The organism is Flavobacterium sp. JLP, from assembly GCF_015350755.1.
Classification (GTDB): domain Bacteria; phylum Bacteroidota; class Bacteroidia; order Flavobacteriales; family Flavobacteriaceae; genus Flavobacterium.
The window spans coordinates 115,344-173,014 of record NZ_JADKPS010000005.1 but is presented as its reverse complement, the minus strand read 5'-3'; the positions used below and the strand labels follow the sequence as shown (position 1 = coordinate 173,014).

General features: G+C 33.9%; 46 protein-coding genes and 1 riboswitch (1 of these 47 only partly in view). Of the genes, 22 read left to right on the top strand and 24 right to left on the bottom strand.

What is annotated here, in order from left to right:
- Positions 1-58 precede the first annotated feature (58 nt).
- The 4 genes from IRZ83_RS13850 to IRZ83_RS13835 all read left to right on the top strand — a co-directional run bounded on the left by IRZ83_RS13850 (position 59) and on the right by IRZ83_RS13835 (position 4,179).
- Complete coding sequence (locus IRZ83_RS13850) at positions 59-670, top strand: biliverdin-producing heme oxygenase (protein WP_194569607.1); 612 nt, start codon at positions 59-61, stop codon at positions 668-670.
- Positions 660-2,933: an ATP-binding protein gene (locus tag IRZ83_RS13845; protein WP_194569605.1), complete on the top strand. Its 2,274-nt coding sequence runs from the start codon at positions 660-662 to the stop codon at positions 2,931-2,933. The genes IRZ83_RS13850 and IRZ83_RS13845 overlap by 11 nt, the downstream gene beginning before the upstream one ends.
- Before the next feature lie 349 nt (positions 2,934-3,282).
- Entirely contained in the window at positions 3,283-3,561 is a 279-nt protein-coding gene (locus IRZ83_RS13840; RefSeq protein WP_228515181.1) for a hypothetical protein, read from the top strand.
- Between the two features lie 231 nt (positions 3,562-3,792).
- On the top strand, positions 3,793-4,179 hold the full coding sequence (locus IRZ83_RS13835; RefSeq protein ID WP_194569601.1) for a helix-turn-helix transcriptional regulator: 387 nt from the start codon (positions 3,793-3,795) through the stop codon (positions 4,177-4,179).
- A gap of 72 nt (positions 4,180-4,251) precedes the next feature.
- Here the strand turns inward: IRZ83_RS13835 and IRZ83_RS13830 are convergent, their stop codons facing one another.
- From IRZ83_RS13830 to IRZ83_RS13800, 7 genes are all read right to left on the bottom strand, one after another.
- Positions 4,252-4,572, bottom strand: coding sequence for a MazG-like protein (locus IRZ83_RS13830; protein ID WP_194569599.1), 321 nt, complete (start codon positions 4,570-4,572; stop codon positions 4,252-4,254).
- A gap of 3 nt (positions 4,573-4,575) precedes the next feature.
- Positions 4,576-5,490: a helix-turn-helix domain-containing protein gene (locus IRZ83_RS13825; RefSeq protein WP_194569597.1), complete on the bottom strand. Its 915-nt coding sequence runs from the start codon at positions 5,488-5,490 to the stop codon at positions 4,576-4,578.
- A 26-nt stretch (positions 5,491-5,516) separates the two neighbouring features.
- Positions 5,517-5,822, bottom strand: a complete 306-nt coding sequence (locus tag IRZ83_RS13820; protein ID WP_194569595.1) for a hypothetical protein — start codon at positions 5,820-5,822, stop codon at positions 5,517-5,519.
- Positions 5,823-5,834: 12 nt separating this feature from the next.
- Complete coding sequence (locus IRZ83_RS13815) at positions 5,835-6,641, bottom strand: SDR family oxidoreductase (protein WP_194569593.1); 807 nt, start codon at positions 6,639-6,641, stop codon at positions 5,835-5,837.
- A gap of 139 nt (positions 6,642-6,780) precedes the next feature.
- Positions 6,781-7,347: a cysteine hydrolase family protein gene (locus IRZ83_RS13810; RefSeq protein ID WP_194569591.1), complete on the bottom strand. Its 567-nt coding sequence runs from the start codon at positions 7,345-7,347 to the stop codon at positions 6,781-6,783.
- Between the two features lie 74 nt (positions 7,348-7,421).
- Positions 7,422-8,384 carry a GlxA family transcriptional regulator gene (locus IRZ83_RS13805; protein ID WP_194569589.1) on the bottom strand — a complete coding sequence of 321 codons (963 nt, stop codon included), beginning with the start codon at positions 8,382-8,384 and terminating at the stop codon, positions 7,422-7,424.
- A 16-nt stretch (positions 8,385-8,400) separates the two neighbouring features.
- A complete protein-coding gene (locus IRZ83_RS13800; RefSeq protein ID WP_194569587.1) occupies positions 8,401-9,294 on the bottom strand; it encodes a dienelactone hydrolase family protein in 894 nt (297 codons plus the stop codon).
- A gap of 172 nt (positions 9,295-9,466) precedes the next feature.
- Here IRZ83_RS13800 and IRZ83_RS13795 point away from each other — a divergent pair, with 172 nt between their 5' ends.
- The 8 genes from IRZ83_RS13795 (at position 9,467) to IRZ83_RS13760 (ending at position 22,498) form a co-directional block, all read left to right on the top strand.
- Entirely contained in the window at positions 9,467-10,693 is a 1,227-nt protein-coding gene (locus IRZ83_RS13795; RefSeq protein ID WP_194569586.1) for a PQQ-dependent sugar dehydrogenase, read from the top strand.
- 239 nt (positions 10,694-10,932) lie between these two features.
- Complete coding sequence (locus IRZ83_RS13790; protein ID WP_194569584.1) at positions 10,933-11,943, top strand: LacI family DNA-binding transcriptional regulator; 1,011 nt, start codon at positions 10,933-10,935, stop codon at positions 11,941-11,943.
- Between the two features lie 124 nt (positions 11,944-12,067).
- Positions 12,068-14,059 (top strand): glycoside hydrolase family 2 protein, encoded by a 1,992-nt coding sequence (locus IRZ83_RS13785; RefSeq protein ID WP_194569582.1) that lies wholly within the window; start codon positions 12,068-12,070, stop codon positions 14,057-14,059.
- A 171-nt stretch (positions 14,060-14,230) separates the two neighbouring features.
- Complete coding sequence (locus tag IRZ83_RS13780) at positions 14,231-16,492, top strand: GH92 family glycosyl hydrolase (RefSeq protein WP_194569580.1); 2,262 nt, start codon at positions 14,231-14,233, stop codon at positions 16,490-16,492.
- Positions 16,493-16,662: 170 nt separating this feature from the next.
- Positions 16,663-18,945 (top strand): GH92 family glycosyl hydrolase, encoded by a 2,283-nt coding sequence (locus IRZ83_RS13775; RefSeq protein ID WP_194569578.1) that lies wholly within the window; start codon positions 16,663-16,665, stop codon positions 18,943-18,945.
- A 5-nt stretch (positions 18,946-18,950) separates the two neighbouring features.
- Complete coding sequence (locus IRZ83_RS13770; RefSeq protein WP_194569576.1) at positions 18,951-20,411, top strand: glycoside hydrolase family 125 protein; 1,461 nt, start codon at positions 18,951-18,953, stop codon at positions 20,409-20,411.
- Positions 20,412-20,487: 76 nt separating this feature from the next.
- Positions 20,488-21,390 carry an ROK family protein gene (locus tag IRZ83_RS13765; protein WP_194569574.1) on the top strand — a complete coding sequence of 301 codons (903 nt, stop codon included), beginning with the start codon at positions 20,488-20,490 and terminating at the stop codon, positions 21,388-21,390.
- A 106-nt stretch (positions 21,391-21,496) separates the two neighbouring features.
- Positions 21,497-22,498, top strand: a complete 1,002-nt coding sequence (locus IRZ83_RS13760) for an isoaspartyl peptidase/L-asparaginase family protein (RefSeq protein WP_194569572.1) — start codon at positions 21,497-21,499, stop codon at positions 22,496-22,498.
- A 134-nt stretch (positions 22,499-22,632) separates the two neighbouring features.
- On the opposite strand, the gene IRZ83_RS13755 is transcribed toward IRZ83_RS13760, so the two are convergent.
- The 7 genes from IRZ83_RS13755 to IRZ83_RS13725 all read right to left on the bottom strand — a co-directional run bounded on the left by IRZ83_RS13755 (position 22,633) and on the right by IRZ83_RS13725 (position 35,499).
- Positions 22,633-25,452 (bottom strand): M16 family metallopeptidase, encoded by a 2,820-nt coding sequence (locus tag IRZ83_RS13755; RefSeq protein ID WP_194569570.1) that lies wholly within the window; start codon positions 25,450-25,452, stop codon positions 22,633-22,635.
- A gap of 11 nt (positions 25,453-25,463) precedes the next feature.
- Positions 25,464-27,725: a Gldg family protein gene (locus IRZ83_RS13750; protein ID WP_194569568.1), complete on the bottom strand. Its 2,262-nt coding sequence runs from the start codon at positions 27,723-27,725 to the stop codon at positions 25,464-25,466.
- A 10-nt stretch (positions 27,726-27,735) separates the two neighbouring features.
- Positions 27,736-28,683, bottom strand: coding sequence for an ABC transporter ATP-binding protein (locus IRZ83_RS13745; protein ID WP_194569566.1), 948 nt, complete (start codon positions 28,681-28,683; stop codon positions 27,736-27,738).
- 68 nt (positions 28,684-28,751) lie between these two features.
- Positions 28,752-30,116, bottom strand: coding sequence for a RagB/SusD family nutrient uptake outer membrane protein (locus IRZ83_RS13740; RefSeq protein WP_194569564.1), 1,365 nt, complete (start codon positions 30,114-30,116; stop codon positions 28,752-28,754).
- An 11-nt stretch (positions 30,117-30,127) separates the two neighbouring features.
- Positions 30,128-33,448: a TonB-dependent receptor gene (locus tag IRZ83_RS13735; RefSeq protein WP_194569562.1), complete on the bottom strand. Its 3,321-nt coding sequence runs from the start codon at positions 33,446-33,448 to the stop codon at positions 30,128-30,130.
- 214 nt (positions 33,449-33,662) lie between these two features.
- Complete coding sequence (locus tag IRZ83_RS13730) at positions 33,663-34,706, bottom strand: FecR family protein (protein ID WP_194569560.1); 1,044 nt, start codon at positions 34,704-34,706, stop codon at positions 33,663-33,665.
- Positions 34,707-34,878: 172 nt separating this feature from the next.
- Positions 34,879-35,499 carry an RNA polymerase sigma factor gene (locus tag IRZ83_RS13725; RefSeq protein WP_194569557.1) on the bottom strand — a complete coding sequence of 207 codons (621 nt, stop codon included), beginning with the start codon at positions 35,497-35,499 and terminating at the stop codon, positions 34,879-34,881.
- 528 nt (positions 35,500-36,027) lie between these two features.
- Positions 36,028-36,127: riboswitch (SAM riboswitch) on the top strand.
- Between the two features lie 292 nt (positions 36,128-36,419).
- On the opposite strand from IRZ83_RS13725, the gene IRZ83_RS13720 reads away from it, so the two are divergent.
- On the top strand, positions 36,420-37,409 hold the full coding sequence (locus IRZ83_RS13720; RefSeq protein ID WP_194569555.1) for a TlpA disulfide reductase family protein: 990 nt from the start codon (positions 36,420-36,422) through the stop codon (positions 37,407-37,409).
- Between the two features lie 56 nt (positions 37,410-37,465).
- Complete coding sequence (locus tag IRZ83_RS13715; protein ID WP_194569553.1) at positions 37,466-38,962, top strand: aminotransferase class V-fold PLP-dependent enzyme; 1,497 nt, start codon at positions 37,466-37,468, stop codon at positions 38,960-38,962.
- Positions 38,963-39,004: 42 nt separating this feature from the next.
- Here IRZ83_RS13715 and IRZ83_RS13710 read toward each other — a convergent pair whose 3' ends face one another.
- From IRZ83_RS13710 to IRZ83_RS13690, 5 genes are all read right to left on the bottom strand, one after another.
- The gene (locus tag IRZ83_RS13710) at positions 39,005-39,436 is read right to left on the bottom strand and encodes a hypothetical protein (RefSeq protein ID WP_194569551.1); all 432 of its coding nucleotides are present in this window, start codon (positions 39,434-39,436) and stop codon (positions 39,005-39,007) included.
- Between the two features lie 64 nt (positions 39,437-39,500).
- Positions 39,501-39,944, bottom strand: coding sequence for an adenylyltransferase/cytidyltransferase family protein (locus IRZ83_RS13705; protein ID WP_029272513.1), 444 nt, complete (start codon positions 39,942-39,944; stop codon positions 39,501-39,503).
- A 20-nt stretch (positions 39,945-39,964) separates the two neighbouring features.
- Positions 39,965-41,107 carry a hypothetical protein gene (locus IRZ83_RS13700; protein ID WP_194569549.1) on the bottom strand — a complete coding sequence of 381 codons (1,143 nt, stop codon included), beginning with the start codon at positions 41,105-41,107 and terminating at the stop codon, positions 39,965-39,967.
- Complete coding sequence (gene glf, locus IRZ83_RS13695; RefSeq protein ID WP_194569546.1) at positions 41,108-42,247, bottom strand: UDP-galactopyranose mutase; 1,140 nt, start codon at positions 42,245-42,247, stop codon at positions 41,108-41,110.
- Positions 42,244-43,383: a glycosyltransferase gene (locus tag IRZ83_RS13690; RefSeq protein WP_194569544.1), complete on the bottom strand. Its 1,140-nt coding sequence runs from the start codon at positions 43,381-43,383 to the stop codon at positions 42,244-42,246. Before IRZ83_RS13690 ends, glf begins: the two co-directional genes overlap by 4 nt.
- 262 nt (positions 43,384-43,645) lie before the next feature.
- Here IRZ83_RS13690 and IRZ83_RS13685 point away from each other — a divergent pair, with 262 nt between their 5' ends.
- Together IRZ83_RS13685 and IRZ83_RS13680 are read left to right on the top strand one after the other, a co-directional pair.
- Positions 43,646-44,278, top strand: coding sequence for a ferritin-like domain-containing protein (locus IRZ83_RS13685; protein ID WP_194569542.1), 633 nt, complete (start codon positions 43,646-43,648; stop codon positions 44,276-44,278).
- 173 nt (positions 44,279-44,451) lie between these two features.
- Complete coding sequence (locus IRZ83_RS13680; protein ID WP_194569540.1) at positions 44,452-44,751, top strand: hypothetical protein; 300 nt, start codon at positions 44,452-44,454, stop codon at positions 44,749-44,751.
- A 74-nt stretch (positions 44,752-44,825) separates the two neighbouring features.
- Here IRZ83_RS13680 and IRZ83_RS13675 read toward each other — a convergent pair whose 3' ends face one another.
- On the bottom strand, positions 44,826-45,506 hold the full coding sequence (locus tag IRZ83_RS13675) for an SRPBCC family protein (protein WP_194569538.1): 681 nt from the start codon (positions 45,504-45,506) through the stop codon (positions 44,826-44,828).
- A gap of 204 nt (positions 45,507-45,710) precedes the next feature.
- Between IRZ83_RS13675 and IRZ83_RS13670 the strand changes: the two genes are divergently transcribed.
- The gene (locus IRZ83_RS13670; RefSeq protein WP_029272506.1) at positions 45,711-46,880 is read left to right on the top strand and encodes a zinc-dependent alcohol dehydrogenase; all 1,170 of its coding nucleotides are present in this window, start codon (positions 45,711-45,713) and stop codon (positions 46,878-46,880) included.
- 83 nt (positions 46,881-46,963) lie between these two features.
- On the opposite strand, the gene IRZ83_RS13665 is transcribed toward IRZ83_RS13670, so the two are convergent.
- The 4 genes from IRZ83_RS13665 to IRZ83_RS13650 form a co-directional block, all read right to left on the bottom strand.
- Positions 46,964-49,141 (bottom strand): hypothetical protein, encoded by a 2,178-nt coding sequence (locus IRZ83_RS13665; protein WP_194569536.1) that lies wholly within the window; start codon positions 49,139-49,141, stop codon positions 46,964-46,966.
- Between the two features lie 99 nt (positions 49,142-49,240).
- Positions 49,241-50,050, bottom strand: a complete 810-nt coding sequence (locus tag IRZ83_RS13660; protein WP_194569534.1) for a mechanosensitive ion channel family protein — start codon at positions 50,048-50,050, stop codon at positions 49,241-49,243.
- 213 nt (positions 50,051-50,263) lie between these two features.
- Positions 50,264-50,833 carry a ferritin-like domain-containing protein gene (locus tag IRZ83_RS13655; RefSeq protein ID WP_194569532.1) on the bottom strand — a complete coding sequence of 190 codons (570 nt, stop codon included), beginning with the start codon at positions 50,831-50,833 and terminating at the stop codon, positions 50,264-50,266.
- Positions 50,834-50,851: 18 nt separating this feature from the next.
- A complete protein-coding gene (locus IRZ83_RS13650) occupies positions 50,852-52,996 on the bottom strand; it encodes a catalase (protein WP_194569530.1) in 2,145 nt (714 codons plus the stop codon).
- 575 nt (positions 52,997-53,571) lie between these two features.
- Between IRZ83_RS13650 and IRZ83_RS13645 the strand changes: the two genes are divergently transcribed.
- The 5 genes in view from IRZ83_RS13645 to IRZ83_RS13625 are tightly spaced (at most 21 nt apart) and all read left to right on the top strand, a layout consistent with a single transcriptional unit that may run on beyond the window.
- Positions 53,572-54,399, top strand: a complete 828-nt coding sequence (locus IRZ83_RS13645) for an STAS domain-containing protein (protein WP_194569528.1) — start codon at positions 53,572-53,574, stop codon at positions 54,397-54,399.
- 21 nt (positions 54,400-54,420) lie between these two features.
- The gene (locus IRZ83_RS13640) at positions 54,421-54,819 is read left to right on the top strand and encodes an STAS domain-containing protein (protein ID WP_029272500.1); all 399 of its coding nucleotides are present in this window, start codon (positions 54,421-54,423) and stop codon (positions 54,817-54,819) included.
- Positions 54,800-55,213, top strand: a complete 414-nt coding sequence (locus IRZ83_RS13635) for an anti-sigma regulatory factor (protein ID WP_029272498.1) — start codon at positions 54,800-54,802, stop codon at positions 55,211-55,213. The genes IRZ83_RS13640 and IRZ83_RS13635 overlap by 20 nt, the downstream gene beginning before the upstream one ends.
- Positions 55,206-56,219 (top strand): SpoIIE family protein phosphatase, encoded by a 1,014-nt coding sequence (locus IRZ83_RS13630; protein ID WP_194569526.1) that lies wholly within the window; start codon positions 55,206-55,208, stop codon positions 56,217-56,219. Before IRZ83_RS13635 ends, IRZ83_RS13630 begins: the two co-directional genes overlap by 8 nt.
- A gap of 5 nt (positions 56,220-56,224) precedes the next feature.
- A protein-coding gene (locus IRZ83_RS13625; RefSeq protein ID WP_194569524.1) for a sensor histidine kinase crosses the window boundary here: on the top strand, positions 56,225-57,671 show its 5' portion. The gene runs 179 nt beyond the window's last position; only the first 1,447 of its 1,626 coding nucleotides appear in the window; it begins with the start codon at positions 56,225-56,227; its stop codon lies off the right edge, out of view.

Below are 57,671 nucleotides of genomic sequence, written 5' to 3'. Positions count from 1 at the left end.
TGCAGTAAATAAGTGGCAAATTGCCCAAAAATAAATTTTTCACTTAGTTAATTATACAATGATTTCAAATTTGGGCTTCCCAACAGATATTGATTTTTTAGATCATCTAAAAAATCATACCGCAAGTGCGCACAAAAAACTCGAAAACCTTTCTGTTTCAAAATCTATACTTTATGCTGATATGAAAATAGGCGAATATTGCCATTATTTATCACTAATGTATGATGTACATAAAAGTACTGAGGATGTTATTTTTCCCTTCTTAAAAGATATTGTTTTCGATTTAAAAGAGAGAGAAAAAACACATTTGATTTATAATGATTTATTATTTTTAAATTTTAACAAAAACGGAAGCAGTATCGTTTTTGAAAATCAAAAAATCACTACTGCATTTGCTCTCGGAATATTATATGTTATTGAAGGATCTTCGCTTGGTGGCCGTTATATCTTAAAAAATGTAGAGACAATTCAGGGATTAGATCAGCAAGAAGGAATTTCGTATTTTACAGGATATGGCAATAAAACAGGCAGTTATTGGAAAAATTTTCTGAATACACTTACGGAGTACCAACAAAAAAATAAATGTGAAAACGAAATTATTGAAGGAGCCGGATATGCTTTTGAATGTATTTACAATCATTTTTTAAATGCATCAAAAAATGAAAATTAAAGATATTGTTAACCGCGATTTAGTCACCTTAACCAATTGCGAGCATGAACCTATTCATATTCCAGGAAGTATTCAGCCACATGGTTTTTTGCTCGGAATTACGCTAGATTGGAAGATTGATTTTTGTACAGGTAATATTTCGTCATTTCTGGACTTAAAACATGATGCCGTTTTAGGACATAAATTCAGTGAACTTTTTGGAAGTGACGCCCAGAAAAAATTATACCACTATCTTCATAACAGCAAACAGCTTGTTTTTCCGCTTGAATTAGAACTTCAGGAAAAATCATTTCAAATAAGCATACATAAAAACGGAAATACTTATATAATAGAAGCAGAACCGCTTTCAACAGGAAAAGAACAGCTTGCCGATATTTATGCACAAACGATTCAGTTTGTGTCTAATATGAATAATACTCGTTCCTTGAAAGAATTATGCGCGCTTGTTGCCGAGGGGACTCGCGAAATAACGGGTTACGATAGAGTTATGATTTACCGTTTTGATGCTGATTATAATGGTGAAATTTATGCAGAAAATTGTCGGGAAGATTTAGAACCATTTTTAGGACTTCATTACCCGCATACAGATATTCCTGTTCAGGCAAGGGAATTGTATATGAAAAACCAAATACGTTTAATTGTAGATATTGGTTACGAACCTGTTCCAATTTTTACAATTGACGACAAAGAAAATAAGAATCTTGATTTGAGTCTTTCTGTGCTTAGGAGTACGTCGCCAATTCATGTCGAATATCTTAAAAATATGGGAGTAGGAGCTACGCTTACAATTTCGCTTATTCATCATGATCGCTTATGGGGGCTTATTGCCTGTCATCATTATTCGGCTAAAAATATTTCTCCCGAAATTAGGCTTGCCGCAAAACTTCAAGGGCAATTTATTACTTCGCAAATCGATTTAAGGCAGTCGAATGATGAATATGAAATTTCGCGTAAAACCAATAAGGCTCTTGAGCGTCTTATGGATTTAAACCTTGTAATGGAACACAAATCTTTTGAACGAATTTGTGCTAATCCTGAATTATTAAAACTTTGCAATGCCAGTGGTGTTTCAATTTGTATTGGAAATACAAAGTATAAAAACGGACTGACACCTTCTGATGAAGAAATAGAAAAGATTATTCAGCAGATACATCTTCATGAATACGGGCAAACATTTTCTACTAATAAGCTTAGTAATTTTGTGCCAGATTTAGTTGATTATAAAGATGTTTCAGGAATAATTTATCACTCTTTAGGCAATGGAAATAATATTATTTGGTATAGGCCTGAAACCGTTGCAGAGATTAACTGGGCCGGAGATCCAGAAAAAGCCATTATAATTGACAGCAACGGACTTCATCCCAGAAATTCATTTAATTTATGGAAACAAATAATTAAGCATCAAAGTAAAATTTGGCTTCAGCCCGAAATAAATGCTGCATCAACTTTTGCACATTCACTTCACAACCAAATTATTATGCTTTTGCTGAGTGAAGAAGAAGAAAAGTATCGCAACCTAAGTGAAGTATTGCGTGAAACCAATTTAGAGCTTGAAAATATTAACTGGATCAGTACGCACGACTTACAGGAACCTTTGCGTAAAATTCAGTTTATTGCCTCAAAAGTACTTTCAGATACGAACGAAATTCCATCTTTGTCAATTATAGATTCTTTACAGCGCGTTACAAAATCAGCCAACAGGATGCAGAATTTGCTGGTAGATATTCTAAAATATACAAGAATAAAAAACACTAAAGAATCTGTTCAAAAGGTGAGCCTGAACAATATTATGGAAGAAACCATAATAGAAATGAGAGATATCATTTTTGAAAATAAAGCTACGGTCAAATTCGAAAATTTGCCTGAAGTCCATGCTGTTCCGTTTTTAATGAAACAGCTTTTTTCTAATATTATGCAAAACTCATTAAAATATGCTTCACTAGAAAGACTTCCTGAGATTCATATCACGGCATCACAAAAGCCGGAGATCAATAAATATTCTAATAAGGTATATTGTCACTGGATCAGTTTTTCTGACAACGGAATTGGTTTTGAACAGGAATACGCCGAATCGATTTTTAAAATATTTACGCGATTGCATACACTCGAAAAATATGACGGTTCAGGAGTTGGGTTAGCATTGTGCAAAAAAATAATGCAGACTAGCCACGGAAATATTCGGGCATTTGGAAAATTAAATAAAGGAACTGAAATTATACTTTACTTTCCGTGTGATCCATCAGATACGTTAACTATCAATTGATTACATATTTGTAATAAAAAAGTATGAGATATTGTACTGATCAAAAAATGAATATAAGGAATGCTTTACATTTAGTATTGAATTATAACCTATAGTTATATTCTATTATGATAAATGTAAGAAAAAAAAGAAGTTATTGCGTAATATTGCATTTAAGAGTTGTTTTACTTACAAGTATTGCAAATTCCTCAAACAAATTCCTAAATCGTTTTACCTACTTATTATGTTCATTACAATTACCTCTAATCAAGTCCAATTTCGCTATGGTAAAAATCGTTGGCAATATGCTTTTGACGAAATAGACGAACTCGGAATAGTAAGAAGAAAGAAAACTTACTTTCTTGTTAATATGTTGTTTATTATCGTTACTGCTATCGCGTATTACAGTATGATTTTTACTCGCATACCTGATTTGTATTATATTATTCCAACATTATTATGTTATACTGTTTTAATAATCTTAAGGTTTCATGATAATGTAGAATTTGAATATTCTGTTTTAGTTCGAGATTGTTTTCAGCACGAAATAAAAATAAAAATTAAAGCCGCAGATCGTAATATTATAGGCAAGCAAATAGATCAATACCTAAACTTACAGTTTGATCGAATGGTAAAGAGAACAGCCTAACATTTTTAAAAACTTCCAATGTCATTATCCGGAATTCCCTCATACGATTTAGCATGTATTGCCATTGCTGTCGTGTATGGATTTATAATTACTACAAAGAAAAAATAACAATAAAGCTACTTCATTAACCTGCTAATGAAGTAGTTTAGCATGCATTAAAATTTGGTCTAGCTGCAATACAAAAAATGGTATTCGGCTGTGTCAGCTATTCCTTATCTCCAAATAAAAAATATGGCCACTTCAATCAAAAACAAAATCAAAAGTATCAGAGAACTAAAGAATTACACTCAGGAATATATGGCAGAACAACTCGGGGTAACCCAAGCAGGTTATAGTAAAATTGAAAAAGGAAAAACGATTTTATCCTATGTAAAATTGGTAGAAATTGCTCGTATTTTAGAAGTCAGTGTAGAAGATATAATAAGTTTTGACAGTGAGCGTTATTTCAGCAGTTTTAATAAGGTAATTGGAAACAACAACGGCAGTATTTTGATTAATACCGAAAATACTTCAACATTAAAATTACTTTATGAAGATAAAATAATACTTTTAGAAAAACTTTTAAGTAAAACAGAAGCAGAATTGGAGCGTTATAAAGACAAGTTTGGGGAACTTTGAAGTTTTAAAATTAAGCCTTTTTACAAACGAGCCGTATGATCAACAGCTCGTTTGATTAATATAGTAGTACTATTAGCCTAACAATTTTTCAGTTTTCGAAAGAAATTTTTCAGTTGCTTCTTCGATGTCAAGATCCATACGGGCAGCCAAAACAGTGAGCCACCAAATTGATTCGCCTAATTTATGTTCTAATTCTTCTTTAGTATTTTCTTTTGGCCATCTGCCTTGTTGTGACATGGCGTGGCGTCCTACTAAACCTGCGTCTGTAAGAAAAGCTAAAGCATCTTCTTCAACAGTCCATTGACTTCCATGATGTGCGAGTTCTAATTTGTGATAAGCATCTCTTATTTTTACAGAGCGTTGTTTCAATTGTTCAAAATCTATTTTTGGCATAATTTAGTTTTTATGAAATGATTCCTGAAACGCGACAGGAGTAAGGCTTGTTTTTTTCTTGAATAATTTATTGAAAGATTGCGGATGCTCAAATCCTAATTTATAAGCAATTTCAGAAATTGATAAAGTTCCTGTTGCAATATATTCTTTTGCTTTTTCGATTAATTTATCATGAATAAATTGCTGGGTATTTTGCCCGTTGCTATTTCGCAGTAAATCGCTCAAATATCTTGGCGAAAGCTGGAGTTCATTGGCTATAAACTGAACAGTTGGCAAACCATTTTCAATTGTTTTTTCAGTATTAAAATAATCTTCCAGCAAGATTTCTAATTTACTGATAACATCATGATTAATAGCTTTTCTAGTCAAAAATTGGCGGTTGTAAAAGCGATTGCTGTAATTCAGTAAAAGCTCGATCTGAGATAGGATAACATCTTGGCTGAAACCATCGATACGTTCGTTTAGTTCCTTCTGAATACTGTGAAAAACACCTAAAATGGTTTCTTTTTCACTTTCAGATAAATACAAAGCTTCAGCAGCCGAATAACCAAAAAAGCCATATTGCTTGATTTTAGTATTTAAAGAATAAGGACGAATAAAATCAGGATGAATGTGCAATGACATGCCACTGTAATCTGCTTCTTCATCTTGCATGCGTAAAATTTGTCCAGGCGAAATAAATGACATGCCGCCTTCTTCAAAATCATAAAAGCCATGTCCGTATCTAAGTTTTCCAGAGAAATGTGTTTTGAAAGAAATCTTATAGAAATTTAAAATAATACCTTGTTCATAATCTTTTGGATCAAAAACGGCTTCACCATAATTCAAAATACCAATTAAGGGATGCGATGGCTTAGGCTGTCCCATAGCTTTATGCAGTTCTGAAAGTGAATCAAATATTTTAGGCTGTTTTTTCATAATTATATATTGAACTGCTTTGGTTTTTACAAACTTACGAAATGTTGTACAGCTGCGATATTCCAGCTTACAGTGCTTTGGTCAATCATACCATGAACGATAGAATCGCTTAATTCGCTCATCAACTTATGCATGGCATCGGTTCCGTCTTCTACGCTGTCCCAAATCAGGATATCGTAAACGATACCTTTTTTTAATTCCGAAATATTTCTGGAACGAAATCCCTTTTGGCGTTTCAAAAATGCATCTACTTCTTTGTTGGCTTCAATAAATTGTGCAACGGTACAACCATTCAGTTTAAAGGTAGTCAATTCTATAGCTTGATTTTTCATCTGTGATTAGTTTTAAAAAGTAAACATTTCTTTAATTTTCTGAACTTGATTTTCAGTTCCCAATTCTATTCTTTCATTGTACAATGCATTCGCATCATTTCCTGCTACGTATCGCAACTGTCTTTTATTGTCTGTTGCTGCTTCGTAAATAATTTGAGCAACATCTTCTACTTTTGAATAATTTGCGATTTGTTCAGCACTATAGCCTTTGCTTACTTCTGCTGTCAGTTTTTCATAGGCCTTGTGCTGGCCAACTTCCATAGAACGAATAGCAAAATCAGTCTGCATACCGCCCGGTGCAACTACTTTTACTTGAATACCAAATTGTGCCAGTTCATAAGCCATACTTTCTGAAAAACCATCTACAGCAAATTTAGTTGCACTGTAAATAGAACACGTCGGAAAACCAATCAATCCAAAAGTTGAGCTGATATTTAAAAAAATACCACTTTTTTTCTCACGAAAATGTGCTGTAAATGCTTTTGAAACTCTAATTACACCAAGTAAATTAGTGGCAATCTGACGTTGAATTTGTTCATCAGTTAAAGATTCTAAAGCACCAATTAATCCGTATCCGGCATTGTTCATGACAACATCAACCGTATAATTTTCAGTAACTTTTTGTACAGTAGAATTAATTTGTTCTGAATCAGAAACGTCTAACGGAAGAATTATTACATTTTCTAAATTTTGTAATTCAGTTTCTTTTTCAGGATTTCGCATTGTTGCAATAACTTGCCATCCTTTATTCTGAAATAATTGAGCTGTTGCTTTTCCTAATCCTGATGAAGCGCCTGTAATGAAAATTGTCTTTTGCATTTTTTTATTGTTTAAAATTATAATGCAAAATTCAGCCGAAATGTAAAAAGTAATTTAGTCTTTTTGGTTGTTGTATAAGCCAAAATGACGAAAGTTGCTTTATTTCCAAAAAAATAGAAATTTCAAATGTCTTTTATTTTTATACCAATTCGAGCAATTTCTCAGTATTGATAACTTTTGCAAATTCCTTATTTAAACTCGCCAAAGCAGTTTGATGCATTAACTCGGAATCAAATTTTTCTCCATTTATTCCAATTCTGTCAAATGTAGCCGTTGCATCTGCAATTACGAAATTTTCATAACCCAAATTTCCGGCCATTCTGGTTGTTGTAGAAACACAGTGATTGGTAGTTAATCCAAAAATTACCAGATTTGTAATTCCTTGTTCGTCCAATTTTTCTTTTAAATCAGTTCCAATAAAAGCGCTGTTTACATTTTTGACGATAATGGGTTCGCCTTTAATTGGTTTTACTTCATCTTTTATTTCAAAGCCGGGATTTGATTCGTGCAATTTAGAATTAGGATGAATCGAACTGTGAACAATATGGAAAATAGGTAATTTAAGTATTCTCCATTTTTCCAGAATTTGAGCCATCTTGGTTTCAGCATCTTTATTGTTTCGATTACCGCCCCAAAAGGCTTCCTCATTAAAACCTTTTTGAACATCAATTATAAGCAAGGCGGGATTTTTGTCTCTAAGTTTCATTTGTATCTTTTTGATTATTAGGTTACAAATGTACTTTGGCAATTATTATAGAAAAAGGACAAACGATAGTCGTTTTAAGCCAGCATATTTTTAATTGCAGTTGGCAGTAGATCAATTTGATCATCTAGAATAACTCTTAATTGTTTAGACGTCTTATAACCACACAAATGCGCAATGTGTTCTATTTTATAATCAGAATTAGCGAGCAGGCTTTTGGCTTTTTCAATTCTTAATTTTGTTCTGTATGCGGCAATTGTAACGCCAGTTTCTTTCTTGAAAATCCGAGTCAGAGTTCGCGGACTCACATAAACCAAATCGGCTAAAAAGTCAATGGTTGATGTTTTTTCTAAATTGTAAATAATCCAATCCTGAATGGTATGAATTTTTTCATCGCGATGGTTTCGATTTTGAAGATAAACGCTCTCCTGTTCATCGGTTCCGTTTCTTCTTTTGTAAACTACAAGCTCTTTGGCAATGGCAGTTGCGGTATCTTTTCCGTGTTTTTCTTCAATTAAAAATAAGGCCAAATCGATTCCTGTTACAATTCCGGCGCTGGTATAAATGTTGTCAGATTTGGTAAATAAAGTATTTTTTTGAGGTTTTAAAAGCGGAAAATCTTTTTCTAATTTCGAAATAAGTTTCCAGTGTGTGGTACATTCTTTATGGTCTAAAAGTCCAGATTTAGCAAGCAGAAATGCGCCGGTACAAATACTGCAAATGGAGGTTTGATTTTTATTTGCCTGATGAAGCCATTCAAAAAACAACGGTTCATCTTTGAGATTCATTAATTGATGTGTACTGAATCCGGAAACAATAATAAAATCATTTTTTTGTGGCGCCGTTTCCGTAAAATCAATGAGAGAAGAAAGTGCTAAACCCGAATTAGAAATAACGGAAGATACAGTGCTGACAAATTTCAGTTCATAATTCAAACCTAAATTATTGGCTTCCTGAAACACTTCTACAACACCGCTTAAATCCAGTAAACTGACTTCTTTCGGAATATAAAAATAAACCGTTGCTTTTAATTTTGTCATTTATGAAAGTGTCTTCTTATTTCTTTTTTAATTTCTGTTTAAAAAAATCTATAGTTCTTGTCCATGATAAAGTTGCGGCGGCTTCGTCGTATCTTGGCGTGGTATTGTTATGAAAGCCGTGATTTACATTCGGATAAAAATAAGCCGTATTTTCGACTTTGTTTTTGTTCAATACTTCCTGAAAAGCGGGCCATCCCTCGTTTACGCGCGTATCCAAACCTGCGTAATGCAAAAGTAATGGTGTTGTTATTTTTTCAGCCTCTTCTTTTGTCGGCTGTCCACCATAATATGGAACGGCTGCTGCCAAAGTTGGAATTTTAACTGCCATCATATTCGAAATCCATCCACCAAAACAAAATCCGACGACGCCAACATAACCGTTGCAGTCCTTATGTGATTTCAGATATTCATAAGCGGCAATAAAATCTTCCAGCATTTCTTCGCGTGTACGTTTTTTTTGCAATTCACGTCCAGCATCGTCATTTCCCGGATAACCGCCTAATGGCGATAAAGCGTCTGGTGCAAGGGTAATGAAGCCTTCAATAGCAGCTCTTCTTCCAACATCTTCAATATACGGATTAAGGCCTCGATTTTCATGAACAACAATAATTCCAGGCAGTTTTTTTTTGGTTTCAGATGGTTGTGATAAAAGTCCTTTTATGCTCCCGCCTCCTTTTGGAGAATCATAATTTATGTAGCCTGTTTTTAATCTCGGATCTGTTGGTGGTACTAAAATACTGTCTACATAATTTGGCGTCATAAAACTCAAAAGTGATGGAAGAGTAAGTGTTCCTACCGCAAAAATGGATAATTTTTCAATAAATATTCTCCTGTCTATTTTGTTGTGAGCGTAATCATCATACAGATCAAATACCTCTTGACTGATATCTTCTTTGGTTAATTTTTCCATAGTTTTTAGTTTTGGAAACTAAATTAATAAATAAAACGTTTACTTTAAATAAAGCTTTTTAAATATCAGTTAATTCTGTAAAAAGTTTAAATAATTATATAAATTCTTATGAATTTAATTATAGAAATTTACGCTGACCAAACTATATACTATTAATTTAAATTGTCAAATGATGAAAAATACAACCTACATTATTACACTTTCGACGGCATTATTCACGCTTTTTAGCTGTTCAAATGATAAAGACAGTCCAGCAGATCCGGGAACAAAAACAGATCCGGTAGAAACTACTGCACCAAATACAACATATACTCCAGCATTTGCAGGACAAACTCGTGCTAGTGGTGTACAGACAAATACCAGTTATGAAGCAAAAATTATAACAAGTACGTTAGCAGCTCCTTGGGGAGTAAAAAGTCTTCCAGACGGCCGACTTTTGGTTACAGAAAAATCAGGACAATTGCGTATTGTAACTACAGCAGGTGTTGTTAGTGCAGCGATTACAGGTGTTCCGGCAGTTAACGCTGCAGGGCAGGGCGGTTTGCTAGGTTTGTGTTTAGATCCAGAATTTGCATCAAATAAAATGATATATTGGGTTTTCTCTGAAGCTACAACAGGCGGAAATAATACGGCTGTTGCCAAAGGAAAGCTTTCAGCTGACGAAAAAACAATTGAAGGAGCAACAGTAATTTATCGTGCAAAACCTGCTAACCCTAGTGATTTGCATTATGGAGGAAGAATTCTTTTTGATAAAACAGGAAATTTAATTGTAAGCACAGGAGAACGCTCTGTATTAGAAACTAGACCATTGGCACAATCAGTTGCATCTGGCCTTGGAAAAGTTATCAGAATTACAAAAGACGGACAGCCAGCATCTGGTAATCCAACTTTTACTGGAACGGGAGCATTGCCAGAATTATATACTATTGGACATAGAAATCCGCAGGGACTGGCGCTTCATCCTGTTACAGGCGAAATATGGCAGAGTGAGCACGGACCAAGAGGAGGTGATGAAATTAATCGCCTAAAAGCCGGTTCTAATTACGGATGGCCAACAATTACTTACGGAATCGAATATAGCGGACAAAAAGTAGGAGCAGGAATTACACAACAAGATGGATTAGAACAGCCGGTTTATTATTGGGATCCTGTAGTGTCGCCAAGCGGTATGACTTTCTATACCGGAAATAGAGTTCCAGAATGGGAAAATAACCTATTTATTAGCGCTTTAAGTGGTATGCATATTGTGCGTCTTGCTTTTCAAAATAATAAAGTTGTTGGCGAAGAAAGACTTCTTGCTTCAGAAAGTCAGCGATTTAGAGATATTACACAGGGAAGTGATGGTGCTTTATATGCTGTAACAGATCAAGGAAGACTGTACAAGATTGATAAAAAATAATATCCTAAATCTTTATAAAATATGAAACGCTGTTGAAATTTCAACAGCGTTTTTTTTTATTGAAAATTTTAGTAAACAAGATATACTCTTATAATACTCTGAATTACTGATAATAATATCATTTTTTAACTCCAAAAATACGATATATATAATAATAACATTTGTAAAATCGTTTTAGTATCTATTTTTATATATATTTGTGATATATTTAATAACTGTTTAAAAACATTAGCCTACAGATGAAAAAGATTACCATTAAGGATATTGCTACAGAAGCTAAAGTATCTATATCTACAGTATCTTTTGTTATCAATGATAAAGGCGAGAAAATGGGCATTAGTGCTGGAGTTATTAAAAAAGTACAGGAAGTTGCAGAAAAACTAAATTATAGGCCAAGTATGATTGCAACCAGTTTAAGAACTGGAAAAACAAGATCAATTGGACTTATAGTTGAAGATATTTCGAATCAGTTCTTTGCAGAACTTGCACGAGTAATTGAAGACGAAGCAAAAAATATCGACTACAGAGTGTTTTATTGCAGTACAGGTGATGATGACGAACGTTCTGCAGAATTAATTCACAGTCTGTTGCAAGCTAATGTTGATGGTTTTATTATAACGCCAACTCAAAATCTTGAAGACAAAATTGATCTTCTTTTAAAGTTGAAAAAACCAGTTGTTTTAGTCGACCGTTATTTTCCCGGGCAAAGAGTAAGTCATGTGGTGATGGATAATTATGAAGCCGCAAATTCAGCTACTAAATTTTTACTGAATAAAGACCGTAAACACATTGCAGTTGTCAATAATAAATCTGAAATGATTCAGATGAAACTGCGAGAAGACGGCTATAGAGATGCTTTAAAAGAAGAAGGAGTTTACAATGAAGCCCTTGTTCTTCATATGGATTATCATAGCAGTGAAGAAACTAGAATTGCCGAAATTATGAGCTTCTTTAAAAAAAATCCGAAGATTGATGCGGTTTTATTTTTAGCAAATTATATGGGACTTGCAGGATTACAAGCTTTTAGAGTTATGGGAATTAGTATTCCTAAAGACATTTCAGTAATTAGTTTTGATGATCATGACAGTTTTAAATTGCATACGCCAACAATAACTGTTATTGCGCAACCGATTGAGGATATTGCAATTAAGTCTATACAATTATTAATGAGTCAGATGACGGATATGAAAACATTTGATGTAGAGAAAAGTCTCAAAAAAGGAAAGCTGATTGTTAGAGAATCAGTTTGATTAAAATAACAGAAAAACGAATCATTTTTTTTAGTTATTTTACTAAATCGTTTTAGGTTCATTAGACGACTTGGATATAAATCTATTTAAGAATTAGAAAACATGCTTTTGCAGTAAATTTAAAATGGAATACAAAAAAAGCTTTTATCGGCTTATTGTTATTAGTCTCGTGAGTTTTTCATTTGCAGGCAATGCACAAAATATGGATTTAAAAATCGGCTGGCAGTACCGCGAAACTAAAACTGAAAAATGGTTTCCTGCTGTAGTTCCCGGTGAGATTCATACCGATTTGCTGCGCAATAAAATAATACCAGATCCTTTTTATCGCGACAACGAAAAAAAGCTGCAATGGATTGAAAAGAAAGACTGGGAATATAAAACTACTTTTCATGTAACTCCAGCAATATTAAAAAAGAAAAATAGCGAATTAGTTTTTGATGGATTAGATACTTACGCAACGGTTTATCTAAACAATCAATTGATTTTAAAAGCTGATAATATGTTTCGTCAATGGAAAGTTGATGTGAAAAAGATATTAAAATCAGGAAATAACGATTTGGTAGTAGTTTTTAAATCGGCACAAAATGTAGTCGATTCATTGGCCAAAAAAGATCTTCCTTTTATAATTCCTGACAATCCGCGTGCCTATGTGCGTAAAGCACAATATCATTTTGGCTGGGATTGGGGACCAAAATTTACCACTTGCGGAATTTGGAAAACACCGCGACTTGAATTCTATGACCAAAAAACTCCTGAAAAGCCTTATGTTTTAGATCGCAAAATCGAACTGGTACAACAACCGGATGAACTTGGCAAATCTTTTTATTTTAAAATTGACGGAAAACCGGTTTACATGAAAGGCGCCAATTATATTCCGTCAGATGCATTTCTATCAAGAGTAACCAAAAAAGAATACGAAAAAGTAATCGGAATGGCGAAAGATGCCAATATGAATATGCTTCGTGTTTGGGGTGGTGGCGTTTACGAAGATGATTATTTCTACGATTTATGCGATAAAAACGGCATTTATGTATGGCAGGACTTTATGTTTGCCGGAACAATGATACCGGGAGATGACGCATTTTTTGACAACGTAAAAAAAGAAGTTCAGTATCAGGTAAAACGCCTGCGTCATCATAAGAGTATTGTTTTGTGGTGCGGCAATAATGAGGGAGATGAAGCTTTTAAAAGTTGGGGATGGCAAAAAAGCATGAAAATGTCCAAACAAGATTCGACTCGTTTATGGCACGATTATGTTCGTTTGTTTCAGGATAGTATTCCAAAATGGGTTAAGGAAGTTGATAACAAACGTCCTTATATTAGTTCATCACCATTATTTCACTGGTCGAGAAAGGCAAGTATTAACGAAGGCGACAGTCATTATTGGGGAACTTGGTGGGGATTGGAAGATGTAGAAAAAGTTCAGGAAAAAACAGGCCGTTTTGTGAGCGAATACGGAATGCAGGCGATGCCTAATTATTCTTCTGTAGAAGCTTTTACTTTACCAGAAGACCGGTATTTATATTCTGATATTCTGCAGGCCCATCAAAAAGCCGGAAAAGGATTTCTTAAATTAGACTCTTATTTGAATCGCTATTTCATTGATTCAACCAAAATAAAGAAAATGAACGTTGAGGATTATACATACCTTACACAATGTCTTCAATATTACGCTCTTAAAAATATTATTGGAATTCACCGTTCTAAAGTGCCTTATAATATGGGAACTTTAGTTTGGCAGCTAAATGATTGCTGGCCAGTCGCAAGCTGGAGCGTAACAGATTATTATGACCGTCAGCCCAAAGCAGCCTGGTACGCGATGAAAGAAGCGTATCGGGATGATAAAACTCCTGAAATAGATCTGACACGTCCGATAAATTTAAGATTAGAAGATCCAAATATAACTTGGGAAGTAAAAAGAAATAAAGTAGTTTTAAAAGCATCAAAATTTGCAAAATATGTAAATGTCTCCATAAAAGGATATACTGGAAAATGGAGTGATAACTATTTCGATTTAAAAGCAGGAGAAGAAAAAACAATCAATTTTGAAGGGAAAATAATGAAGCCAGAGCTGAAAGTTTATTCTCTTTATGAGGTTTTGAAAAAATATAATTAAAGGTTCAAAGAGACAAAGGGACAAAGTAACAAAGGATGAACGGAAAAAAAACTTTGCGGACCTTGCGTAAATCCTTGCGCTCTTTGCGGTCAAATAAAAATAGTTGCGTAAATCAGTGAAACCCGTTTCATACATAGGGAATTACGCAAATTCAAATAAAAAACAAATAAAATGGTTACAAAATTCAGGCACATCGTTTTTTTAGTACTTATGCTGAGTAATTTAGCAGCAATTTCACAGGAGAAGAAGGTAAAAACAACTAGTTCAGATTATACCCAATATGTAAATCCTTTTATTGGATCTGCAGGTCATGGACACGTATTTGTTGGCGCTAATGTTCCGTTTGGAGCAGTTCAGTTAGGGCCCGTAAATATATTTGAAGGCTGGGATTGGTGCAGCGGTTATAATTATGCAAGCAACACCATTTTAGGATTTACGCATACACATTTAAGCGGAACCGGAATTGGGGATTTAAATGATATTCTCTTGTTGCCTGTTTCCGGAAAAGTGCCTTTGTTTAAAGGAACAAAAGAAGATATGGTAAACGGTTACGGCTCTTATTTTTCTCATGAAAATGAAGTAAGCAAACCAGGCTATTACAGTGTTTTACTTGATAAATACAAAATCAAAGCGGAGTTAACAGCCAGCGAAAGAGTTGGTTTTCATAAATATACTTTTAATTCAGCCAATGATAATCACGTTTTGTTAGATCTTGCTGATGGAATTGGATGGGATAAACCGGTAAAAACTTTTATCAAAAAATCAAATGAAACCACACTTGTAGGTTATCGTTTTTCGGCAGGCTGGGCGGCAGATCAACGTGTTTATTTTGCTATCGAATTTTCTGAACCAATTTCAAAATTAGCATTATATGATGATAAAACAGCTGTAAATGGTAATGAAGGAGAAGGTTTAAAAATGAAAGCCATTCTGAATTTTGCAACAAAAAACAAACAAGTTTTAGTGAAAGTCGGAATTTCTCCGGTAAGTTCTGAAAATGCTGCAGCAAATATTAAAGCTGAAATTCCGAATTGGGATTTTGACCAAATCGTAAAAACAGCGACTTCAAAATGGAACAAAGAATTAAATAAAATTCAGATTAAAGCAGACGATAAAACAATGAAAGTTTTTTATACTTCATTGTATCACACCATGTTTGCGCCTTCTATTTTTAATGATGCAAACGGAGATTACAGAGGAACAGATAAAAAAGTATACGAAAAAGCAAATTTCACCAACTATACAACTTTCTCACTTTGGGATACTTATCGTGGTTTACATCCTTTGTACACGATAACACAGCCTGAAAAAATTAATGATATTGTAAAGTCATTTTTAGCGATTTACGAACAGCAGGGAAGATTACCGGTTTGGCATTTAATGGGCAATGAAACCAATACCATGAACGGAAATCACTCGATCGCTGTTATTGTCGATGCTTATTTAAAAGGATATCGTGATTATGATACAGCTTTAGCTTATGAAGCGATCAAAAAAACAGCCATGCAAACGCGTGACGGAATGGATTATGTTCAGAAATTAGAATATATTCCTGCAGATAAATTACTGGAATCTGTTGGTAACGCTTTAGAATATGCAATTGATGATTATTGTGTTGCTCAAATGGCAAAATCTTTAGGCAAAACAGAAGATTATAATTACTTCACCAAAAGAGCCAATTTGTATAAGTTGTATTTTGATAAAGAAACAACTTTCATGAGAGGGAAATTAACTGATGGAAATTGGAGAACACCTTTAAACCCGCTTTCATCTGCGCATCGTAAAGACGATTATGTTGAAGGAAATGCTTGGCAATATACTTGGTTAGTTCCTCAGGATCCGTACGGTTTAATTGAATTGTTTGGAAGTGAAAAGAAATTTTTAGACAAATTAGATTCTCTTTTCTTAATTACAGATAAAGTTGAAGGCGAGGAAGTTTCTCCGGATATCAGCGGATTAATTGGCCAATATGCGCAAGGAAACGAGCCAAATCATCATATTCCATATCTTTATGCTTTTGCTGGACAGCCGTGGAAAACCGCAAAATTAATTCGCGAAATCGATGATAAATTCTATTCTGTAAAACCAGACGGATTGTGCGGTAATGAAGATTTAGGACAAATGTCGGCTTGGTATGTTTTGTCTTCAATGGGATTTTATTCGGTTAATCCGGCAAACGGAGTTTATGTTTTTGGAAGTCCGTTAGTAAATGAAGCAACAATTCATCATAAAGAAGGTATTTCTTTTACAGTAAAAGCAATTGACAATAGTAAAACTAATATTTACATTCAAAAAGCAGAATACAACGGAAAACCTTATACAAAATCATACATCACACAGGAAATGATTGTAAAAGGAGGAGAGTTGAAATTGTTTATGGGAAGCAAACCATCGACAACTTTTGGAGTTAAGAAAGCAGACAGACCGATTTAAATTTTAGATTTTAGTCCCGAAGTCTCGGGATAGATTTAGATTTAAGGAATCGGAGCTTTAAGTTTTCCTAAAAGGTTTTTAAACCTGTTAGGTATAGATTTACATTTTACAAACAAATATATTAATACCTAAAAGTTTTAGAAAAAACTGTTAGGATAATAAAACAGAACATGAAAATAAAGAGTTTAATTTTTTTAGGAATAATGCAGTGTTGCGTTTTCGTAAATGCACAAGTCAAAACTTTAGATCCTGTAGAATATGTGAATCCGTTAATGGGAACACAATCTTTGCACAGTCTTTCTAACGGAAATACTTATCCAGCGATTTGCCGACCTTGGGGAATGAATTTCTGGACACCGCAAACCGGTAAAATGGGAGACGGATGGGCTTATATTTATACTGCCGAAAAAATTAGAGGATTTAAGCAAACGCATCAGCCATCGCCGTGGATGAACGATTACGGTCAGTTTTCGATTATGCCGGTAACGGGTAAATTGGCTTTCGCGGAAGCGGACCGAGCAAGCTGGTTCAGTCATAAAGCCGAAGTTTCAAAACCATATTACTATAGCGTTTATCTGGCTGATTATGATGTAACAACAGAAATTACAGCGACAGAAAGAGCGGCGCATTTTCAAATTACATTTCCTGAAAATGAACAATCTTCTATAGTGATTGATGCTTTTGACAAAGGTTCTTACGTGAAAATAATTCCATCAGAAAATAAAATCATTGGTTATACAACACGAAATAGCGGAGGAGTTCCAACGAATTTCAAAAACTATTTTGTACTGATTTTTGATAAACCTTTTGCCTCAAATTCTACGTGGAATGACAAAGGTTTAGAAAAAGATAAATTAGAATTACAAGACAATCACGCAGGTGCTGTTGTTGGTTTTAAAACCAAAAAAGGCGAAATTATAAATGTAAAAGTAGCTTCTTCATTTATAAGTCCGGAACAGGCAGAACTAAATTTGAAAGAATTAGGAAATGCTTCTTTCAAGGAAACTGTTGCAGCATCAAAAGCAGAATGGAATAAAGTATTAGGAAAACTGGCTGCCGAAGGTGGAAGCGAAGACCAATTAAAAACGTTTTATTCTTGTCTATACCGCGCAACTTGTTTCCCACAAAAGCAATATGAAATAAATGCCAAAGGAGAAACAGTACATTATAGTCCGTACAACGGAAGTGTTTTGCCGGGATATATGTATGCGGGAACCGGTTTTTGGGATACTTTTAGAGCCTTATATCCGTTGCTGAATTTGGTTTATCCTTCTACTAATAAAGAAATGCAGGAAGGTTTGATTAATGATTATAAAGAAGGCGGATTTTTGCCGGAATGGTCGAGTCCGGGTTTTAGAAATGTAATGGTCGGGAACAATTCAGCTTCAGTAGTTTCTGAGGCTTATATAAAAGGTTTGCGCGGTTACGATATCAATACTTTATACGATGCCTTAGTTCATGGTGCCAATAATGAAGGTCCGCTAGATGCTGTTGGAAGAACAGGAGTTTCCTATTACAATACTTTAGGTTATGTTCCTTACGATGTAAAAATCAATGAAAATGCAGCACGAACATTAGAATATGCTTATGACGATTTTGCCATTTGGAAATTAGCCAAAGCTTTAAATCGTCCTAAAAAAGAAATCAGTTTATACGAAAAGCGAATGATGAATTATAAAAATCTTTATAATCCTGAAATTGGTTTTATGAGCGGTAGAAATAAAGACGGAAGTTTTCCAAAAAATTTCAATCCGTTAAAATGGGGAGATGCTTTTACAGAAGGAAATGCCATGCATTACAGCTGGAGCGTATTTCATGATGTTCAGGGTTTGATTGATTTAATGGGCGGACAGAAAAATTTTACAGCTAAACTAGATGCCGTTTTTACAACTCCACCCGTTTTTGATGATACGTATTACGGATCTGTAATTCATGAAATTCGCGAAATGCAGATCATGAATATGGGACAATACGCGCACGGAAACCAGCCCATTCAGCACATGATTTATTTATACAATTATGCAGGCGAACCTTGGAAAACTCAATATTGGTCGAGAGAAGTAATGAATCGTTTATACAAACCAACTCCAGACGGTTATTGCGGCGATGAAGATAATGGACAGACTTCGGCTTGGTATATTTTCTCTGCTATGGGATTTTATCCGGTTTGTCCGGCAACAGACGAATACGTTTTGGGTGCACCGTTATTTAAAAAAATTACTTTACAATTAGAAAATGGAAAACAATTGATTATCAATGCTCCAAAAAATTCTGAAACCAACAAATATGTGCAGGATTTAAAATGGAATAATTTGGCTTTCTCTAAAAATTATATCAATCATTTTGATGTATTAAAGGGCGGTGAATTAAATTTTGATATGAGCAGCGATCCTAATTTACAAAGAGGAACAGCTAAAAGCGCTTTTCCATATTCTTATTCAACTTCAAAATAAATACGATGAATTCACGTAGAAAATTTATAAAAAATACTGGAATTTTTTCAGCTGGATTATTGGCTATTCAAACCGATGTTTTTGCAATGCAATCAGATAGTTTCAATTTTGCGCTTAAAGATTTTATCAGCAAAAGACCTCCTTTAAAAGAAAGAAAATTTACAAGTCCAGCGATTGAAGCCGCAATTGTCCGAATTAAAAAACAAATCGCGAATCCTGAATTGGCTTGGCTGTTTGAAAACTGTTTTCCAAATACTTTAGATACAACTGTTGATTTTGAAATTATCGACGGAAAACCAGATACTTATGTAATCACCGGCGATATTGATGCGATGTGGCTGCGCGACAGTACAGCTCAAATCTGGCCTTATATTCCGTTTGTAAAAGAAGATAAAAAACTGGCAGAATTAGTAAAAGGTGTTATCAACCGTCAAGCGAAATGTATCTTGCTCGATCCGTATGCAAATGCTTTTTATAAAGATTTTACAAAAGTAAGCGAGTGGAAAAATGACATAACTAAAATGCAGCCCGGAATTCACGAACGAAAATGGGAGATTGACAGTTTGTGTTATCCTGTGCGATTGGCGCACGGCTACTGGGCGGCAACAGGTGATATCAGTTTGTTCGACAGCAAGTGGAAAGAAGCTATGCTTTTGGTTTTACAGACTTTTAAAGAACAGCAACGCTGGAACGATAAAGGCCCGTACAGCTTTCAAAGAACAACAGCCTGGGCTACTGATGGCGTGCCGTTAGGCGGTTACGGATATCCGGTAAAACCGTGTGGCTTAATTGTTTCGACTTTTAGGCCAAGTGATGACAGTACTTTATTTGGGTATTTAATTCCGAGTAATATGTTTGCCATTGAAGTTTTAGGTTACTTGATCGAAATCTTCTCTTTGCCAGCTCTTTTAGACAAAGATTTAGTAGCTAAAGCAAAAGAATTAAAAGATCAGGTTCAGAAAGGTTTAGAAGAAAACGGAATCATCGAACATCCAAAATTCGGAAAAATTATTGCTTTTGAAGTAAACGGATACGGAAGTTTCCATATGATGGATGATGCCAATGTTCCGTCTTTATTATCATTGCCATATTTAGGTGCTATTGAACCAGATAATCAGCTTTATTTGAATACCAGAAAAGTGGTACTTTCAGAAAATAATCCGTTTTTCTATAAAGGAAAAGCAGGGGAAGGAATTGGCGGTCCACATACAGGAGTCGATACGATTTGGCCAATGAGTATTGTTTTGAGAGCGATTACAAGTGTTGATGAAAAAGAGATTAAAATGTGCATCAGCAATTTGATCAAAACAAATGCGGATACCGGTTTTATGCACGAATCATTTCATAAAGATGATGTTGCGAAGTTTACCAGAAAATGGTTTGCTTGGGCAAATACACTTTTTGGCGAAATGATTGTTCATACAAGCATTAAGTATCCTGAAATATTAAAAGACAAGAATATCTAAAATAAAATACTAGCCATTAAAAGATTAAGAAGTCAGAAACTTCATTTCTTAATGGTTCAATTCAAAAAAATACAGAATGAATAAAGAATATGCAGTAGGAATAGACATTGGAGGAACACACATTACCACAGCAATTATAGATATTATAAACATGCAAGTAATCGACCCTTCATTGCATAAAGAATTTTTTGATTCGAATATGCCAGTTGAAGCAGTAATGTCTATTTGGGAAAAATCGATTCGAACTTCGGTAAAAAATTCGGAAGTTGAAGAAATAAAAGGTTTGGCTGTCTGCATGCCTGGACCGTTTGATTATGCTAACGGACTTTGCTGGATAAAAGATCAATCTAAATATGAGCATTTTTACGGTTTAAATGTTCGTTATTTAATTCAAGGCACACTTAATCTTTCAAGCGAATTTCCAATTCTTTTTGAAAACGATGCAGTTTGTTTTGGAAAAGGAGAAGTGCATAAAGATGCTGCAAATCTTTCTAAAAAAGTAATGGCAATTACACTCGGAACTGGACTTGGAGCTTGTTTCATAGACAATGGAATTTCTATTTCTTCGGGAGAATTAGTCCCTGCAGACGGCGAAATTTATAATATTCCTTTTAAAGAAAGTATTGCTGAAGATTATGTTTCAGCGCGAGGTCTTTTACACCGCTACAAAAAGTTGACAGGCCAAAATCTAAATGACGGATTAGAACTTTTTAATTTGGCTTTAGCCGAAGATGAATATGCTAAAAAGGCCTTTGAAGAAATGGGAGAAGATTTAGCGTCAATCGTAATTCCTTGGTTAGAAAAATTTGGCGCTGACAGTTTTATTATTGGTGGAAAAATAGCCAACGCCAGCGAATTTTTTCTGCCGAGTTTCAATAAAAAAATCAAAGAAGCAGGAATGGATATCAAGATTTCTGTTTCTACAGATAATGAAGCGGCGGCATTATTAGGTGCGGCAAGTATGCTTTATAAAGCATAGTTTTTTTTAAATTTACTAAGGTTTAAATTGTTTAACGTAATATAAAATTATATTACAATTCTTTATATGTTGTTACATTACTTATGGTTTTAAATTTTATCTAATTATGGCAAACTCAAATCGTAGAAATTTTATAAAAACAACGGCAATAGCTTCTGTAGCTGTGGCGTTGCAATCTTTCAACAGAAATTCAGAAGATGAAAAAATAGTGGTTTCTAAAAAAGGAAAGAAACCTATTGTACTTTCTACTTGGAGATTTGGAATTCAGGCAAATGAAGCCGCATGGGAAGTTCTAAATAAAAAAGGAACTGCATTAGATGCGGTAGAAGCAGGAGTTAAAATTCCGGAAGGCGATCCAAAAGAAAGAAGCGTAGGTTATGGCGGACGTCCCGACAGAGATGGCCGTGTAACCCTTGACGCTTGTATTATGGATCAAAATGCTAATATTGGCTCAGTGGCTTGTCTTGAATTTATTAAACATCCAATTTCAGTTGCAAGAGCTGTAATGGAAAAAACACCTCACGTTATGCTGGTTGGTGATGGAGCTTTGCAATTTGCATTGGAACAAGGTTTTAAGAAAGAAAATTTACTAGTCGAAGAATCTGAAAAAGAATGGAAAGAATGGCTGAAAGACAGTAAATACAAACCTATTGCTAATATAGAAAATCACGATACAATTGGTATGATTGCGTTAGACGCTAACGGAAATCTTTCAGGGGCGTGTACGACAAGCGGTATGGCTTTTAAAATGCACGGCCGTGTGGGTGATTCGCCAATTATTGGAGCTGGTTTGTATGTTGATAATGAAATTGGCGCAGCAACAGCAACAGGTCATGGTGAAGAAGTAATCAGGATTGCTGGCTGTCATTTGGTTGTAGAATTAATGCGTCAGGGAAAATCGCCTCAAAAAGCGTGTGAAGAAGCAGTTGCCCGAATTGTAAAATTGACCAAAAACAGAAACAAAGAATTAAAAGATATTCAAGTCGGATTTATTGCTTTAAATAAAGAGGGGGAATACGGATCGTACTGTGTTCAGGGAGGTTTTAATTACGCCGTTTATGATGACACAGGAAATCGATTAATTGATGCCGATTTTTTTCTAAAATAAAAATTTAAAAATATAAAAAAAACAGCGATTTAAGAGATCGCTGTTTTTTTATGACTCCATTATAATAACCAAAAAAGGCTGTCTGGCAATGACAACCTTTAATGACTAATAAAATAAAAATGTAGACTAAAGTATTATTTTCCTGAAGAATTCTCCGGATTCATAATAACTTCGACGCTACTAGAACTATCCAAGACGTGCTTACTTAACTGCTGAATAGTTTTTTGATCAATTTTAGAAATTAAATTTTTATATGCATCATCCGTCGAAAACGGAATCTGATTTAAACTGCTGTTGTAAATAGTTGAAATCCAGAAAGAATTTGTTTTTATTGATTCTTCTCTATTTTTTAAAAGTGCTTTTTTAATGTCTTCTAAATCATTAACATTGATTGGATTCGATTTTAAATCGTTTAATTCTTTCCATACAATCTGCATTAATTTTTCCTGTTTTTCAGGATTGCAGTCAAAAGTCAAGGCAAGATCAAAATTCGATTTCGGAATCAGTTCTAGATTTCCGGCAACATTTACGCCGTAACTGCCTCCTTCTTCTTCTCTAATTGTCTGTAGAAAACGTTTTGACAGCAATTCGCCAATGATGTACATTCCAACTGCATTTTCTTTGCTGTATTCCATTTCCCCTTTCAAATGAAGGTAAACAGTTGATTTAGCTACTTCCATCGGACGTTTAAAATGAACAACTGTTTTACCCTTTGCAGGTTCAATATTATAATCGATAAAAGTTTCTTTTGACAAAGAATCAGATTTTATATTTCCGACATATTTTTGAATCAGTCCTAATCCTGATTCTGGAATATTTCCAACAAAAACAAAAGTAAAAGCAGCGGCATTTTTAATTCGGTCACGGTATATATTTTCTGCTTTTTTCAAATCAATCGTTTCAAGGAATTTTTCGTTGAAGATAAAAGTCCGAGGATTGTGATTTGAATTTGCCAAATCAATAGTGTCTTTAAAAGCGCTTCCGTTATCTTTTTTAATGTTTTCCAAGCGATTTTTATACTGCTCTTTTAAAATGTTAAAAATAGTAGGATCAAAACGTGGCGATTCAAAAGAAAGATAAAGCAATTGCAGCATGGTTTCTAAATCAGCTTTATTCGAACTTCCCTGAAATCCCTGTGTAAATTCTCCGATAAATGGAGAAGCCTGTGCTACTTTACCGGTAAGGTTTTCTTTTAATCCAATATTATCAAAATTGCCAAGTCCAGACGATTTTGCAATTGTTGTCGCAATTTCGGCAGAAGTTAAATCTTCTGTTTTCACCAAAGATTTACCGCCTTTAGAAAAAGCAGAAAAAACAATCTGATCTTGAGAATAAGTCGTTGGAAGAATAATGATATTGGCACCATTTTCTAACGTGTAACCTTTTGCTTCTGTAATTCCCGGTACATCAAATGTTTTTTTAACAGCAACAGGTTTTAGTTCTTTTTCTACTAAAGGTGCGTTGTTTTCTTTTTTAGTGTAAGGTTCTAAATTCATGCTTTCAACCTTTTTGATCACCTGAACAACGGCATCTTTATTCGGAAAATTATTCTGATCCTGATCTGATCCAGTTACCAAAACGATCTGATTTGTTGGTTTTTGAATGGTTTTCGCATAAGCGTTTAATTCTTCCAAAGAAATACTTTTTATGATGCCTACAATTAATTTATAATCATCTTCTGCTTTTAAAAAAGGCTTTGCTTTTAAGAAATAATTCGTCAATTTATCTGCCCAAGTATCGTTATCAACTTTGTCTTTATTATTTATAAAATCATCGTAAGAACTGATAAAAAGCTTTTTTGTTCGGTCTAATTCGGCTTGTATGGCACCAAAACGTTTCAAGCGTTCGGTTTCAGTATAAGCTTCTTCAAAAGATTCTAAAGTCTTTCCTTTTTTGGCTAAGGCCGAAATATTAAACGAAGTATTTAATCTTGAAATAGGTTCTAAATAACTTTTAAAATTCAAGCTTGAACCTTTATTTTTTAAGATAAGTTCTTTGAAACGATTATTTAAAATACTGGTATAGAAAGAATTCATTACATTTTTACGTGTAACGATACTGTCTTTTACCAAAGGTTCATCGAGAATATATTGCAATGTAATTGTTGTTGACGAAGCTTCTTTGTCAGTTGCGGTTCCAAAATACAATTCGTCATGTTTTGGAATTTTTGCATAGGTTCTTGCAGCTGCTTTTTTTGCAAGGGGAATTCCAGAAAAAATTGCTTTTATTTTTTGCTCTATTACTTTAACATCAACATCTCCAACCACAATTACAGCTTGTAAATCTGGACGGTACCACTTTTTGTAATAATTTCTAAGTTCAGGATATTTGAAATTATTGATGATATTTAGATCACCAATAACATCTCTTTTGCTGTATTTAGAACCTTTGTATAACACTTGATCTGTCTGCATTTTTAGACGAAACCCGCTTGTTCTTCGCGTTCTCCATTCTTCACGAATTACGCCTCTTTCTGCATCAATTTCTTCATTTGTCAAAGAAAGAGAACCAGACCAATCATGTAAAACCCAAAGTGTAGAATCGATCAACTTTTCATTGGTTACCGGAACAGAACTTATGTTGTAAACTGTCTCGTCCTGAGCTGTATAAGCGTTAATGTCTTTTCCAAAACTTACTCCATTTTTTTCCAGCATTTTAATAATTCCTTTTCCTTTAAAATGCTCAGTGCCGTTAAAAGCCATATGTTCTAAAAAGTGAGCCAATCCGTTTTGATTATCTTCTTCTAAAATAGCTCCAACATTTTGAACAAAGTAAAAACTTGCACGATCTTTAGGCTCTTCGTTATTAAGGATGTAATACGTTAATCCGTTTTTAAGTTTGCCGGTGGTCACGTTTTTATTTAACGGAAGCGTAGTTTTAAATTGAGAAAATGCTCCTTGAAAGGAGAGGAGCATGATCCCAATTACTATATTTTTTTTAGTTGTATTGTGCATTTTTTTATTTTTTATCGTCTGTTTCTTCTGATCAATATAAAAGCACCGCCTAATATAATCAAAATAGGAAATAACCCTATGAACAGTAGCTTACTAATGAAAACTTGATTAGCATTTACTGCAATATGATTGTCGGTATTTTCTGGACGTGTTGTGTCAATTGGAAATTGATAATTGCTGAACCAAGTAAAAATATCTGTAACAAACTGAAATGTTCCTGAGCCGCCTCGGCTTAACTCGGCATTACCCATAAAATCAGCATCACCTGAAACAATTATTTTTTGAGATTTTCCGTTGATGTTTCTCGTCAATGCGACTGCAAGAGGCATTTCTGAAAAAGAAGACTGCTTTTTCAAATCTGCTGAAATAGTGTTAATTCCGGTTGGAGATTCCCACGCTGGTTGTTTATTTGTTTTTAATAATGGTGTTACTGTAAAACCAGCATTTTTAGCTGTTTTAATACCGCTGCTTCCTAAAAATGGAATAGGATTTTTAGTTTTATTTAATTTTATAACAGCTGAATCGATACTTTGGGCAAATTCAGTTACCAAATAATCTGGTGAATTATCTCCGCTTTCCTGAACTAAAGATTGTCTTGTAAAGCTAAGTCCCAATTTATCTGTAACAGCTGTCAAAGTTGAATTTGTTTCAGGTTCAGCTAATAACATTAAGTTTTTTCCTTGGTCGATGTATTTGTTGATTCTGTCGATTGCACCTTGGCTTAGCTGTGTTTTTGGATCTGCAATAATTAAAATAGTTGTTTGGTCCGGAATATTTTGTGCATTAATATCTACAGACGAAACATCGAACCCTTGATTGATCAGAGAATATCTGAAAGAAACTTCATTAAAACCTGTTTTGTAATTTTTGTCTCCATTTTTGTCAACGCTTCTTTCCATGTTTCCCGTCACAAATACAATTTTGGGCGGTGATACAACCAAACGTTTTAACGCAGCAGAAATTTCTTTTTCCATGGGAATTTTAAACATGTCGTCAAACATTCTTAAAAAAGTTTTTTTTCCGTTGTATTCAACCGTTCGGACTACTCTGTTTTGTTCTGGTTTCAGATCTATAATTTTGCTTATTTCGGCTGGGCTGTATAATTTTTTAAGCTTTAAATTTTGTGTTTCAACCATTTTTTGAGCAAGCTGTTTGTCATTTAATCCCGGATTTTGAGCATATAAAGCAGCATTGTTAGAAGTATCATAATAATACACATATTCCATTTCCATTTGAGGCAAAAAGCGAGAATATTTTTCAAAACTTGAAATGTCCTGATTCTGAGAATAAGGCATTACCATGTAATAATTTATATCTAATAAATTAACATAGGTTGTTATTTTTATTGGACCATCTATCTTATCTACAACATCAAGACTGTTTTTTGTCAAAGTTCTGCTTTTAGTTTTCGTCATATCAAAGTATACTGATAATGGCGCTCTTGACGTAATGTAGCCCAATGATAAAACAACAATTACTAATACAGTATATTTTAGAACTCTAGTAGAAGTTGTTTGTGCGTCTCTTCCGGTTTGTAATTTATAGATACTTAAAACAATAAAAAGACTGCTTACTAAAACAAAATAAAATACGTCTTTGCTTACAATAAGACCTTCTATCATTTCATTGGCGCGACCGGAGATAGAAAGGAAATATGTAATATCTTTTACATATTCGACTCCTTGCCACAATTTACCAATGAAATTTAAACCAGCTAAAACTACTAAAGTACTTATGGCAGCTACGACCTGATAAGAAGTCAGACATGACATAAAAAGGCCAATAGCCGCATAAGTACATACCAGTAAATACAAGCCAATTAGACCCGATAGAACAAATTTGATATCTAAATTATCAATAGAAAAATAAGCTACACCTGCAAGTATGCCTAATATTGCAATGAATAATAGGCAATAACTTGCAATAGCTAGAAATTTACCCAGAACTATATCTTTTATCTTTATTGGGGAAGAAAGCAAAAGTTTGATAGATCCGCTGTTAATTTCACGGCTTATAAGTCCCATTGTTAACAGCGGCACATATAAGTATAAATAATTTTGCATTTCTGTAAAAAGGCCGCTGAAACCAGAAAACAGAATTTGTGATAAATTGTCCATATGCTGGCCTATTTTTTGTCCTTTTTCAAATCGTTCGAGCGTGTCAAAGAATTTCCAGCTTGACTGGATTGAAAATATTACTAAAACAACCCACGCAACGGGCGAATAAAACATGGTATTGAGTTCTGTTTTAGCTATTCTGTATATTGTTTTCATTTTTATATTTTTAAGAAGTAGGAGAATTTTTAGAGGGAGCTTTTTTAGATAATTGTGCGAAAATTTCATCCAGAGATACTTTTTCGAATTGAATTTCGCGCAGTTTCCAATTGTTATTTACGCTTAGCGAAACAATTTTTTCGGCAATTTCTTGAGTTCCGGTAAAAGTAATCTGCACTTTTTTTGGAGTAAGAAAAACAGCAGCTGTAACTTCAGCAATATCAGTTAAAGCAGTAAGGACAGGCGGATTTTCAAAACTTGCTGTCAGTTTATCTGCTTCGATATAATTATTGAAAGCATCAAGTGTATCGGCAAAAACCATGTGTCCGTTTTCAATCATTCTGATATCTTGGCAAGTTGCCTGAACTTCAGATAAAATATGAGAAGAAAAAATAACGGCTTTATCTTTTGATATTTTTTTGATTAATTTTCTAACTTCTAAAATCTGGTTGGGGTCAAGTCCGTTGGTTGGTTCATCTAAAACTACTAATTTAGGTTCGTGAATAATAGCTTGAGCAATACCTACACGTTGTCTGTAACCTCCAGATAAGTTGCGAATTAATCGGTTGCTGAAATGTGAAATACCGCATTGTTCTTTGGCCTTCTCTAAAGCATTTTTTAAATCTTCTTTTTTTACATGTCTTAATTCTGCGCAATGAATCAAATATTCATCTACTGTTAAGTCTAAATGCAAAGGCGGTGTCTGCGGTAAAAATCCAATTAATTTTTTAGCTTCAACAGGGTTTTCTTTTAGATTAATTCCATCAATAAAAATATTGCCGCTGGTCTGGTTTAATACGCCGCAAAGGATATTCATTGTAGTTGATTTTCCCGCTCCGTTAGATCCTAAAAGACCTAGAATTTTGTTTTCTTTAATTTCAAAACTTATATTTTGTATTGCCCAATCCTTACTGTATTGATGTGACAAATCCTCAACTCTTACAATTGTTGTTTCCATAGTGAATTTTAAAACCTCAAGAATGCTTTTCAATGAAAAACATTCTTGGGTATTTATTTTAATATTATTTAATATCCTGAATTTTGAGTCAAAAAGGGATTAGAGCGAATAGCCGTTTCAGGTATCGGGAAAAGGCTGTCTGCAGAAGTCCATGTTTTTCCTGCAGTTGCACCCAATACTTGGTCTATTGTTCCGGTTCTTTTAAGATCGAACCATCTGTGGCCAAACTCTGCAAAAAGTTCGCGTTCTCTTTCTAAAGCAATTAAAGCTAATAATTGCGTAGGATCTGTCAGGGTAGTTGAAGGCAATAAAGCTCTATTGCGAATCACATTAATATCTTGCTGTGCTCCTGTAATATCATTTGATTTTACTCTGGCTTCTGCTCTTATCAAATAAAGTTCTGCCAATCGAATAACAGTTGAACGTTCTACAGGAGTTGTTACATAAGCATTTTTATATTTTCGAGGTGCTAAATATAGGACTCCGTCACTTGCCGCAACACTAATTGTCCAGTTTGTTTTTCTGGCATCTCCTGTTTCAAAAAGTGTATTTCCTTTTCGAAGCAAATAAGTTCCTGCTGTAGAAAATAATGCAGCACCTTCATACGAATACGCTGTTGTAAAATAAGGTATTTGCCAGATTGCTTCGTTATTATCAGCAATAAACGGACTGTTAACTGAAGTTAATCCAGTAATCATTTTATAAGTCGCAGTTTGACTGATTACTGCACTTGCGTGAGTAGAAGCTTCTGTCCATTTTCCTAAATAAAGATTTACTCTTGCCAATAAAGCTTCTGCTGCCCATTTTGTAGCTCTAATACGCTGTGAACTGTAATTGCTGTAATTAACAGGAAGGTCATTAGAAGCATCTGTTAAATCAATAACAATCTGGTTGTATATTTCAGCTTGAGTGTTTCTCGGCGCTAAAGAAGTTTGATCTACATTTGTGGTTAAAACCAAAGGTACATCTCCCCAAATATTAGTCATATAAAAATAGCAGTAGGCTCTTAAAAACTTTGCTTCAGCAATCCAACGCGGTGTTTTGCTTGCTGTTAGTGTTTTGCTTTCGCTTATTCCTTCTATAACGCTGTTTGCATTAAATATGGTTTTGTAAAAGCTTGTCCACATTGCGCCAGTATCTCCATCATTTACAGGGATTTCGTTTGAGGTATAAACATTTGCAAGCTGTGTTTTTAGAATAAGTTCGTCTGAAGTCTGTCCAAAATCAGCGTGCAGCGAACCGTAAAAAGCATAAGTTACCATACTGTTGTAAATTCCGTTTACAGCAGCTTCTGCAGTAGGATCAGACGCATAAATAGTTACAGAAGATAACTCGTTGCTTGGAAGATCAACTTCAAGCATATCATCACAGCCCGTTAATCCTATCAAAAGAAAAAACGAAAATATATAAGTGTATTTAGTATTGTTTTTCATGTCTTTTAGATTTAAAATGTAAACTGAGTTCCAAGTGTGATCGTACGCAACGGAGGCAAATTTAAACCTTGCGTTTCAGGATCAAATCCTTTGTATTTTGTAAAAGTTACTAAGTTTTGTCCTTGAAGTGAAAGACGTATATTCTGTATGAATTTTTGCGTGCTTTGGTCTAACGGAATGTTATAAGTAGCGCTTACATTTTTAAGTTTAATATAAGAAGCATCTACAATTGTTGCCGTAGAACCTGCATAGTTAGAGAAACTAGCTTGGTAAGCAGAACTCAATACATTTCCTTGAGCTATATAATCATTGTATTCATCTACTTGATAATTTGCTAAACCATAAGGATATCCCGGCTGTATGGCGATAGACGAAAGCAGGCTTCTTCCTTCCTGTTTAACAAATTGAAATAAAAAGTCAAGAGAAAATGCTTTATATGAAATCGAGTTTGAGATTCCACCATAATATTTAGGATAAGACGGACCATAATATTTTCTGTCTCCATTTCCTGTCTGAGCAAATCCTGTTGAAATTTTTCCGTCTCCGTTCGCATCTTCAAACTGTGCTATTCCTGCTGCGTTTACGCCTGTGAAATTGTATAAATATCTGCTGCTTAACGGATTTCCAACTACATAAGTTGTGTAATAACTAGAAGTTTCTATACCTGGAAATGACAATAATTTATTCGAGTTTTTAGAAATGTTGAATGAAGTTGTCCAGCTTAGGTTTTTCGTACGAATATTAGTTGTTCCTAATGTAAATTCCACTCCTTTATTTTCAACTTCAGCATTTAAATTGGCTTGATAAGAAGTAAATCCAGCTTGGGGGCTCAAAGTTGCGCTTACCAATTGATTTCCAGAAACGTTTCTGTAATATGCCGCACTGAATGAAATACGATCGTTAAGGAAACTTAAGTCAATTGCAGCTTCAAATTTCTTAGTAACTTCCCATTGAAAATTTGGATTAGCAATTCTAGTTGCAGACATAGCAGAGTTTCCTATTCCATACGTTGAAGTACTGTAAGTGTTTGCATATCCGTAATCTCCAATAGCATCGCTTCCAACTTCTCCGTAGCTTGAACGAAGTTTACCAAAACTAAGCCAAGACCAAGAATCTCCTTTTAAGAAATTTTCTTCGGTAAAAATCCATGCACCTCCCACAGAACCAAAATTTCCGTAGCGGTTGTTGGCGCCAAAACGTGATGATCCATCTCTTCGATAATTTACATTCAGAATATATTTGTTTAAAATATTATAATTTACTCTGCTAAAAAGAGAAGCATATTTATATTCAGATGAACCATTGTAAATCGTTGCTGTCGTTGCAGTTCCTGTAATACCTATAAGATTGTCAGAGCTATACCCTGACGTATTTACATACGAAGGCATTTCAGATTTTCTGTTCTGCCAAGATCCACCTACTAAAGCCGTAAGATTACCTTTCCATAACGGAGTAGAATAATTTAATTGAGGATCAATACTAAAATTATTAGTATTATTAATTGAAACGGTGTACGATCTTGAAGTATTTAGCGAAATGTTATTGGCCGTATAATAAACATTATTCATTCCAGATGCCGGCAAAATTTGTTTTGACGTCATTTGCGCTCTTCCGTATCCTAAGTCTGTTTTAAAAGATAAGCCTTTTGCAATTTCAAACTGAACGCTGAAGCTTGTAATTAAATTGTTTCCTTTATCTTCAACTCTCCTGTCTAAAGCAGCAATTGGGTTTACATCGCTAAAATATGTTGGCGACCAATAATAGCTTCCGTCGGCATTGTAAATCGGGTGATTTGGAGCAGTATTAATAGCATAATTTGTAATATCGTAATAAGGCAATTTATTTTCATCAGTCGCAAATAATACTGAAGCTCCTAATTTCAGCTTTTTATTTAAAGTATAATGGTTGATATTAAAATTAGTAGAAAATTTATTATAACCAAAATCTCCCGGCAAAACAGTAGTTTCTTTATGGTAAGCACTGCTTAAAAGAAAATTGGTATTATCGCTGCCGCCTTTTAAACTTGCTGAAAAATCATTAAAATCAGCCGAACCGCCTATTAATTTCTGTTGCCAGTTTGTGTAAGCATTTTGGTCAAAAGCGGTTAAGGCGATGCCGTTACTAAAAGCACTTGGTGTCGCTTTGCCATTGGTTAATGCTGTTTGAAGCATGTTTAGATAAGTAGGAGTATCTAAAGTTTTTACCATATGTGCTACTTCTGAAATTCCAGAATTTGTATTTACAGTAAATACAGTTTTTCCAGATTCTCCTTTTTTAGTCGTAATAAGTACAACACCATTTGCACCTCTCGATCCGTAAATTGCAGTTGCATCTGCATCTTTAAGAATTTCGATGCTTTCGATATCATTTGGATTAATAATATTTAAAGGGCTGGTTGATTTTTGCGCGCCTCTAATTACTCGGTCTGATTGAACCTGCTCTTTGATATCGTCGCCGATATAAGGAACGCCATCAATTACATATAATGGCAAGTTGTCTCCTGCAATAGAGTTTGTACCACGAATACTGATATTCATATTGCTTCCTGCATAGCCAGAAGTCTGCGTTACAAAAACTCCAGGAGTTCTTCCCTGCAAACTCTGAAGAATGTTTGTTATAGGCTGTTTTTCAATATCTTCAGCAGTAATTTTTACAACAGATCCTGTAGAAGTTCTTTTTGTAGTTGTTCCGTATCCAATAATTACAACCTCATCTAATTTTGCTAAATCGGGCTGCATTTTGATTGTTATTGAAGTTTGATTTTCAACCGTAACTTCTTGGGTTTTATATCCAATATAAGATACTTTTAAGACATGTTTTCCTTTCGGCAAATTAATATAAAACTGTCCGTCAAAATCAGATATTCCTTGTTTGTTGCCACCAACAAGCGCAACGCTTACGCCGGGCAAAGGCAATCCGTTTTCATCTAAAATTTTACCAACAAGCGAATAATCAACTTCATTTGAATTTTCTGTTTTTGAAACTGTTGGAGCAGTTTTAGCAACTTCTTTTTTGTAAATCACAACATTTTTATCTACTTGTTTGTAGACCAAATTAGTGCCTTGAAGTACAGCGTCTAAGATATCACTAACAGTTCTGCGTCCTCTTGGTGTAGTAATTTTAGGAAAATCTTTTATGATTTGCGGCTGATAAGCAAACAGCAATCCAGTTTTATTTTCGATCGTTTTAAAAAGAGTCTTGATATCCTGATTATGAAGTTCAATATCTACAGATATAGATTCTAAATTCTGTCCGCTCATTTCGGTGGCAAAGACCATATGAGTACCACAGGTCAGTAAAAAGATGTGGAATAAGCTGATTCGCATGATCATAATTGTTTTTTTTGATAGGCGAAACAAAGAAGTGTTCTTTTCCCTATCAAACGTGGTTGTTTTACAGCGTAATTTCATAAATTTGCATGTTTTTTAATGGTTACTGGAATTAATTATTAAGAATCGTGGCCATCTGGTGTAGGAGCTAGATGGCTTTTTTTTTGTTTAGTTTATAGGCTAGTTTTTTTAGGTTAATATTTTTTATCTATTTTTATTATTCACAGCCGTTTCCTTTCAGAACAACTGCGCCATTTTCGGTATAACGATATTCAGTTTCGATAACGCTGCAGATTACTTTTAAGATGTGATCAAGATCTTCATCATTAAGAAAACTTGCCGTAATTCTGCAATTTTTAATTTTTTCGTTAGATAATGTAATTGGCACTTTATATTTTTGAGAAATAAGCGAAATTGCCTCTTCCATATTGATGTTGTCCAGAATTAAGTATTTGCTTTTCCATTCCATTACAATGACAGCATTCACTTGGTTTTGTTCGTATACAAGCGTATTTGTATTTACCTTAATCTGCTGATTAGGAGTAATTACGCCATATACTTTTTTAAGATCGCCAACCTGAACTTTACCGCGTTCTACAGTAACCTCAACTTCATCGGTATTGCTTTTGGCTTTAATATTAAATGCAGTTCCTAAAACTTGCGTTCTTACTTTTCCAGTATGAACGATAAAAGGTTTTTTCTCATTTCTTTGAATATCAAAATAAGCTTCTCCTGATAATGTCACTTCTCGAGTTTTAGTATCAAATTCATTTTGGTTGTATTCGATGCTGCTGTTGTCGTTTAAAAGTATGGTACTTCCATCTGGCAAATGTATAAGCTGTTTTCCGTGATACGCCAAAACTGGATTTACTTCTTCAGTCTCATTTCCTTTTGTTATAACAGGAACTGTTTTTTGGTTATAAACTAAAGCGTTTTTAACAGCAAAAAATATAAGAACAGTTGCTGCGATTGCAATTAAGGCACGTCTAATTTTTCTCGAATTTTCTTTTCTTGAAATCGGAATAACTTTAGTTTTTATATCAGATTCAGATTGCGAAAGGATAAATTGAAGGATATCGTCTCCCTTTTGTTTATCTAATTCCACATTATCGTTTTCTTTCAATAACAGCTGAATTTTTTCTTTTATGAAATCATCGTAAATTCCCTCTTGAACAATCTCCATCAGTTTTTTTTCTTCTGCCTCAGAGAGATTATTTTGAAGGTAATTTTCAAATAATTCTTCAAATACTTTTTTTTCCATTTATTTATAAATGTGAGTTAATACTAATTTATGGTAAGCTTGGGGCTTTATTTTTTGAAAGAGCCATATTAAATTTAGGGGTAACCTAAATAAATAATAATCTTTATTATAATGACGATTGAAAAATAGGGAGGGAGTAATCGAAAGTGAAAAAAATGTAAAAAAAATAAATTTAGGTATAGTTCTTTGCATATGGAAGAAGAATATAAAGCATCAAAAACAAAAGAATCGACATAAACATATTCATGTAAGGCGAAATTTTATGACGCACAAATTTTAATGCCAACGCCATATGTTTTTTTACCGTTTCTGTAGAAATTCCTAAATCTTCTCCAATTTTTTGGTGACTTAGTCCATCCCACTTGGCCATTTTGTAAATTTTTTGCTGTTGAAAAGGAAGCTGTTCTACAATTTGATTTAAAATAACATTATACTGATCGTCTTTTATAATCGTATCAGTATCGTTTGAAGAAGTATTAATGTGTTCAATTTCAGAAATTAAGGAAGTTTCTCTAGCTATTTTTTTAATCATATCGAAAATATGATTTCGAGATACAATAAAAAGATAATTTTCGATGCTGGCTATTTCGGCAAGGTTTTCATGATTTTGCCAAATTTTTAAAAATACATCTTGTACAGCTTCTTCTGCCAAAATTTTAGATTTTGTAATTTTTAAAGCTGTTGAAAAAACAATGTTTTTATATTGATTGTACAATTGTGTAAACGCCAGCTCGCTCCCTTGAGATAATTCATAGAGAAGTTTATTTTGCTCTGAACTGGAATTAATTGACATACTATAAACGTTTTATTCAATTTAGCAATATTATTTATTTTTTTTGAGACTTCAACAATAACTATCTATCAACAACTTCAGAAATGCTATTTTGATAATTTATGACTCTGATTATTGGAGTATTTAAAAAATAACTATTGTAATATTAAATAAGATTTAAATTGTGATTAACTCTGTTTTAAGTTTACATTATTGAATTGTAAGTTAACTCTTGTTTTAGTTGAGAAAAACAACAAGTTAGAGTTTTAAATTAATCGTTTTTTGAAGGATATTTATAAAATGATTCAAGTTTTTTATCTCTGACATTGTAATTTAAAAATGATTTAGAATCTAATTTACATTTGAAAGTTAATAAGATGAACAGTTTATTTAATAATACTTAATTGTTCAGTGATTTAATTTATTGATATTAAGTCTATAAAGTTCTTTTAAGATTTTATTTTTAAAATTTTAAAAAAAAAACTTTTTTAAACTATACTAATTCTGTAGAATTTGTATATATTTGCATCAGCAAAGAAAATTTTGCATGACTTATCCAGAAAGACTGAGGGAGTAGGCCCTATGAAGTCTTAGCAACCTGTTGCCAAATAAGGTGCTAAATCCTTCCGCTTTGGCGGACAGATAAGAACGATTTCCTAAGAAAATCTGAATAAGCTCATTAATTATTTAAAACTTTTACAATTAAGATGAAGAATGAGCCATTATTTTTACAAGCTAGTCCCGAACACACTAAACTATCATTCACAGAAAACAAACTCATAGTTTTCCGAATGTGAAGCTGATAATTTTTAATCCCCTTTTTTCTGTTTTTACAACATTTGATAAAAGCCATTCCAAAAGTGACAGAAGAATTTTTTTGTCCAATTTTAAACTAAACGACAACAAATTATACTTAAAATTCAATTTAAAATCCAAACCAAATGAAAAAGATACTAATCGGTTTTGCTTTATTTCTTGGCTTTACCCAAACTCAGGCGCAAGAAAATAATTTACAATTAAAAGGAACTGTTATAGATACAGTAGCAAATTATGTTTACCTGCAAAAATTCCACAACAAAATGTTTACTACGATAGATTCAGTAAAAGTTGTAGACGGGAAATTTGCTTTCAAAACAAAAGTAAAAACTCCAGAACTTTATGGTTTAAGTGTTAATACAGAAAATTCGCCATTTTATATTTTCTTAGAAAAAGGTCCAATTACCGTAAAATTAAGTCCAAAGAAATATTACAGCGCTTCTGTGGTTGAGGGATCAGTTTCTCAGGAATTATTCGATGCTTATAGAAAAGAGAATGACATCGAAATCAGCAAATTTATTACAGAGCATCCAAATTCTATTGTTTCTGCCTATGTTTTATATCGAAATTGGTCGTACAGATTAACACCAGATCAAATTTTGGCAAATATAGCTTTGCTTGATAAAAGCCAGCAAAATACCACTTACGTGAAAGAACTAAAAGAACTTGTAACGGTTTTAAACGGATTACAGATTGGCAAAAAAGCACCAGATTTTACAGGTAAGAATCCTGAAGGAAAATCAGTTCAGCTTTCTGAAAATTTAAAAGGCTATACTTTAATCGATTTTTGGGCTTCATGGTGTGGACCATGCCGAAAAGAAAATCCAAATATTGTAGCTGCTTACAAAGAATTTCACGACAAAGGATTCAATATTGTGGGCGTTTCTTTGGATAAAAAGAAAGAAAACTGGGTAAAAGGAATTCAGGATGATGGTTTAAACTGGATTCAGGTTTCTGAATTAACCTTTTGGAACAGCACAATCGCTAAATTATATGGTGTAAGAGCAATTCCGGCTAATTATTTAATCGATTCAAAAGGAATTATTGTAGCAAGAAATCTTCGCGGAGAGGAACTTCAAACTACACTTAAAGCACTTTTAAATAAAAAGGTTTAATCATAAAAAGGAAATTTTCTAAGAGAAAAATAGATTAAAATTTAAATGATAAGGAAATGAATGCGATTGAGACAGAAACACAACAAATAGAATTAGAATGTTATTTTTCTAAATTTAGAGCAAATACAATTGGAGTTAATCATACTTTTAAATCGGTTTACGGCAAGCAAAAATTACTGTATGCAGATTGGGTTGCGAGCGGCAGATTATATGGTCCGATTGAAGATATCATGCTGACTAAAATAGGTCCGATGATTGCCAATACGCATTCATTTTCGAGTCAAACCGGAAAAACTTCAACGTATGCTTATCAGCATGCGAGAGAACTAATCAAAAAACATGTAAATGCCAATGCAACTGATGTTTTGGTAACTACAGGAACAGGAATGACGGCGGCTTTGTCTAAACTGCAGCGCTACATTTGTTTAAGAAAAACTGATACTACTGAAAACGAGAAAACAAAAAATGAAAATGAGCGTCCAGTTGTTTTTATTACGCATATGGAGCATCATTCGAATCAGGTTTCTTGGTACGAAACAATTGCCGATGTTGTGATTTTACCTCCAAATGAAGACAATTTGGCCGACCCTAAAATACTATCAGAAATCATAAAAAAATACGCAGACAGACCTTTAAAAATTGGTTCTTTTACTGCTTGCTCGAATGTTACAGGAATCATTACACCTTATCATGAACTGGCAAAAGTAATGCACGAAAATGGAGGTTTTTGCTTTGTAGATTTTGCTGCTTCTGCTCCGTATGTAGCAATAAATATGCATCCTGACGATCCAGAAGAACAATTAGATGCTGTTTTCTTTTCTCCGCATAAATTTTTAGGAGGTCCCGGAACTTGCGGTATTTTGGTTTTTAATGAACAATTATATAAATCTACTTATCCTGATAATCCTGGCGGAGGAAATGTAAAATGCACAAATCCGTGGGGAGGTTATTATTACAGTGATGTTATAGAAGTTAAAGAAGATGGCGGTACGCCTGGTTTTTTGCAAGTAATAAGAACAGCCTTGTCTTTAGAACTTAAAGATAAAATGGGAGTTCATAATATAAAAAAAAGAGACAAAGAATTACTTGATCTTTGTTATGAAGAATTGCAGAAAGTAGAGGGTTTGTCTCTTTTAGGTGATTTGGAAACAGAGCGAATTGGCTGTATTTCTTTTATAGTCGAAAATATTCACTATAACTTAATTGTCAGACTTTTAAATGATAGATTCGGAATTCAGGTACGTGGAGGGTGGTCGTGTGCAAGTACGTATGCACATTATTTATTTGATATTGATCAGAAAAAATCTGAAATAATAACAAATGAACTTCTTCAGAGAAATCAAACCAATAAGCCAGGATGGGTGCGTTTGTCATTGCATCCGATTATGACAAATGAAGAAGTTTTGTTTATTTGCGAAGCGATTAAAAAAGTAGTTTCAAATCATAAAGAATGGCAAAAAGATTATCGTTATAATCCTTCTACAAATGAATATGAAAGCAGTATTGAACAAGAAAATATTGCAGAAGATGTTAAAGAATGGTTTAAGCTGTAATGCTTAAACCAATTAACAAATAGATCATCAAGAACAAATTTTTTACAACATATAACGATTGGTCTTTTTTGAAAGATAAGAAAGTGCCCCTGTTGACCACAATACTAAAAATATTAAAACAGGCTGAAAACACAATCTAATAAATCGAGATTGGTCTGTATCTAGTCCAAAGGCATCAGTTCCATTTAGATATTGAGCAATATTGCCTGGAAAAACCAAAACATAAAAAACAGCCAGTGCTATTCCAAATTCTATTTTGTATTTGGTTAAAAAAATCATTCCAATTCCGAGAATAATTTCTACAATTCCAGAGAGGATTACAACAAGATCTTTATCCAAAGGAATCCAATTTGGAACTTGAGCTTGAAAATCATCTCTTTGAAAAGTAAAATGTCCAATTGCGGCAGTTATCATAAAAATTCCTAGCAATATCCTGAAGAAATTTTGAGTTTTAGAAGTTTCAATAGTGCTCATAATAATGTTTTTTTTAATAAATAAGTTTCTCAACCTATTGTTGAGTTTAATTTTTTAGTTTGATTTATTTAACAAGTTTTAAGCTCTCCAGCTGGTATACCTCTTTTCGAAGACCGCTGCTAGAAAATCGATGATTGCGTTGATTAAAAATCAATTTAATATTCATCTTTTCGCAATAGCTTCTTCCTGTAAAGCTTACATCTTTATATTCATCGCCTAAAATACGAACATCTATAGGCAAAGCCTGAAGAATATCTTCGAGATCTTGTTCTGTCGTATAAGGAATAATTTCATCTACAAATTTACAAGCTTTAAGCTGAATGTATCTTTCGACAACAGATTGTGTTGGTTTGTTTTTTTCAGGACGGTCTATTGTAGGGTCGGTTTGCAAACCTACGATTAGATAATCACAATGCATTTTTGCTTCCTCAAGCATACGCACATGGCCTGCATGAAGCAAGTCGAAAGCACTGAATGTAATTCCGGTTTTAGTTTTCTTTAGTTTCATTTTACATCTCATTATATTGATTATCTAAAAAGGTTGAGTACAAAATCCATGATTTTGGTCGTATTCTTAAATTTTGATGTTGCATTTTTAATAGATTCTATATATTCCTGATGGGCGATTCTTTCACCATTTTCATCCAAATCAAAAATTCCACAATTAGAGTAACTGTTTAAATTATCCCAATCTGGCCTGTCGGTAACCGGATAAATACAAATACCGTTTAAATCAACTCCGTTTTCTTTGGCAATTAAAGATTGACTTATAATCTCTTCAATCCATTCTACTCGGCCTGAGCCAAAATGACCCGTTTCAGAAATAAAAATCGGCTTTTTGTATCTTTCATGTGCCGTTTGCAGCAACTCAGAAAGTGGTGTTCTTTTTTGTTGTGTATCTGGCCAATCCAGCGGTTCACTATTGGCTATCCATTGGCAGTTCCAATAATAATTAAAACCCAAAATATCCAGATAATCTTCAGATCCGCCAAGTTCAGGACAGATTCTTCCGGCAATAATATCCATCGCCTGAAATTGATGTCCATTTAATTCAGTTATATCCAAATTTTCCTGTTCATTCGCATGAATTTTCACTAACGGTTCTACCAAAATAATTACACATTCAGGATCAACAGTTTTTAAGGCTTTAATTCCAGAAATAGCCGCTTTGCACAAATGATATTTAATATCCCATCCACTATTTACGGCAAATGGTACAGTACCCCGAACATCGCCAGAATGCCAAGACAAAAAGCTGATTTCATTAATTGGCACTACATATAATTCTTGAATGGAATTTTCATTGTAAAAAGAAGCAAAAGCAACACACAAGGCGGTAAATCGGTCACAAAAATGCGGATGCGTTGGGTAAATATCGTCAGGGTAACCAAAGTGAATCAAATCCCAGATTTGCTGAATACCTATTTCTTCAGCCGCTTTCATACGGTTATACACTTCGGTGAAGTCAAAAAATCCAGGAGATTTTTCGACTTCACTCCAGCAAATTCCTTCACGTACTGTTTTTATTCCCATAGCATACAACGCTTCATAGTCTTCGTATACGCGAGTATCGTGCTGTGTTTCTTTAAGAAGATTTATTCTTTCGCCAGATCTATTAATATGATCTGCGCATTCAAAACCTCCCATGAAAAAGGTGTTAAAAAGTTTCATTTAGCCAGCAGTTTTATAATTCACTTTATTTTTATTCTCAAGAGTATCAAAAAGATCCAGCGCATTTTTAAACGCTTGATCCATGTTGAAATATTTATAGTTAGCCAATCTTCCAACGAAATGAACATCAATTAGTTTTTCAGCCTCAGCTTTGTATTTTGCGTAAATTTCTTGATTTCGAGGATTAGGAACAGGGTAATAAGGTTCTCCTTCATCTACCGTAAATTCTCTTACGACAGTTGTTTTGTCTGAAACTTGATTTCCAAAATGCTTATACTCGATTATTCTGGTAAAATCAACTTCGGTTCCAGGATAATTAACAACTGAATTTTCCTGAAATAATGCCGCATCAAAAGTTTCACTAACAAAATTGATAGAACGGTATTCTAATTTTTCTGTCATACTGTGCTTAAAATCAAAAAAGCGATCAACAGGTCCGGTATAAAATAATTTTTCGTAGCCTTTATATTCCTCTTTTACATCAAAATAATCGGTTTCCAGTAAAATTTCAATGTTTGGATGGCTCAATATGTTTTCGAATAATTGAGTGTAGCCGCCTTTTGGCAAAGCCTGATATTTGTCAGAAAAATAACGGTCATCGTAATTATGACGAACAGGAATGCGTTCTAAAACAGAAGCATCTAATTCAGCAGGATATTTGTCCCATTGTTTTTTGGTGTAATGCTTAAACATTTTTTCATAAAGTACAGGGCCAACACGATTTAAAACTGCTTCTTCGCCATTTGAAGGTTTTTCGATAGGAGTTCGGTTTTGTTCAAGCCAATTTCCCATCTCTTCTTCAGACTCGATTTTGGTTTCAAACAATTGATTTACAGTGGTAATGTTTACCGGAATCGGTACAGTTTTTTCATCAACTCTTGCAATTACTTTATGTTCCCAAGGATACCATTCTGAAAATTGGTTGACATATTCCCAAACCGATTCTTCATTGGTATGAAACAAATGAGCTCCATATTTTGAGACCAAAATGCCATTGTCATCAATATAATCATAGCAGTTTCCTGCAATGTGATTTCGTTTTTCAATAATTAAAACTTTTTTGCCTATTGAGGCGTATTTTTCTGCAAGAACGGCACCAGATATGCCGGCTCCGATTATTAGTATGTCTATATGCTTCATTTTGTAAATTCTTTAATAATGGATTGCATTTTTTCTGCAGTAGCATCCCATGAAGTGTTTTTTAGTATTTCATGATATTTTGCCTGCAAGGATGAAGTGGCTCTTTTATCAAATAAAGAAGTAATTGCATCAGTAAATTCGTCCGCATTTTCTACAAGGCTTACACAATTGCTGTAATCGCGTTCGACATCGTGAATTTTTGTAGATATAATAGGTTTTCCAGCCGCCATATATTCTAATGTTTTGGTTGGGCTGATGTATTTTGTAGCATCATTTATAGCAAAAGGCATCATAGCAATGTCAAAAGCTTTTAAATAGTTTGGCAATTCATTGTAAGATTTCATTCCCAAATAATAAATATTTTCTTCTCTTGGAAGATCAGATTCGTCAATTTTAGCTAACGGGCCAATCATTACGAAGAAAACTTTAGGCAGTTTTTTTGCTGTTTCTTGTATTAATTTCAAATCAATACGTTCATCTATTACTCCAAAATAACCTACAATAGGGGTGTCAATATTTGCAATGTCTTGTGGAATTTCGATTCCGTTTAACGCTTGTACAAAATGTTTTTCGTCAACAGAACTCGGAAAACAATATACATTAGAGTGCGATTGTTTTTTAGATTCGTATAACGATTTTCCTCCTGTAAATACGATATCAGCATTAGCCATTAGGTATTTTTCCTGATGAATTAAATACTCTGGAGCACCTTTAAACAATGAAAGTTCATCCATACAATCATAAACTACAGTTTCGAATTCAAAGAAATCTAATAAAGGAGTAAACGAAGCCGAATAAAACCATCCAATACTTGGATTACTGTTTTTTATATAGTCAGGCAATATTTTAGCAATCGATTCGATGTCTTTTACTTTTGGCTGTAAAACATGAAGATTGTCATTTACAACAGTAAGATTTGCAGTATTTTCTTCTTTGCTGTCATAGCTTATTGGTTCCTCAATCAATAAAACTTTCATATTATCTGACATTCTGCTGATAATATGCTGTGGGCGCTGATAAACAAATTGCCATCTTAAGTGGCAAAAAACGATCATATCGTAATTTTGAGCAGTTTCATTATTTGCAGAAACTATTTTGTTTTCATTTTTTTTTGGGTCTTTTAAATTTGTTAGCATGACATTCTATTTGTTTGATTAGAATAAGGGTTTTAGATAATTAGCTTTAGTTAGTTCTGATTAACTATTAGAAAAAGCTAACCAAAAGTAGATAGGATATACACTATTAAATTATATGATTATCTAAGTTTGTTATAGAATTAATACATTGTTAACTCCTGATTATTAAAGGTTTAAATAATGTAATCTTAACCGATAATCCTATAAGAACTAAGGTCGATTGTGATTATACATTTGACAAACAAATTTTAAAACTATAATCATGAAAGATTCAAACACAAAAACCGCAACTAAAAAGGCAACAGGTACAACTGCTGCAAAATCATCAAAAACTACAACTTCAAAAACGGCAACTTCAAAAACTGCTGCACCAAAAGGTACTGTAAAAGCTAAATCTTCAGCAGCTGAAGGTTTAAGAGAATTATTTGTAGATTCATTAAAAGATATCTATTGGGCAGAAAAAGCTTTGACAAAAGCATTACCAAAAATGGCAAAAAACGCAACATCACAAAATCTTATTGATGCCATCAACGATCATCTTACTGTAACTGAAGAACAGGTAACTCGTTTAGAGCAAGTTTTTGCTTCTGTAGGAGAAAAAGCATCAGCGAAAAAATGCGATGCAATGGATGGCCTTATTAAAGAGGGTGAAGGAATTATGGAAGAAACAGAATTAGGTGCTGTTCGTGATGCTGGAATTATTGCAGCGTCTCAAAAAATTGAGCACTACGAAATTGCTACTTACGGAACTTTAGCTGCATTTGCTAAAACTTTAGGAGAAGATGAAGCTGTTGAATTATTAGTTCAAACTTTGAACGAAGAAAAAGAAGCAGACATTACACTAACTGAAGCAGCATACAATACAATTAATTTTGATGCTACAGAAGAAGAATAGTCAAAAACTCTTCTACCTAAAAAAACCTGCAATTTAAAATTGCAGGTTTTTTTATGTTTAGAAATAAAATTAATTGTAACTTGTTAATATTGTAATAGTTATAAATAATAATGTAACTAATAACGAATGAATCCGTTTAATTTAGTGCTATTACAAACTATAAAAACATTATTATGAAAACGCTATTCAAAACCAAAATGGCACTTTTAATTGTCGTAGCTGGCCTTGCATTTTCCTGCAAAAAAAATGAAACCGCTCCAGCCGATAATTATACAAACGAAGCAGATACTGCGGTAACAACTCTAGACAGTATTGGACCAAATGGTGATACTACAAATGTAAATGCAAGTACAACAGGAACAACTGGCGCGACTGGAGAAGGTTCAACCGGTTCTGGTTCGGCAGGAACAACTCAAAAAGGGAAGACCTCTGTTCGAACAGATTCTTTAACTTCAAAGAAAGCAAGTAATTAGAGGTTGATTTTATTGAAACAAAAAAACCTGCGACGAAATGCGGCGCAGGTTTTTGGTTTTATATATTTAGTCTGTTAGTGTGACTCTAGATACGATTTAAAATTTGTAATATCATCTTTTACCAATTTTTCAAAATATGGATTTAAAAGTTTTGCAGCGCTTTCGCCAGCAATTCCAAGTGGTGCTTGATACGAAATGGTTACATCAATTTCTGTAGCATTTCCTTTTGATTTAAATGTTACTTTTCCAACATTTTTGACTGCTGCTTCTTCTAAAGATTGCCAGCTCAAGAATTTTTCTTTTTCATCTTTAATGATTTCGGCTTTCCAGCTTATTTTTCCAATGCCACCAGGACCTTTTGCCGTCCATTTTGATACAGTAAAGTTTATAGGCTGCACAGATTCTAGATGATTCATGAATTTTGGCAGATTTTCGACATCACGCCAAAAAGCATATACTTCGCTTACAGGCTTATTGATTACACTGTTTACACGAATATTAATATTTGAAGCTTTGTCATTTTTTAAATGGTCTACGGCATCATAAACGGGGCAATATCCCGAAAGACCTCGTAATAACATTGATCCTCCAGTACCAATTTTAGTAATGTTTTTTTTCTCTGCAGCTAGACCTTTGTATAATAAATAAGAACCGCTTGTAATCATTGCAATTCTTTCTAAAGCAGATACATTAGTTTTAAGTTTAGACGTTTTTTGTTTTTGTGAATTTATCGGAGATGCAATTTGTGTTTCCATGATTTCTTTTTTTATGAATAATTGATGTTGAAGTAATTATAAGAATTCAAAACTACTATTTATAACCTGTTAAAAATTACAGCTTTAGCTTCATATTTTATATGATTGCCAGTGGTTTTTTATATAAGAATTTACTTTAATATTATAAGCCTAAACACTTTTATAGTAGTTAATTAGCTATTATTAATTTTAAAAAGTAACATTATGAAAGCAGCCGTAATTCATGGTCCCGGATCTGTAAAATACGACACAGTCGATGATCCAAAAATTAAAGAGAAAGATGATATAATTTTAAAAGTAACCTCAACAGCGATCTGCGGTTCTGATCTGCATATTTATTCTGGAGGGTTGCCTCAGCCTAGACCAATGGTTTTAGGGCATGAGTTTATGGGAATAATAGAAGAAGTTGGTGCTGGGGTAACGCATCTTAAAAGAGGAGACCGCGTTGTAGTGCCGTTTCCTATTGCGTGTGGCAACTGTTTTTTTTGTAATCACGATGTTCCAGGAAATTGCGAGCATAGCAATCCAGAACATTACGGACCAGAAGGCGGTATATTGACAGAAAAGGGCGGTGCTCTTTTTGGATACACAGATTTATATGGTGGTTATGACGGGGGACAGGCACAATATGTTCGCGTTCCTTATGCTAATTTTGGACCAAGAGCAGTTCCGGATGATTTAACAGATGAGCAATTGCTTTTTTTAACCGATATTTTCCCAACGGGATATACAGGTGTTGATTGGGGAGAGGTAAAAGGCGGTGAAACTGTAGCTATATTTGGCTCAGGTCCAGTTGGACTTATGGCAGCGAAAAGCGCTTGGCTTCGCGGAGCAGCGCAAGTTATTGTGGTAGATACATTGCAATTTAGACTGGACAAAGCAAAAGCCACAACCGGATGTACAACAATACTTTGGGAAGATGGCGCAAAAGAAGTTGTAGAACAAATTCGCGAACTGACTAATGGGCGAGGAGCAGATGTATGTATTGATGCAGTGGGTTTTGAGCCAGACCGAAATTTTGCCGATCGTTTTAAAGCAACTATAAATTTCGAAAAGGGATCGACTAAGGTATTGGAAGCTTGTATGAGTGCTGTGAGAAGAAGCGGTATTGTATCTGTACTTGGTGTTTATCCTGTAAACTATGATAATTTTCCGCTAGGTCAATTTTTTGATAAGGGTATTACGCTTAGAGGAGGACAAGCACCAGCGCACAAACATATAGACAAACTTTTGGAATATGTTGTAGAAGGGAAAGTAAAACTTGATGATATTATCACGCACAGATTACCGCTTTCTGAAATTTCTCATGCCTATGATATTTTTAAGAAAAGAGAAGATGGCTGCGTAAAAGTAGTTCTAGATCCTTGGCAATAAAATTTTATACAAAAATGAAATCCTAAATTATGCATTGAATTGCTAATTTAGGATTTCATTTTTAAATATAGTAGCGCAAGGTTTTAGTTCAAATCGATTTTAATGCTACTTTTTCCGCACACTTCATACTTGTGCATTTTTTTTGTCTTTTTACTTTCTTTTAATACTTCACCATTTGCTTCAAGTTTAATTTTAGTATCAGCAGTTTTATTAAGGCTGATAATGTTTAAATTGCAAATCATTTCTTCACTGCCATCAAGATGAAGAGTTACTGAATTTCCTTTTTTAGAATATTGCGTAATTGGGTAATCGATAAAAAGTAAAAAATCTTCGTTGATTTTTATGTATTGTCTTGGTACAACTCCAAATGCTATTCCTGCGCCATATACTTCTTGACCTACTTGACCGCTTTGTTCCCAGCCATTATATAAGTCTTCTACAGGTACCCATAAATCTGGCTGCAATTCACCCGTTTTAACTTCTTCTGATAACATCTCTTTTGGAAGCATTAAAGGATAATAATACGGAATTCTGTTGATGGCATATTTTACAAATTCAGGAATTAATATTCGCAATGCAGGCAAAATATCTATTCCTTTCGCCTGAATCAAATATTCTGATAAAGCGGCATAAACTTCCATTTCTTCATAAGCAGCAGTATATGGTGCGTCATTGAGAGGGAATACACAGAAATAGTTATTATAATTTTTTCCAAATCCGTATTGGCAGTCCCAAATCTGCATGTTTTTGAACAAGCCCGCAAGACATGCGTAACTAATATCGAGATATAATTTTTTATTGGTGATTTTATACAATTCTAATAAAGCACCTGCTGCAAAGGCAGTATTATTAGCCTGATAAAAAATGTTAGATCCTATATCAGTCAGTTTTTTTGCTGCTTTTTCTGCTTCGTTCAAATACCGTTTATCATTGGTTAAACGAAATATCAAAAGCATTAAATGTGCGTATGAACCTGGTACATCTTTTTCTCCGCCATCTCCTGGTGCGGTTTCTTTTTTAATAACTTCAAAAGTTTCCATATCATAAAAAACCGGCCATTCGTATTTAAAATGATGCGCTACTTTTATCACATATTCAATAGAATCTAAAACCAATTTTTCTGCAATTTTATCTTTTTTTAAAGCTAATTTTGCCAGATTCATGAGCGGATGATGCAGGTACCACGAATCCATTATCATTTCTTTTTTTTGCTCTTCAGAGTTATCCAAATCTGCGCAAAGAGCAGGAAGCCAGCGGTTAATGCAATTTATTTTTGGATCATAAAAAGCAGGAATCCCACTTATTAAATCATTGTATAAAGGATGTTTTTTACCGCTCCATTTTTCAAATTCTTTAAAAGGAACCGATACGGCAAGCTGTACCATACTTTCTGCCGGCGTTTTATAATCGCACAAATAAGCATTGAGATACGGAATTCCGTTAGTTTGTGTCCAAGCACCTTTATTATGGTATAAATCTTTTAATACTTTTTCAGCAATATCAGGCCAATTGTGATATTCTGTTTTTGGATGAGGAAGAACTTTATAAATTCTTGCCAGATGCTCTAAAAAATTTTGGCATACTTGTGAAGATTCATCAGCAGTTTCATTTAAAATTACATATGCATCAGAAATAGTATAAGCTGTTCCAGCTGGCATTGGCAAGTCTTTCGTTATAGGAAGCTGAAATCCGATCTCTGGCCAGCTTCCGCCAACAGTTTCCCCAGCTGAAGTTTTGGTGGCTTCACAATAAGGGGAAATAGAAGTCAGATCTTGAAAATAAAATATTGAAATATCTTTTGGCTGTGTCATGTTTGCAAACAGTAATCCAGAGCGCGTACCCACCTGATGCATGTGAATTTTTCCCATTGTATTCTCAACGCTTCCATTTTGTGTAAGAGGCATAATATCTCGTGGCCAAAAAGGTATCAACAATGGAATATTTGCTGTAAAAGATGTTTTGTAATGAAGTATATTATCTGGAAAATTTATTCTTACTTCATAACTTCCTAATCTTGAATTCAATAAAACAACAATCGTTTCCTCATCATCAAAAAGATTAGCGACTTCAAAACAGCTGTTCATTCCGAATGCAGCTCTAAAAGCGATTTTTCTATTTTCCGGCATAAGTACCACAATCCATAAAGAATCTCCAGTATTATACAACTGATAGGTATAATCAAGAATTTTTCTTTCCAGTACTACTTCACTATTTTCAATATCTGCCTGCGCCGTGGCACTCCAAGGTGTAATTGTGTTCATAATGATTAATTTAAAAATTATTGATTATCTAAACTTTATATGTCTTAAAGTTTGCAAGTGCTCTCCGTTTAAGGAGTTTATTAATAAGATACTGCCTGTTTATTTAATAGTAAATCCATTTTCTTGTAAAGTTTCAGCAACTTTCATTATAATTTCAGATCGGTGTTTTCCATCTGTGATAGTAATGTCTGTTTTTACCCAATATTTTATACTGATTTGAATTGTATTACCAGTGATTCCTGAAACAACAGCAGAATTAGAATATCCTTTGTCTACAATTTCGGTATCTGCTTTCATGACTTCTGTAATAAGTTCTAATGCTTTTCTGTAATCAGAGCCATATTCAAGGCCAATTGTAAAATCCTGAAGCAGAAATCCTTCGCTGTTAAAGTTGATCAGCGTATTCTTAATTAAAAGAGCATTAGGAATATAAATATTTTTGCTGTCGCTTTTGATTTCAGTATCACGCAGATTAAGAGCTGCAACTTTTCCTTTAACGCCGTTGCTTTCGATAATATCTCCCACAGAAAAAGGTCTTTTAAAAGCAAGTAATATACCCGCTAGAAAATTTTCTCCTATATCTTTTAGAGCAAAACCAATAATAAATGCTGAAATTCCTGCACCGGCAAGAACGCTTTGCGCAACTCCCGTAAGTCCGATAACGCGAAACATGAAAAGAAATCCAATTACAATTAAAATAGCCTTTATTAGATTTGCAATAAAAGCTGCTAATAAAGGATCATGCATTCTGCGCTTTAATCTTTGGTCTGCAAACCCCTTAACGCGTGATGCAATAATCCAGGCAATTAAAACTACTAAAATCGCTAGCAATAATTTTGGAGTGATATCAACAAGACTTTGGTAATATCCTTCGACATGTATTGCAATGTCATGTAAAAACTCTTCCATATTTATTTTATTAAATTGATTATATTGATGCTGTCATTTAAGAAATGAACTGCTATTAGATATTAAAAGTAATAAGCGATTTACTGAAAGTTTTACAAAATGATAATGTTTGGTTATATAATCATAAGTCATTGGAGAAAAGGTTTTTAGTATAAACAAAAAAAAACATCTGCATTTTGGTGCAGATGTTTTTTATAAATAATTGGATAACGCTTATTCAGCTGCCACAATATTGACAGCATTTAATGCAACATCATTAAGCAGACAATCAGCTTCTTTTTCTTCGGCCAATGTTTGCGTTAATAATTTAGATGCATCATTTTCGCCAAGAGCTTTTGCAAAGGCATTTAATGTACCGTATGTTGCAATTTCATAATGTTCAATTTTTTGTGATGCTGCAATAATACCTGCATCACGAACTGCTCCTGGTGTAGTTTCTTCCAGAATACTGTCGCCTTCTTTTAAAAGTCCGGCCATTGCTTCGCATTTTTTTCCTTCCGCTTTTTCTCCAAGCAAGTCAAATACTTTTTCTAGTCTTACGACCTGATTTTTGGTTACAGCTAAATGTTCTGTAATAGTGCTCGCAAGATTTGCTGATGTAGCGTTGGCAATCATTTTTGGCAATGCAGTTACAAGAGCATTTTCAGCCCAGTAAATATCTTTAAGACAATCGATAAAAAAGTCTCTTAAATCTGTAGCGGCATCTGAAGCTGGCGCTACAAAATTGTCTTTAGAATTTTTTAAATCAGCTTTATTTTGATTCGGTTTTTCTTGATTTTTCATGGTGTTATATTTTTAATATTAATTGTATAAGTTTTTTTCACGTTCCCAGAAACGGTGTTTTCCCATAGCGGTAATGAATTTTTGTGCAAAATCATCTGTTCCAGCTTCGCCTGTTAATACTAAGCCTTCATCATCATTGGTAATTTTAGAAGCAAATGGTGCGGCATTTATTACTGAAGTAGCATGGCCGTCTGCGCCAATAACTTTACAGTGCTTGTAAGCGTCACTTAAAAATTCATTTACATCCTGATCGTCTGCAAGTGCATCGACATTCAATCCGTCTGCAATATATACAGCGTCAAAAAGTACAGATGAAGCAGTTAAAAAACTAAAATCAACTCCAATTGCGCCATCAGAATCTGTGTTTACAGAACCTAAATGCGGAGCTACGATGAATCCTTTTGCATCTTCTTTTAAAAGTGCATTTTTAATATTGCTCACAGCAGCTTCAGAAACACCATCATTACAAATAATAGCTACTTTTCTTGAAGCAATTGTAGGCGAATTTGTTGGATTTTTAAGCATTGTCAAGGCATCAGAAGATGAAACAGACTGCTCTACAGTTTGTGGTTCGTGTTTAAGAGCTTCTTCGTTTTCTGGAGATACACCACGATTAATAGGCGTTTCTAAAATTGGAGGAACCGTAGCACCAAGACCTTCTGCCACTTTTTCAGCCAATTCTCTGTCTACTTGAGATAAAAGGCCAAGCATTCTTACTCGAATTGCTGTAGTATCTACTTTACCAAGTTCAAAACGCAATGCTTTTACAATATGGCTTTTTTCTGTTGGAGTTTGACTGTTGAAGAATAATTTGGCTTGACCAAAATGATCTGTAAAACTTTCACTTCTTTCTCTAACTTTATGTGCGTCGATTCTTTCGTTAAAACTAGAAAATCCGCCTTCAGCAATTTTTGCCTGATAAGGACATCCGCCACCTAGCGAATTAGGGTGATAGCTTACGCGGCCAACATTAATTTCCTGACGCATATGTCCGTCACGTTGATTGTTGTGAACTGGAGCAACACTTCTGTTGATTGGAATTTCATGAAAGTTCGGACTTCCTAATCTAGACAATTGTGTATCGGTATAAGAAAACAATCTTCCTTGAAGAAGCGGGTCATTTGAAAAATCAATTCCCGGAACTACATGTCCTGGGTGAAAAGCAATCTGTTCTGTTTCTGCAAAGAAATTATCAGGATTTCTGTTTAATACCATTCGGCCAACAATCGTTACCGGAACTAATTCTTCTGGAACTAATTTGGTTGGATCAAGCAAATCAAATTCGTATTTGTTTTCATCTTCTGCTGGAATTACTTGTACGCCTAATTCCCATTCAGGGAAATTTCCCATTTCAATAGCTTCCCATAAATCTTCTCTATGAAAATCAGGATTTTTTCCAGAAATTTTTTGAGCTTCATCCCAAGCGACTGCGTGAGTTCCTAATTTTGGTTTCCAGTGAAATTTTACGAAAGATGATTCATTTGCTTCATTAATCAATCTAAAAGTGTGAACTCCAAAACCTTCCATCATTCTGTAACTTCTTGGAATTGCACGGTCAGACATCACCCACATAATCATGTGCATTGATTCTGGCATTAAAGAAATAAAATCCCAAAAAGTATCATGCGCAGATGCTGCTTGTGGGATTTCGTTGTGTGGTTCTGGTTTTACGGCATGAATAAGGTCTGGAAATTTTGCAGCGTCCTGAATAAAAAATACGGGAATGTTGTTTCCTACTAAATCATAAATACCTTCCTGTGTGTAGAATTTTACTGAAAATCCTCTCACGTCTCTTGCTAAATCAGTTGATCCTCTTGACCCGGCTACTGTCGAAAATCGTGTAAAAACAGGAGTTTTTAATCCTGCTTCCTGCAAAAATCCTGCTTTTGTCAATTCAGGAATTGGGTTTGTTACTTCAAAAAAACCATGTGCACCAGATCCGCGGGCATGTACAATTCTTTCTGGAATTCTTTCGTGGTCAAAATGGGTAATTTTTTCTCTTAAGATAAAATCCTCTAGCAGAGAAGGACCTCTTTCGCCAGCTTTTAGCGAATTGTTATCATCATTAATCTTAACGCCTTGGTCGGTCGTCATGAATTTATTAGTTCCATCTGATTTGTTTATAGACAAATCTCGCTGTTTTTCATCTTGAAAATTTTCCATTAGTAAAATGTTATTGGTTTAAACTCAAAGTTATTGTTGGATATTACTTTAAAATTTTATCTCCTTATTAATATTAATTAAGATTTTATTTACTTTTAATTATCCAGTAAACCAAATTTACTTTATATAACTACCTCGTTATTATATTATTAAGATTGAAGATTGTAGAATTACCATTATTTGAATAATGATTTTAATCTTATAATAATTATGGGTGACCATTTTTCTGGATTAGAAAATAGATTTTTCAATTAATCGTAAAACAGTTGTAAAACATGTTAATTATGTAAAATAATCAAGTAATTATATAAATAAACAGTCTAACTGAAAAGATACATTTGGGACGCAAATTTTATAAGTAATTGCATTAATTTTGAATTTTTAAGTAACATTCTTCTCCTTAATATTATAGTTTTTTAAAATAGTTTTTTTTCTCTTTTATAAGATTAAACTTAGTTTTTTATCAATATTATAAGATAAATAGTATTATTTTTGTAAAGTTTTGCTTAATTTTTTTTGAATTTTAATAAAGTTATTTGTATATATTTGTTATACAAAAACCAAACATACAGCAAATGCAAAAAAATGTCTTAGGTGCTTTAAAAGAGCATGAAAACAAATTACTTACAATATGGTCTCAGCTTCTTTTAGAAAACGGATCGACTGATGGGGCAACAGAAGAAGAAGAATCAAAAGAATTTGCATCACTCTTACTAGATGCATTGCACCAATCCAAGGACAATCAAAATTCAGAAGAGTTTGAAAAAGTTCACGATTTGCTTATCGGAATTTCTAGCTCAAGAGCAAAGCGCGGTTTTTCACCTAGAGAAAATGCACAATATCTTATTTCTTTTAAAGAAGCGGCTTCAAAAATCCTATCCGATATAGAAAAAGATCCAGTAGAATTATACAACGCTAATTTACAATTAGGCTCAGTTTTAGACAACATGACCATCATGACTTTTGAAGCTTATATGAAAGGCCGTGAAGATGTGATTTCAAGACAAATAGATGAAATCAGCGAAATTTCAACTCCGGTAATCAGAGTTTGGGATGGAGTTGTAGCATTGCCAATTATTGGAACTTTAGACAGTTCAAGAACTCAGGTAGTAATGGAAAACCTTTTGCAGCAAATTGTTGATACAGGAAGTTCTATTGCGATCTTGGATATTTCAGGTGTTCCTGCAGTAGATTCATTAGTAGCACAGCATTTAATTAAAACTGTAAGCGCAACAAGATTGATGGGTGCGGAATGTATTATCAGCGGTATTCGCCCAGAAATTGCTCAAACAGTAGTACACTTAGGAATAGATCTTACAGGGATTATTACAAAAGCATCACTGGCAAGTGCTCTTCAAACAGCCTTCGAAATGTTGCAGCTGACGGTGGTGAAGAGAAAATAATCGAATAAGAGTTTAAACAATATGGAAAGAATTCCTATACTCAAGATGGGAGATTTTTTATTGGTTACAATACAGGTTGACTTGTACGATCAATTAGCAGAAAATCTCGAATCTGACTTAATAAACACAATAAACAAATACAGTTCTAAAGGTGTGTTAATTGATATTTCAGCAGTTTCTATAATTGACTCCTTTATGGGACGAATTTTAGGAAATATTGCTGTAATGTCTAAAATTATGGATGCACAAACAGTGGTAGTAGGAATGCAGCCTGCAGTTGCTATTACTCTTGTAGAACTTGGACTGTCTTTGAAAGGTGTTATTAGTGCCTTAAATGTTGAAAAAGGGATGGATCTGCTTCGCGCGAAAATGTACAATGGCGATAACGAAGAGCAGGTAGATGACGACGACAACGAATAAAGAAGAAATTCCTATCCTAAAAGAACAGGATGTGGTGCCATTGCGCAACCGCGTGCGGGACTATGGCGTAAAAATTGGCATGAGTATCTTAAATCAAACCAAATTAATTACTGCGACAAGTGAACTTGTCCGCAACCTTTTGAAATATGGGGGAGGCGGCAAAGTTATTATTGAAGCTGTAAGTAACGGCCGTGATAATGGCGTGCGTGTTACTTTTATAGATAATGGTCCTGGTATTCCAGATATTGATTTAGCGATGAAAGACGGATATAGCACAGGAAAAAGCCTGGGTCTTGGCTTACCAGGAACAAAAAGGCTTGTAAATGAATTTGATATAAAAACAGAACTAGGAAACGGTACTACTGTGACCATAACAAAATGGAAAAATGGATAATACTTTTTCCAGTTATAAAATTGAAGATAGAAGCCTTATTGCTTTTATAAAAAGAGAAATACATAATTTGGCACTTCAATTAGGTTTTAGCCCACATAGAGCTGCTGAAACAGATATTATTGTTGCCGAATTAACTTCAAATCTTATTAAATATGCTGGTGGTGGTGAATTGCTCTACAGAGCTCACTTAGAAGAGGGACATAATGAGATTGAAATATATTGTTTGGATAGTGGTAAAGGAATTGAAAATGTCAATAAAATAATGCATGACGGCTATTCTTCTTCTAATACTTTAGGACAAGGTTTAGGCGCTATTAAAAGATTGAGCAATGATTTTCAGATTTACTCCCTGCGAAATTGGGGAACAATACAATATGTAAAAATTTGCGAAAAAACTGATTTTACTGTATCACCAATTGCTAGCGGACTTAATTTTTCTGCTGTAAGAGTAAATTATCCTGGAGAAAGAGTATGTGGTGATGGATATCATATCAAACATTCAAAAAAAGGTTTTCAAATATTAGTTGGAGACGGATTAGGTCATGGAGCAAATGCACATGAAGCGGTTCAGCAAGCGATAAAAGCTTTTAAGCAGTGTGGTGAAAGTGAGCCTGAAGCAATTCTTCGTGATATACATGAAAAAGTCAAAAAAAGCAGAGGATTGGTCGCTACAATTGCATGCGTTGACTATCAATCTGAAAATTGGAATATTTGTGGTATAGGAAATATTAATACACGTATTTACAGCGGTATGGAAAACAAAACATACACTCCATACAATGGTATAATTGGTCATAATATTCCGCGTACCTTAAACAGCGCGATTGTGCCTTACCAAAAACATCAGGTTATAGTAATGCACAGTGACGGTTTACGTACAAGGTGGAATTTAAATGATCTGACTTCTATAATAAAACAGAATCCTGGAATAATTGCTTCTTCGTTATATAAAGATAATATAAGAGGCACTGATGATGCAACAGTTCTGGTGGGTAAAATAATTTAAGTGCTATGAAAGAGATTGTAAAAATTAATCTTGATAACGAAATGGACTTAATACTGGCACACAAGCGAGCAATGAAAATTGCAGAAATGTGCGGTATGCCATCGTCAGCACAAACTAGATTCTCTACAGCTGTTTCAGAAGTTGCGAGATGTTCTATTGCTAAAGGAAAAAACTCAGTTTTGAGAATTGGGATTAATATTCTAAGACCAAGCCATAAAGAAATACTGGCAGTACTTACAGATGCTGTAGATTTAAAAAAATGCAATCCTGAAGCCTATCAGTATGCAGCAAAAATATCAGGAAATATCGAATATTCTTATTCAGACAATCAATCTGTAACTACACTAAGTCAGCAAGTAGCAGCACCAGGACTTCTTTCAGATATAAAAATAAAAAGTTTAGTAGATTATTTTAAGTATGAACCGCCATTGTCGCCGTATGATGAGATCAGAAAGAAAAATATCGAATTAATAGCACTTTCTGAAAAACTGGGAGAAAGTGAAAACAGATACAGGCAATTGGCGAATACGCTTCCTGTTTTAATTTCTGTTGTAAATGAAAGAAACCATGTGCTTATCGCTAATGATTCGCTAAAAGATTATGTACAGCAGCCTTTTACTGTTTTTGATAAAAAGACTTTAGCCACTTTTATTCATCCCGATGATTTAGATGAAATAAGTGAAGGGTGGAGTAAAGCCAAAAAAGACAGATCAGATTTTTTTGGAGAAACAAGAATTAAAAAAGATTCAGAGTATGTTTGGCATTTAATATCGATAATTCCAAATAAGGCTGAAGATGGTTCTTTTAACAGCTGGCTTGTTTATTTTGTAGACATTAATGCCCAAAAAACAGTTGTCGAAACTCTTAAGGATAATTCTGAGCTAAAGATGATTCAGCAAGAATTAGAAAATGCGAATTCTAAGTTATTATTTAAAAATAAAGAGTTAGAGCAATTTGCTTTTATTGCCAGTCATGATTTGCAGGAACCGCTTCGCAAAATTCTGATTATGCTTTCGCGTGCCGCAGAGTTTTTGACCGAGGAGCAAAGGAAACAGTATTATTTTGATAAAATCACCCTTGCAGCAGGCAGATTATCTACTCTTATTTCTGATGTACTTAATTATTCCAGAATAGATAATAAACTGCAAAATCTGCAGGAACTAGATTTAAATCATATTATTACAGAGACGATTAGTGATCTTAGTCTTGTTATTGAAGAAAAGAATGCCTTGATCACAGTAGAAGCATTACCGCGTGTTTCTGGTGTTAGTTCGCAGCTCCGTCAGTTATTTTATAACCTGATTAATAATGCGCTAAAATTCAATACATCACAGCCATCAATAATTATTTCTTCTGCTTTGTCTGATAATTTCAAGACAGATAAATTAAGTCCAGTAGGTAATTTTTATGTTATATCGGTTTCTGATAATGGTATCGGAATGGACAATGAAT

Coding starts and splice junctions, on each gene's coding strand:
- glf (WP_194569546.1), bottom strand. CDS start 42,247: ATGAAGCATATAGACATACTAATAATCGGAGCCGGCATATCTGGTGCC.
- IRZ83_RS13760 (WP_194569572.1), top strand. CDS start 21,497: ATGGCAAACTCAAATCGTAGAAATTTTATAAAAACAACGGCAATAGCT.
- IRZ83_RS13780 (WP_194569580.1), top strand. CDS start 14,231: ATGGTTACAAAATTCAGGCACATCGTTTTTTTAGTACTTATGCTGAGT.
- IRZ83_RS13830 (WP_194569599.1), bottom strand. CDS start 4,572: ATGCCAAAAATAGATTTTGAACAATTGAAACAACGCTCTGTAAAAATA.
- IRZ83_RS13645 (WP_194569528.1), top strand. CDS start 53,572: ATGCAAAAAAATGTCTTAGGTGCTTTAAAAGAGCATGAAAACAAATTA.
- IRZ83_RS13710 (WP_194569551.1), bottom strand. CDS start 39,436: ATGAGCACTATTGAAACTTCTAAAACTCAAAATTTCTTCAGGATATTG.
- IRZ83_RS13635 (WP_029272498.1), top strand. CDS start 54,800: ATGACGACGACAACGAATAAAGAAGAAATTCCTATCCTAAAAGAACAG.
- IRZ83_RS13825 (WP_194569597.1), bottom strand. CDS start 5,490: ATGAAAAAACAGCCTAAAATATTTGATTCACTTTCAGAACTGCATAAA.
- IRZ83_RS13785 (WP_194569582.1), top strand. CDS start 12,068: ATGGAATACAAAAAAAGCTTTTATCGGCTTATTGTTATTAGTCTCGTG.
- IRZ83_RS13660 (WP_194569534.1), bottom strand. CDS start 50,050: ATGGAAGAGTTTTTACATGACATTGCAATACATGTCGAAGGATATTAC.
- IRZ83_RS13725 (WP_194569557.1), bottom strand. CDS start 35,499: ATGTCAATTAATTCCAGTTCAGAGCAAAATAAACTTCTCTATGAATTA.
- IRZ83_RS13675 (WP_194569538.1), bottom strand. CDS start 45,506: ATGGAAACACAAATTGCATCTCCGATAAATTCACAAAAACAAAAAACG.
- IRZ83_RS13690 (WP_194569544.1), bottom strand. CDS start 43,383: ATGCTAACAAATTTAAAAGACCCAAAAAAAAATGAAAACAAAATAGTT.
- IRZ83_RS13705 (WP_029272513.1), bottom strand. CDS start 39,944: ATGAAACTAAAGAAAACTAAAACCGGAATTACATTCAGTGCTTTCGAC.
- IRZ83_RS13720 (WP_194569555.1), top strand. CDS start 36,420: ATGAAAAAGATACTAATCGGTTTTGCTTTATTTCTTGGCTTTACCCAA.
- IRZ83_RS13680 (WP_194569540.1), top strand. CDS start 44,452: ATGAAAACGCTATTCAAAACCAAAATGGCACTTTTAATTGTCGTAGCT.
- IRZ83_RS13795 (WP_194569586.1), top strand. CDS start 9,467: ATGAAAAATACAACCTACATTATTACACTTTCGACGGCATTATTCACG.
- IRZ83_RS13745 (WP_194569566.1), bottom strand. CDS start 28,683: ATGGAAACAACAATTGTAAGAGTTGAGGATTTGTCACATCAATACAGT.
- IRZ83_RS13740 (WP_194569564.1), bottom strand. CDS start 30,116: ATGAAAAACAATACTAAATACACTTATATATTTTCGTTTTTTCTTTTG.
- IRZ83_RS13665 (WP_194569536.1), bottom strand. CDS start 49,141: ATGAACACAATTACACCTTGGAGTGCCACGGCGCAGGCAGATATTGAA.
- IRZ83_RS13810 (WP_194569591.1), bottom strand. CDS start 7,347: ATGAAACTTAGAGACAAAAATCCCGCCTTGCTTATAATTGATGTTCAA.
- IRZ83_RS13805 (WP_194569589.1), bottom strand. CDS start 8,384: ATGACAAAATTAAAAGCAACGGTTTATTTTTATATTCCGAAAGAAGTC.
- IRZ83_RS13775 (WP_194569578.1), top strand. CDS start 16,663: ATGAAAATAAAGAGTTTAATTTTTTTAGGAATAATGCAGTGTTGCGTT.
- IRZ83_RS13685 (WP_194569542.1), top strand. CDS start 43,646: ATGAAAGATTCAAACACAAAAACCGCAACTAAAAAGGCAACAGGTACA.
- IRZ83_RS13640 (WP_029272500.1), top strand. CDS start 54,421: ATGGAAAGAATTCCTATACTCAAGATGGGAGATTTTTTATTGGTTACA.
- IRZ83_RS13700 (WP_194569549.1), bottom strand. CDS start 41,107: ATGAAACTTTTTAACACCTTTTTCATGGGAGGTTTTGAATGCGCAGAT.
- IRZ83_RS13650 (WP_194569530.1), bottom strand. CDS start 52,996: ATGGAAAATTTTCAAGATGAAAAACAGCGAGATTTGTCTATAAACAAA.
- IRZ83_RS13630 (WP_194569526.1), top strand. CDS start 55,206: ATGGATAATACTTTTTCCAGTTATAAAATTGAAGATAGAAGCCTTATT.
- IRZ83_RS13670 (WP_029272506.1), top strand. CDS start 45,711: ATGAAAGCAGCCGTAATTCATGGTCCCGGATCTGTAAAATACGACACA.
- IRZ83_RS13850 (WP_194569607.1), top strand. CDS start 59: ATGATTTCAAATTTGGGCTTCCCAACAGATATTGATTTTTTAGATCAT.
- IRZ83_RS13815 (WP_194569593.1), bottom strand. CDS start 6,641: ATGCAAAAGACAATTTTCATTACAGGCGCTTCATCAGGATTAGGAAAA.
- IRZ83_RS13800 (WP_194569587.1), bottom strand. CDS start 9,294: ATGGAAAAATTAACCAAAGAAGATATCAGTCAAGAGGTATTTGATCTG.
- IRZ83_RS13750 (WP_194569568.1), bottom strand. CDS start 27,725: ATGAAAACAATATACAGAATAGCTAAAACAGAACTCAATACCATGTTT.
- IRZ83_RS13735 (WP_194569562.1), bottom strand. CDS start 33,448: ATGATCATGCGAATCAGCTTATTCCACATCTTTTTACTGACCTGTGGT.
- IRZ83_RS13730 (WP_194569560.1), bottom strand. CDS start 34,706: ATGGAAAAAAAAGTATTTGAAGAATTATTTGAAAATTACCTTCAAAAT.
- IRZ83_RS13655 (WP_194569532.1), bottom strand. CDS start 50,833: ATGAAAAATCAAGAAAAACCGAATCAAAATAAAGCTGATTTAAAAAAT.
- IRZ83_RS13755 (WP_194569570.1), bottom strand. CDS start 25,452: ATGCACAATACAACTAAAAAAAATATAGTAATTGGGATCATGCTCCTC.
- IRZ83_RS13790 (WP_194569584.1), top strand. CDS start 10,933: ATGAAAAAGATTACCATTAAGGATATTGCTACAGAAGCTAAAGTATCT.
- IRZ83_RS13840 (WP_228515181.1), top strand. CDS start 3,283: ATGTTGTTTATTATCGTTACTGCTATCGCGTATTACAGTATGATTTTT.
- IRZ83_RS13765 (WP_194569574.1), top strand. CDS start 20,488: ATGAATAAAGAATATGCAGTAGGAATAGACATTGGAGGAACACACATT.
- IRZ83_RS13845 (WP_194569605.1), top strand. CDS start 660: ATGAAAATTAAAGATATTGTTAACCGCGATTTAGTCACCTTAACCAAT.
- IRZ83_RS13715 (WP_194569553.1), top strand. CDS start 37,466: ATGAATGCGATTGAGACAGAAACACAACAAATAGAATTAGAATGTTAT.
- IRZ83_RS13820 (WP_194569595.1), bottom strand. CDS start 5,822: ATGAAAAATCAAGCTATAGAATTGACTACCTTTAAACTGAATGGTTGT.
- IRZ83_RS13835 (WP_194569601.1), top strand. CDS start 3,793: ATGGCCACTTCAATCAAAAACAAAATCAAAAGTATCAGAGAACTAAAG.
- IRZ83_RS13770 (WP_194569576.1), top strand. CDS start 18,951: ATGAATTCACGTAGAAAATTTATAAAAAATACTGGAATTTTTTCAGCT.